The following is a 57,671-nucleotide window of genomic DNA, read 5'->3' on the forward strand; positions in this document are numbered from 1 at the left end:
CAATATGTCTATGAACGTTTCTTCTTCTTTCTTCGCTTTCATTCTCAAAGCGGGTGCAAAAGTAAAGATTCTTTTTTCTTCTGCAAGGGTTTTTTGAAAATATTTTTTATTTTATTTTCTCTAACCTTTTTATCAGTATTTTACAAGAACCTTCCCCGCAAACCGGGCTGCAAAGATAAAAACTCTTTTTACTTTATAGCAAACTTTTTACACAGAAATTTTTCGTTTTCTTTCTTTTAAACCGTAAGACCTTGAATCAACGAAGATTGGTGTTCTCGCAAAGATGCAAAAGTTGTTCTCTGAATCAATTCAATTAAAAACCAAAAGCGATAGCTTCACCCAAATTGCGTGAGGGATAGCAGCGAAAAGCCCGCAGCCCCAGCGAGGACTTGCAGCGGATAGCCCGACGGCGCGCGCTCAGTTCTTTTAAAAACACTGGAGGCATTGCGCCGGCACGCCCAAAAACAATAAAAACAATACTTATCTAAAGAAAGCAGATTAAACCCAGAATCAACCAACAGAATTTAAAAAATCAAAATCAGCCGTCCTATTGTATGTGTTTTTCTAATCCTTATATTTGCGCTTGAAAAAATAAAAATAATGATCAAGATTACGTTACCCGATGGGTCAGTGAAAGAATTTGCGGCAGGCGCCACGCCGATGGATGTTGCTAAAAGCATTAGCGAAGGATTGGCGAGAAATGTTATTTCGGCTTCGTTTAACGGAACGACCGTAGAAACAGAAACCCCACTGACTACAGACGGTTCACTTGTATTATACACTTGGAACGACATCGAAGGAAAGAAAGCTTTCTGGCACTCGACCTCGCACGTGATGGCGCAGGCTTTAGAGGAAATTTATCCGGGCATCAAACTGACTTTAGGACCAGCGATTGACAACGGTTTTTACTACGACGTGGATTTCATGAACCACAAAATCACCGATGCGGATTTTAAGAAAATTGAAGACCGCGTGTTGGAAATTGCCCGTGAAAAACACGAATTCAAGATGCGCCCGGTTTCTAAAGCAGAAGCGTTGGCCATATATAAAGACAACGAATACAAAACCGAACTGATCTCGAATCTCGAAGACGGAACGATCACGTTTTGCGACCACTCGAATTTCTTCGATCTGTGCCGAGGCGGACACATTCCGAACACCGGCTTGATCAAAGCGATGAAAATCATGAGCGTGGCCGGTGCTTACTGGCGCGGTGACGAGAAAAACAAGCAACTCACCCGCGTTTACGGCGTTTCATTCCCGAAACAAAAAGATTTGACGGATTACCTTGAATTGCTTGAAGAAGCTAAACGCCGCGACCACAGGAAACTAGGAAAAGAATTAGAATTGTTCTCGTTCTCACAGAAAGTAGGTCAAGGCTTGCCGTTGTGGTTGCCAAAAGGTGCTGCTTTGCGCGACAGACTTGAGCAGTTTTTGAAACGTGCCCAGAAAAAAGCCGGTTACGAACAAGTCGTGACGCCACATATCGGACAGAAAGAATTGTACGTCACTTCAGGGCATTATGCGAAATATGGCGCGGATAGTTTCCAGCCAATCCACACGCCAGCTGAAGGTGAAGAGTTCCTATTGAAACCGATGAACTGCCCGCACCACTGCGAAATCTACAACACCAAACCGTGGTCATACAAAGATTTGCCGAAGCGTTATGCGGAATTCGGTACTGTTTACAGATACGAACAATCGGGTGAATTGCACGGATTGACGCGCGTTCGCGGATTTACTCAAGACGACGCGCATATTTTCTGTACGCCGGAGCAGCTAGACGAGGAATTCAAGAAAGTCATCGACTTGGTGCTATATGTTTTCAGTTCGCTCGGATTTGAAAACTTTACAGCTCAGGTTTCGCTGCGTGATCAAGAAAACAGAGACAAATACATCGGTTCGGATGAGAATTGGGAAAAAGCTGAGAATGCGATTATCAATGCCGCTCGAGACAAAGGTTTGAATACCGTTGTGGAATACGGTGAAGCTGCGTTCTACGGGCCGAAGCTTGATTTCATGGTGAAAGATGCACTTGGAAGACAATGGCAACTCGGAACGATTCAGGTCGATTACAATTTACCGGAGCGTTTTGAACTGACTTATAAAGGTGCTGATGATAAACTACACCGACCTGTAATGATTCACCGCGCGCCATTTGGTTCGATGGAACGATTCATTGCCATTTTGCTCGAACATACCGCCGGAAACTTCCCGCTTTGGCTCATGCCCGAACAAGCTATTATCTTGTCTTTGAGCGAGAAATATGAAAATTATGCGAAAAAAGTTTTGAGTCTGCTGGAAAATCACGAAATTCGCGCCCTAATTGACAACCGGAACGAAACCATCGGGCGTAAAATTAGGGATGCTGAAACGCAGAAAACCCCGTTTATGCTGATTGTTGGCGAGGAAGAAGAAAAGAACAATACCATTTCGGTACGCCGTCACGGGCAAGAAGGAAAAGGCAATGTAACCGTTTCTATAGATGACTTCGCCAAAATGGTTCAGCAGGAAATTGACAAAACACTAAAAATATTTACCGTTTAACTTTTAAATTTTTAAGTCATAGCAATCAGAAGTAACAAGGGTTATCAACCCAGAGTAGAAAAAAAAGATGCACACCGCATCAATAACTTGATTCGTGTACCGGAAGTAAGGCTTGTTGGCGATAACGTTGAGCCGGGCGTGTACAAAATCTCCGATGCGCTCAGACTCGCTGACGACCTCGAACTCGATTTGGTGGAAATTTCCCCGAACGCCGAGCCGCCGGTTTGCAAAATCATCGATTACAAGAAGTTCGTTTACATGCAGAAAAAGCGTGAGAAAGAACTCAAAGCAAAATCTACTCAGATCACGGTCAAAGAAATCCGTTTCGGGCCGCAGACTGACGAACATGACTACGAATTCAAAAGAAAGAACGCCGAGAAATTCCTTAAAGAAGGATCGAAACTTAAAGCTTTCGTATTTTTCAAAGGCCGTTCGATCATCTATAAAGACCAAGGTCAAATTTTATTGTTGAGATTGGCGCAGGATTTAGAAGAATTCGGAAAAGTGGAAGCCTTGCCGGTACTCGAAGGAAAAAGGATGATCATGTTCATCGCTCCGAAGAAGAAGAAATAGTGCCTGAGCGGCTGAGTGCCTTAGTGCCTGAGCAGTAATTGGGAACACTAATGCCCTAGCCCCGATAGCAGCGGCATCCTTTTGTGAAGTGCAACGGAGCAAAAGATATAGCGGATAGCGGGATTAGCTTCAAAAAAAAAGCTAAAAGCTGACAGCTAACAGCCAAAAAATAGTAAGTAAGAATAAATCAAAAACCACTAGGAACAATGCCTAAAATGAAAACCAAATCCAGCGCTAAGAAAAGATTCAAAGTGACTGGTTCAGGAAAGATCAAAAGAAAGCACGCTTTCAAGAGCCACATCCTGACTAAAAAATCCAAGAAACGTAAATTGGCGCTCACACACGCTGCGCTAGTTCACCCAACGGATGAGAAAAGCATTAAACAACAATTAAGAATCGTTTAATTGCTTATTAGCTGTCAGCCATCAGCTTTCAGCTTAGGTTAAAAACATTTAATAACCTTGGAGTACGGCCTTAAGTCCTTTGATTCAATTCAGGCGCCTGCTACAAAAAAACAAGAAAATTATGCCAAGATCAGTAAATTCAGTTGCTAAAAGAGCAAGAAGAAAAAAGATTATGAAGCAAGCCAAAGGTTTCTTTGGCCGCAGAAAAAACGTTTGGACCGTTGCTAAGAACGCCGTGGAAAAAGCGATGCAATACGCTTACCGCGACAGAAAGCAGAACAAGAGAAACTTCCGCGCTTTGTGGATCCAGCGTATCAACGCCGGAGCACGCCTTGAAGGAATGTCTTACTCACAGTTCATGGGTCAGGTGAAAAAGCACAACATCGAACTTAACCGTAAGGTTTTGGCCGATTTGGCAATGAACCACCCGGAAGCTTTCAAAGCCATCCTTAACAAAGTAAAATAAACGTTTATTCACCGATTGAAATTACTTACTATAAAGAAGCCTGCTTGCAAAAGCGGGTTTTTTGTTTTTCATGAGTGCCTGAGTTGCTGAGTGCCTTAGTGCCTGAGTCCGTATACAGAAACTAGGCATGATGGTCTTCGGTTCTAATTTTAGTTCAAAGAGGTAAAACGGAAAATATAATAAATCAAATCCATTAGCCCTGCAAGTACTTCATTCACAATTCCAACTAACTTCTGCATTGAGTTACTTTCTTGGGCGTGCCCACAAGGGTCAGGCTGTCCGCTCCCAATCTTTTGCGCCAACCCAACCAACGGACCAAATAAACTCCGGCGCAAAAGGATTTCCGCTACCATCCTTCACGCAACCGCGGATTTCATGATTACTTTTGGTTTAAAACCAAACCTATATTGATCCGCGAAGCATTCTTTCGTGTCGCAGTAGCTGCTCAAATCAATCTTTTACTTATGGCCGAATATGTCCTATTTATGGCTAATGAATGATGTAATTAGTTGGTAAATTTGAACCCAATAAACCTTCAATCATGACAACTAAGTTTGTTTTTCTATTACTGCCGGAAATTCATTTAATGGATTTAGCCGGACCAGATCAAGCCATCCATGAAGCCATTGAATATGGGGCCGAATTTGAAATTTTGTATTGCAGCGTTAAAGATACTATAACTTCTAGTGCAGGCTTACCTATTGGAAATGTGATTCCTTATCACGAAGTGGTCTTTAGCAAAGGTGATTTTTTGGTCATTCCAGGTTCCAACGCCTCCTACTTACAATCTGAAAAATTCAAACAAAACACCGACTTACTAAACTGGATAAGAAGAAATTATCAAAACGGAGTAAATCTCTGCAGCATTTGCGCCGGAGCGTTTGCTTTGGCAGAAACAGGTTTGTTGGACCATATTTCATGCACCACGCATTTCAAAAGAACAAAGCAACTGCAAGAAATGTATCCGAAAGCTAAAGTAATTGAAAATATCCTTTTTACCGATTCTGACGGTATTTATACTAGTGCCGGCATTGCTTCAGGAATCGACTTGACTTTGTATATCATAGAGAAATTAAAGGGAAGTCACTTTGCACACCTCGTTGCCAGAGAGCTTGTCGTTTACAAACGTCGAAACGGAACTGCCCATCAGGAAAGCGAACTATTTCAATACCGAAATCATATTCATGCCGGAATTCATAAAGTACAAGACTGGATCATTGAAAATATTCATCTCAAAACCAATTTGGGCGAATTGGCAGAAATTGCCCACATGAGCGAACGAAACTTTACCCGAACTTTCAAGAAAGAAACCAACACCACCGTGACAGACTATATTGCTTTAATCCGCAAAGAAAAAATAAAAGAACTTTCTAAAAACCCTGATTTATCCAGAATCGAAATAGCACAAAAAGTCGGCATTCAAAGCGAAAGACATTTAAACAGATTACTCAACTAATGCAGTCAAAACTCATGAAAAATTCAAAAAAAATAGTACTCGTACTGGCAATGATGATGCTTGCATCGAATGGCTATTGTCAAGACAAGAAAGCAGTTAAAATGAAAAAAAACACTCAAAACATCAAGCCACTCGAGATAAAACCATCCGCCACTTCTTCTGAAAAAGATTTTGATTTCTTAGAAGGCAAATGGAAAGTCCAAAACCGTATGCTAAAAGAAAGATTGAACCACAGCACAGAATGGAGTGAATTTGAATCCGAATTGCACCTGAGAAAAACCATCAATGGGCTCGGCAATATTGAAAATTATTATGCCACATTCAACGACAAGCCTTTTGAAGGCATGGCCGTCCGACTATTCAACCCAAAAACAAAACTCTGGAAAGTATACTGGATGGACAGCAACAACGGCACGATGGATGAAAATCCGGTAACCGGTTGGTTCGAAAATGGCCTGGGAAAATTCTACACCCGAGATGTTTTCAACAAAATCCCGATTATCGTCCTTTACCAATGGAATGCCACCAATCCCGAACACCCTATTTGGTCACAAGCCTTTTCCACAGACGACGGCAAAACTTGGGAATGGAACTGGGAAATGACATTAACTAGATTAGAAAAATAAAAACGGTTGCAGGATTTATTTTGCGCTGCTAAGTAACTGAGTTCGTATACAGAAACTAGGCATTAAGGGCTTCGGTTCTAATTTTAGTTTAACGAAGATGTACGAAATCTATTGGTCCTACGAATAACTCATTCAGAATTCCAACTAACTTCTGCATTGAGGTAATTTTCTTGGGCGTGCCCACAAGGGTCAGGCTGTCCGCTCCCAATCTTTTGCGCCAACCCAACCAACGGACCAAATAAACTCCGGCGCAAAAGGATTTCCGCTCCCATCCTTCACGCAAAATCGAGTGCAAAAAGTTACTCTATTTAAAAACCTCAAAATTTTCACCATCAAAGCTCGCAAACACCATACTCGGATGCGAATCCTGATGGAACATATTCCCGTCACAGTCAATGGCAATCGCGCCTGCAAAACCGTCATAAGGCAGCAGTTCATCAAAGGTTTTGGCAAAGGCATCTTTCAGGGCAAAACCGTCAGTGACTCGGGTGACAATCTTAGCGGCGGTGGCATTGCTCACAATATCTTCACCCACACCGGTTAAACTCACGGCACAAAAGTGATTGGCATAATTTCCGGCCACGGTAGCCGAATCGGAAATCCGGCCCGGAATTTCAAAACCTTTCCCACCGGTTGAAGTCGCTGCGGCCAACTTTCCATCGCGGTCTAAAACCACACAGCCTACGGTTCCCAAACCTTTTGATGCCAATTTGGCTTCAAACTCAGCGCGCCGTTGTGGGATTTCTGTAGAAAAAACTTCAAAACCATGTTGCCGAGCGAAATTCGTTGCTCCGCTTCCACCCAAAACACGATCGTCATAAGCCATTAAAACTTGCGCCACTTGAATCGGGTTTTTGACTTCCTCTATATTAATCACACCACTCATTTTCTGGATTTCGCCATCCATCAAAGAAGCGCTCATGCGGATTTTCCCATCGCTCTGAATTTGGGAACCGATACCGGCATTGAACAAAGCGTCATCTTCTAAAAGCGTTACCGCGTAAACGGCAGTTTCAATTGCATTATGGGTTTTCAGGTATTCATACGATTCTTTAACGATGCGCTCCAAAGCATTTTGTTTGGCCAATTTAGTGGCATCGTCTTTAGATGATTCAGAGAAAAATCCGCCGTGGATGATGAGTTTCATTTTTTAGATTGTAAGATTGTAAGATTATAAGATTTTAGGACAGTAGTATCTTACAGTCTTAAAATCCTAAAGTCCTACAATCCATTAAACATATTGCGATGATTTAATCATCATCTTAAAAGTAGTCAAATCGAAAGTATCGTTCATGCTCATCACATGCGTCACCAGGTGATTGATTGAAATCGGTTGGCCCAATTCCACTTGCGTCAAATTGGTGTCTTTGATTTCGCGTCCATCAACCAAAATCACAAGTCCCGAACCAATTGCTTCCATTTTCTGGTTGTGGGTAATGAGCAAGCCGGTATCTTCACCAAGACCAATTCCCAACACTTTTGGGTTCCCGACAACAGCTTGAAACAAACGCCCAATTCGGCCGCGTTGCACAAAATGGGTATCGATGATGACGCCATCAATCAAGCCCAAACCGCTGGTAATTTTTACTTCACCTTTGAGCAAAGCTTCACTACTACTGCCCTGATAAATCATATTATTCGACGCTGCTGCTGCTCCGGCAGAAGTTCCGGCATAAATAAATTCTTCGTTGTGGTATTTCTCTAACAAAATATCATGAAAAGCCGTTCCACCCAAAATGGAAGTCAGTCGCAACTGGTCACCACCGGTAAACATTACGACATCAGCGGCTTTCAATCGTTCCAGAACTTCGGGTTCTACTGCTTGTTCGCGTTTTTCGATATGCAACACATCTACGTTATCAGCCCCTAAATAATGGAGTGCTTTCACGTATTCCGGCCCAATCTCGCGCGGAATTTTCGAAGCCGTTGTGATGACTTCAATCCTAGAAAGTTCTTTATGCTTTGATTCGTTGATGATGCGTTTTAAAATCCCAGCCTCAAAAAAGTTCAGATTTTTGGCTGCATTGCGGTCGATATCAGTTTCGGTAAAACTGCCTTTGTCCACCGCGCCGCCTATAATGATAAGTTTTCCTCGTATGTTCATGCGGTAAAAATAACCAAAAATTGAAACTCACCAAATCAGGTAACGGTTTTTGCCAGAAATGTTATCACAGCGTTATCAACAGTTTTTTTTAGGAGCCGGGAACCTGCTATCCGTTACAAGTCCTCGCAGAGCTCCGGGCTTTCCACTGCTATCAGGGCTAGGGTTTTGTGGAAACAAGAAATGATAGTTTTGAATGTAAATCTGGCCTTGTACCTGAAGTCCACCGAACTTTTATTCCACTACGTTCCATACAATTCGCCCGTTGGGCTCGGGTCTCCTCTTAATATGCTGCGCCAGTTCGCTCCGCTCGTGTCACCCGAGGCATTTGATATTAAGAAAATCATTAACTCGCAGCTAAATCATCAGGGCTAGGGCAATTAACTCAGGAATCATTACAATGGCAGTCGAGAGCTTTTTAGTCTCCTAACAAACTTCTCGACAGTCATCGCACAAGAATTTGCATCGCTTAATTCAATCAAGTTACTCAAGCATTACGAAATGGTTTTTTAATTCAAAAATTTTTATTTCCCACCTACTGATTGTTAATGTTTAAATAAAATTCAAATAAAACCAATCCCACAGGCAAAAGCTACATTTGACTATTACTAATCAATAAAATATTTAGTCATGAAAAAAGTTATTTTTTGCGTGTTGTCATTTACCGTATTGGCCTTAGGGCAAACTTTTGCACAGTCGGTTGCAGAAGAAAATTTAAATTATGCCATTCAATCTGCTGAAAATGTGCAGCAAGAAGTTGTATCTTCAAGAAAAGCAGTTAATCTATTGGTCAAGCAGTTAACCGTTTTGGGAAATCCGAACGCTACTTTATTTAGTGATAAAATGCATTATCATGTCAATCAAGTTCAAAATCAAGCTGACGAAATTGACTATTTTGTTGCTTTAGCCAAAAGCAATTCAATAATTGATTTTTCTACAACAGCAATCACAGCTTTGACAACAGATTTAGTAAATCAAAATGATATACTACTAAATCTTACCAACCAAATGACTGCAGCAATTCAAGCAAACAATACCACTTTAGCTTTAAGCTTAGTAACACCAATACGTTCGGCACTAACAAAACAATACAATAAATCAGGAAGTATCATTACTAAAATAGGTGTGATCAAACAAAGCATAAAAACCTACAATGTTTGTATTAAAACTGTCGACTACTCAGGAAATCCTACCAGTTACAATGCTGGATTCTACTGCCAAAACACAGTAACAGGAGAATACATTTACACTGATAATCAAGAAGGAACCTGTTTTACAAATATGCTGCCTGGCACTTATGATTTTGGTTCATTCCAAGACTATTTCTGTGGTACTAGCTCTCAAACAGTAACCCTTTCAGATGCTTTAGTAAATGCTAATGGCATTATTGAAGTTACTTTGGTCGTTTGGTGCGAATAATTTTTTTTAATGTTTAAATAAGGAAAGAGGTAGTTGAGCTATCTCTTTTTTATTTGCGAATGATCCAACGAAAACCAATTTCATCCTTTAAAGTTATAATTTCAAAAACGCTGTAAATCAAGATAAACGAAACAGGACAAAGGCATTTTAAAACTTTTTACACTAAAAAATATTTCAGTTTGATAATTATTTTATATTTTAACAAAATCAATGTAAAATAGTTGTCTAAAAATGAAAATATTAAAAATACAAGCGCTCCGCGGTCCGAACATCTGGAGCGTCCAAAGAAAGAAACTTATCCAGATGCGCCTCGATCTGGAAGAAATGGAGCAATACCCCACCAATAAAATCGACGGTTTCCGCGAGCGCATTGAAGCCATGTTCCCAACCATGATTGAGCACCGTTGCTCCGAAGGTGTTCGTGGCGGTTTCTTCTCACGCATAGAACGCGGTACTTGGATGGGCCACGTAATCGAACACATCGCCCTCGAAATCCAAACTTTAGCCGGCATGGAAACTGGTTTCGGCCGCACGCGCGAAACTAAAACACCGGGCGTTTATAATGTAGTGTTTAGTTATACCGAAGAAAATGTAGGCTTGTTCGCTGCCGAGAGTTCGGTTGCCATTGCCGAAGCACTTATTAAAGGAACCGAATACGACTTGGAAGGCGATATCAAAAAAATGCGTGAAATTCGGGAACGGGTACGCCTCGGGCCGTCAACCGGAAGTATCGTTGAAGAAGCCGTAGCCCGCGACATTCCTTGGATTAGGCTCGGAACCAATTCACTGGTACAACTTGGTTATGGTGTGAATCAAATGCGCTTTCAGGCCACCATCACTCAAAAAACCAGCAGCATTGCGGTCGATATTGCTTGCAATAAAGAAGAAACCAAACGCATGCTCGACAACGCCTCCATTCCGGTAGCCAGCGGAAGCATCTGCGTAGACGAAGAAGATTTAGAAAACACCATCAAAAAAATTGGTTATCCAATCGTAATCAAACCGCTCGACGGAAATCACGGAAAAGGTGCATCAATCAACGTAGTTACTTGGGAAGATGCCAAAGCCGGTTTGGAATATGCTAAAAAATACAGCCGACGCGTCATCGTAGAGAAATTCATCACCGGATTCGATTTCCGCGTTTTAATTATCGACAACAAACTCGTCGCCGCCGCCAAACGCGTTCCGGCACATATTGTCGGAAACGGGAAAAATACTATTCAGGAACTGATTGATATTACGAATCAGGATCCGCGCAGAGGTTACGGGCATGAAAATGTGCTCACTGAAATTGATGTGGATCGCGACACTTTAGATTTGCTTGAAAAATTGAATTATACTGTAGATTCGATTCCGAAAAAAGACGAAATCGTTTACCTAAAATCGACAGCCAACCTCAGCACCGGTGGAACTTCAGTAGACGTGACCGATATGATGCATCCTGAAAATGTATTCCTTTGCGAACGCATTTCGCGCGTCATCGGCTTAGACATTTGTGGCGTCGATATCATGGCCGAAAACTTAACACAGCCTTTAAAAGAAAATGGCGGTTGCATCCTCGAAGTTAATGCTGCGCCAGGATTTAGAATGCACCTCGCGCCGTCAGAAGGTTTGCCAAGAAACGTTGCTTCACCAGTAATAGACATGCTTTATCCTCCGGGAAAACCGAGTAGAATTCCAATTATCGCCGTAACCGGAACCAATGGAAAAACTACCACTACCCGATTGCTCGCACACATTGTCAAGAACAATGGTTACAAAGTAGGATTCACGACTTCTGACGGAATTTACATCCAGAACCATATGCTGGAAAAAGGCGATACTACCGGACCAGTTTCTGCAGAATATATTTTAAAAGATCCGACGGTAGAATTTGCAGTACTAGAAACCGCACGTGGCGGAATTCTTCGGTCAGGTTTGGGTTTTAGCCGTTGCGACATTGCTGTTATTACCAATATTCAGGAAGACCATCTCGGTTTGAGTGACATCCATACTTTAGAAGATTTGGCCCGAGTGAAAAGCACCGTGGTCAAAAGTGTCAAAAAAGATGGCTGGGCGATTCTGAATGCCGAAGATGAACAATGTGTAAAAATCGGGGAAGAACTCAGTTGTAACGTAGCCTATTTCAGTATGGATGAGGAAAATCCGCTGATTAAAAAACTATGTAAAGAAGGTAAAATTGTTTGCGTATACGAGAACGGCTTCATCACCGTAAAAAAAGGCGAATGGAAAATCCGGATCGAACGCGCGACCCACGTGCCGTTAACTTTGGGCGGAAAAGCTAAATTCATGATTGCCAACGCACTGGCCGCTACCCTTGCCTCTTATTTGTGGGGCTTCAAAACAGAAGACATCAGCCAATCTTTGCAAACATTCATTCCGAGTGCGGCTCATACTCCTGGACGCATGAATATTTTCGAGTTCAAGAAATTCAAGGTCATGATCGACTTTGCGCACAACCCTGCCGGTTATCGCGGTGTAGAAGATTACCTATCAAGCGTTGAAGCAACCAAGAAAATCGGAATCATTGCTGGTGTAGGTGACCGTCGTGATGAAGACATTAAGGAATGTGCAAAAATTGCCGGACGGATGTTCGACCACATTATCATCCGCCAAGAAAAACACCTGCGTGGCCGAACAGAAGAGGAAATTATCAATCTAATTCTAGAAGGAATCGGTGAATCCGGAAGAAGCGTTTCACACGAAATCATTACTAAAGAAGTGGAAGCCATCAAACACGCCATCAATATTGCTGAAGAAGGCACTTTCATCACCGCGTTGAGCGACGTGGTAACCAACGCGATAGAAATTGTTCAGGAATACCTTGACAAAGAAAGTGAGCAAGGTGTGATGTAGATTCCGTTTCAAGAAAATAAAAAGGATATCGTCTAAGCAGGCGGTATCCTTTTTTTAATGACTATACTTCTGTTATTACTATATCCGTTGCATCTCAAAATTCAAAAGAAAAAAAAGATTTGTCAACGCAAAGAAGGTACTATGGGGGCTAGGCGATTCCGGAAAAAAGCATGTGATTAGACAACTAAACCCGCGCTATTCGGGAAAACTTTAAAAAGACCACACCAGCCGTTGCAATGATAAAATTGATAAGTACCCAATACAAACGTTCCTGATATCCGAGAACTTGGTAATCAAAAAATCTGAGTTCGATATTGGAAAATAAAAAACTGGCTATCCCACCGACCATGAGCGTTAACCCAATAGCAAGAAGTACCTGTCCGATAACTTTCTGTGTTCGACGATTCATAGTATTCTTTGATTTATAATGGTTTAGCCATCAAATATAATCAATCCGTAAAAGTAATTCTGATTTTCAAAGCTGAAGTTGGTTTAAAAAGAAAAAACGTACTCCCGGATAGAAAATGCGTTTAGTTTTTACCGAATGTCCACCGGACATTTATTCCGCTGAAGCTCCATACAATTCGACCTATCGTTCTTGGGCCTCCTCTTAATATCGCCCGAGCGATAGCGAACAGACAAAGTAAATGTGACCACGATCAGATTGCCTGCGGCCATCTTCAAAGCTCCGCTTTGAGAATACTTTTAAAACAAAAAAACGCTCAAGCGAGCTTGGCTGACAACGATCAGATTGCCTGCGGCCATCTTCAAAGCTCCGCTTTGAGAATACTTTTAAAACAAAAAAACGCTCAAGCGAGCTTGGCGTTTTTTTGTTTTAAAAGTATTCATTCGTGACCACGATCAGATTCGAACTGACACGTCTTGCGACACCACCCCCTCAAGATGGCGAGTCTACCAATTTCTCCACGTGGCCGAAATAAAAAAAGCCATTCAAGCTGAACGACTTTTGTGACCTGGCTGGGGCTCGAACCCAGGACCCCATCATTAAAAGTGATGTGCTCTACCAACTGAGCTACCAAGTCTTGGTTAGAGTTATGCTTTGTTGAAATTTTGTGACCTGGCTGGGGCTCGAACCCAGGACCCCATCATTAAAAGTGATGTGCTCTACCAACTGAGCTACCAAGTCAAAAAGTCATTTCTCTAACGCGGGTGCAAATATAAGGCCTTATTATTTATTTATCAAAGCAAAATTGCCTTAAATTTGGGTTTTTTTAATAATTACTTTTAACGCCTTAATATATAAGGTTTTATTGCAGATATGAAAATAATTTTGCTCGGTTATATGGCTTCTGGAAAGTCAGTTATAGGTAAATTATTGGCGGAGCAACTCGGAATTTCATGCTATGATTTGGATGAGTTGATCGAAAAAAAAGAGCAGAAATCAATATCGAAAATCTTCGAAACCAAAGGCGAAATCCATTTTCGGAAAATCGAGCATCAAGTGTTCAAAGAGCTTATAGAAACATCCGAATCTTTTGTACTGAGCCTTGGTGGTGGCACACCCTGTTATGCTGGCAATGATCAATATCTCAATGGTGCTTCCGTAGTGTCGTTCTATCTGCAAACACCGCTTATAATACTTTGTAAGAGGTTGGAAAATGAAAAAAAAACCAGACCTCTCATTGCTAATAAAAAAGGCGAGAAACTTCGAGAATTCATCGCCCAACATCTTTTTGAAAGAAGCTACTTTTACCACAAGGCCACTTACACCATCAATACTGAAACAAAAAAACCTGAAGAAATTGTTTCAGAAATTCAGAAGCAACTAGTTTAATTCCGCATAATCACCTTGAGCATCAAAAACAACATGCACATGTTCTTGTAGTGAAGTGCTTAAAGATATGCCTTTAAAATCAGCTTTTACCGGATATTTTTTATGATTTCGATCGACTAAAACAGCCGTTTTAAATTTCGAAAGCGGCACGTCTAAAAAATGCTTTACACCATAAACTAGTGTTGTTCCTGAGTTCAGCACATCATCTACAAGTACCAACCCTTTATTGCTATATGCTTCTTTTGGCAGTGAAGTAGTAATAGTTGCACTCGGATTTTGTTTGTCAATGAAAACCTCGCAAAGCAACACATTCAAAGGCGAAATCTGTTGCAATTCACGGCTGATTTTTTCGGCTAAAACATAACCGTTTTTAGATATCCCGGCCAAAACAACAGAATCTTCGGCTACAAAAGTTTCGTAGATTTGATAAGCAATTCGGCGGATTTTATGCTCTATTTCGATGTGGTTTAAAATTCTGTGGTGCATTTTTGTGTGGTTTAATTTTAATCTAAATTCCAGTCGGCTTCATTTTCATAATCATCCAAATCACGGCGGTCTTTTTTGGTAGGTCGGCCATCTCCGGTTTTTCGATAATGTTCTTTGGATAGTTTGAGCATTTCCAGATGCTGGAAAACTTCAGGCGGTGTTAAATCTTTGCGATAGATATCCACCAGTTTGGCCCCGACTCGATTCGGTGGAATATCCAATACCAATATTTTGTATGTAATTTGGTCTTTGCGGAAAGAGATTTCATCGGTAGCAAAAACTTCTTTTGACGGCTTGGCTAAATGCCCGTTAACGGTTACTTGGTTTTTCTTGCAAGCTTCGGTAACCATATTTCTGGTTTTGTAATAGCGCACACACCAAAGGTATTTATCGACTCTCATGAATTTTCTTAAAATAGGCGTTAAATTGGCGTCAAAAATAAATCAATATTGTATCTTGCGCTGCTTAAATTCCGCACTAATGAACAAATTTAAACTATATTTTTTTCTTTTCTGTTGCACTGCTGTTATATTTTCTTGTAATCAATCAGACAGCGCAGATGAAGTTCCAATCCGTGATTTCGATGAGCAATACGCAGATGATATGGCACTCATTGAAGACTATCTGAATACTCACTCTGTTAAGATTGAAGCCGATGACGAGGTCACAATCGCTAAAATTTCTGAGACCAATACTTTGCCTTCAATTATGTCTTTGTATGAAAGCGAAAGTTATCCAAAATTGCTAAAAAAGTCGTTTGAGATTGACGAAAAAACCTACGAAATTTATTATTTAAAATTAAGAGAAGACAATTCCAATACTTCGTCCGTTTCACCTTCGCGAGCCGACGGCGTTTTAACTTCTTATCGCGGTAGTTATTTAAGCTACGAAACTGAGGTTATTAATGAGGGCGAAGAAAACGAAGAAACCATTACCACATTGAACACTACTTTATTTGAATATACACCCAATCCGGTTGATTACTTTTTTCTAGACACTACCATTCGTGGTTGGAGAGAAATACTTCCACTCTTTAAAACTGGAAATTCAATAACCAATGAAGGGCAGCCAACAAGCTATACTGATTTTGGTTTCGGGGTGATATTTATTCCTTCCGGTTTTGGCTACTTTAACCGAGGTCAATCGAGCAGCAGTGGCGTCACGATTCCTTCCTACTCTCCATTGATGTTTACCTTCAAATTACTGGATGTGAAATTAGGTGACCAAGATGCCGATGGAATCAAATCAAACGACGAAGATTTGAACCACGACGGCGATTTTACCAACGACGATACCGATGGCGACGATATTCAGAATTTATATGATACCGATGATGATGGTGATGGATTTTACACCAGATATGAAGTAATAATAAATGAGGATGGAAGTGTTACATACATAGACCGCAACGAAAATGGCGTTCCAGATTATCTCGAAGCCGACCAACACCCTTAAAACAAAAAATCCCTTCAACAACTGAAGGGATTTTTATTTCAATAAATCTCGTTTTATTTTCTTTTCATTACACGATCCACTGCGGCAACAATGGCTAGGTGATTGAGTTCATATTTTTCCATCAGTTGCTCAGGTGTTCCAGACTCACCGAAACTGTCTTTGACTGCCACAAACTCTTGCGGAGCCGGGTGGTTTAACGACAGTACTCTGGCCACACTTTCGCCCAAACCGCCAATGATGTTGTGTTCTTCGGCGGTGACGATGCATTTGGTTTTGGCCAACGACTTCAAAATAGCTTCTTCATCTAGCGGCTTTATCGTATGAATGTTAATTACTTCTGCCGAAATTCCTTTTTCTTCGAGCGCTTCGGCGGCAATTAACGCTTCCCAAACCAAATGTCCGGTAGCTACTATTGTCACGTCCGAACCTTCGTTGAGCATCACTGCTTTGCCGATTTCAAATGTGCCGTTCTCGGGAGTAAAATTAGGAACTACCGGACGACCAAACCTTAAATAAACTGGACCATGATGGTCTGCAATAGCAATGGTTGCTGCTTTAGTCTGATTGTAATCACAAGTGTTAATGACGGTCATTCCAGGAAGCATTTTCATGAGTCCGATATCTTCGAGAATTTGATGTGTTGCGCCATCTTCTCCCAAAGTAAGCCCGGCATGTGAAGCACATATCTTTACGTTCTTATCCGAATAAGCTACCGACTGACGAATTTGGTCATAAACCCTTCCTGTCGAAAAATTCGCGAATGTTCCCGTGAAAGGAATTTTTCCGCCGATGGTCAAACCCGCAGCAATGCCAATCATGTTCGCCTCAGCAATCCCAATCTGGAAAAACCGCTCCGGATGATTTTTAATAAACTCGTCTAGTTTGAGTGAGCCAATCAAATCAGCGCATAAAGCCACTACATTTTCATTCTTTTTGCCCAACTCGGTCATTCCGGCGCCGAAACCCGAACGGGTATCTTTGCTTCCTGTATTAATGTATTTTTTCATTTTTTTCTGCTGTAAGCTTTAGGCTATAGGCAATAAGCTCGTAGCTTACTACATATGGCTGAGCACTTTATTAATAATCTGATTCCGTTTCACAATAGTTTTGAGACAAAGCCGCTTCAAGTTGCGCATCGTTCGGAGCCTTTCCGTGCCAAGCGTGGCTGTACATCATAAAATCGACACCATTGCCCATTTCGGTATGCAACAAAACGCAAACAGGCTTTCCTTTTCCGGTTCTCGACTTGGCCTCACTCATTCCGGCGAGGATGGACTCGATGTCATTTCCTTTCTTAATTTCGACCACGTCCCAATCGAAGGCTTCAAACTTCGCACGCAAATCGCCCATATACAAAACTTCATCAGTAGTTCCGTCTATTTGTTTTCCGTTCAGATCGACCGTCGCAATCAAATTATCCACTTTCTTCGCCGAAGCATACATAATCGCTTCCCAATTCTGTCCTTCCTGCAATTCACCATCTCCGTGAAGGCTATACACCAAATGGTTGTCTTTGTTGAGTTTTTTAGCCTGAGCCGCACCAATGGCAACCGACATTCCTTGCCCTAATGAGCCAGAAGCTACGCGAACCCCGGGCAGCCCTTCATGCGTGGTCGGATGGCCTTGCAAACGCGAATTGATCAGTCTGAAAGTAGCCAGTTCCGATACCGGAAAATAGCCTGAACGTGCCAAAACGCTGTAAAAAACCGGCGAGATATGTCCGTTAGAAAGGAAAAACAAATCTTCCCCAATTCCGTCCATGTCAAATCCGGGTTTGCGGTGCATGATTTCCTGATAAAGCGCCACCAGAAACTCGGTACAACCCAGCGAACCGCCCGGATGACCTGAATTGACTGCATGCACCATACGCAGAATATCCCTTCTGACCTGAATGGTCAAATTGTTTAGTTGTTGGATGTTAGCCATATTGTGGTGTAATTAAATTTGCCCAAAAGTAGGGCTTATTTCGCAGGTCGGCAAGTCAAAACTGAGGTTTTCTCACGCATTGGTCTGATAATTTTTTCATCTTTTTTTGTGGCGTGCCCCTGCGGGTCGGGCTGTACGCTAATGTCCTCGCGCGCTGCGCTGTGGGCAACCGCTGCCATCCCTCACGCGATTCGGCCCAGATACTACTTATCGGCCAGCAACCGCTTCTTAATTCACCTTTCTTCGAATAAAAACCAACGAAACCAAGGCAATAAGGGTCGGCAAAATCAAAACCGACGGCACCAACGTACTGAGCTTGAATACCACATTCTGTCGGTGATTGTTTTGGGTCATTTCCTGCAATGTTGAGGTTATTTTAGCAGCGGGCTCACCGGCGGCTTCGAGTTCGGTTTTTTTCAAATCCAACACATACGAAAACCAGTCGGGATTGATAAAATTGTGGTAAGCGTATAGATAAGGCTGATAAATCAAATACGAAATCATTCCTACCCATAGCGCAATACCGATTCTTTGCGCTAACGTCACTCGATATTGCTGATTCTCATTTCGTATCGCCCAGAAAATAATCGCTACCGGCCATAATACAATGAGCATGTCTAAATACTGACCTGTCTTTAAATAGGTAGAATCCAAATGAGTCAGCCACATGATGGTCGTGTAAAAGCAAAACCCAATCCCCATAAAAAGGCCGTAGGGAAAAGTCGTTCTTAAAAAGTTTGTGTGCATTTTTATTCTTTTTGAATGGCCCATGGGTCAGCGATTTGCTTTTTATGTTACAAACAAAATTCACGAAATCATGGGCGTCTTAAATGCAAAAAAGCCCCACCGAAGCAGGGCATTTCCAGTCTCAAAATATAAAATTAGCGAACAATTAAATGCTTTACCAATTCGCCTTCATCGGTGCTAATTTTTAGTAGATAGCTTCCTGAAGGCACATCGATATTGATTTTCTGTTCCATTATATTGGCGAGTGGCAAATCCTTGACTACTCTTCCGCTACAATCAATCAATAAAACCCGATGTAGTGTGACCTCACTTCGATTGCTGATAAACAAAACTTCATTCGCCGGATTCGGCCATAAAACCACTTGCGCCTGAGTCGATTCAAAGGAATCCGAAGCCAAAGTGGCGTTAGTAACTTTCAACACCAACTTGTTGTTATCAATCACGTTGACGCTGAAAGTATAAGTGAAACCTGAAAACGTTGCCGTAACCGTAGATGCCATATTCACTAAAGTCATTGTGCCCCAAGTAGTAGCGATAATAAAACTGTCATTAATGGCCGGCGCAAAATGCAATTCCGGTTCAATGATTCCCGAGAAGACGGCATTGCTTTGAACCAGCATCGAATCATATTCAGAACCTTGCGTTAGGCCGTAAAGCTGCACTTTGAAACGCGTACTGGGCGTAGAAACATAACTCCCAACCACGGTAAGCGTTCCCGGTTCGCCGCCCGGCGCAAAAGTTCCGTTATTGGTAAAACTTCCGCCACTAGGCAATTGAATGGCGGCCGTTCCTGAAACCTTTCCGGAAAGTGTATTATTGAGAGCGTTGAAAGCAATCGCTCCGGCATTAATTTCAATAGCCCCAGTATTGTTAAGCGGAACATTCATAACGTAGGTTCCGGTGCTGGTGCTTTTTTTCAAGGTTCCGAAATTGTTGAATGTGTTGCTGCCAGTTCCGTTGTTCAATCCACCCGGATTATAAATATCGAATAGCGCATTGGCTGCATTGTTAATGGTTCCGCCATTCATTACCACGGTTTGATCGGAGGTAACTTTAATCGTATTCAAGTTGAGCAATGTCGTGGATTCCGAAATAAAGCGGTTCCCAACCCAACCCGGTGACCATTCAAAAACACCTAGATTGGTAAGCGTACCGCCGCCTTTAATCGCACCCGCAGCCCAGTTGATGATTCCATTTCCAGAAAAATCGAACGTTGCTGCCACCGGAACGTTGATGTCTGAAGTCCAGTTGATGCCGCCGTTTACCAAACCAGTCAATGTACCCGAACAAGTGACCGTTTGCGAATTGAAAAGGTATGATCCTGAGGCCACGTTATAAGTTCCACCCTCCAGCGTCGACAAACTATTGCCAATAAAAATATTGCCCGATTCCACCGAGATAGTTCCGGTGTTATGAAGCTCGGCTAAAATGGAAGCGCCGCCTAAACCAATTGTCTTTTTAATCAACCCAGCATTATTCAGAATGTGGCTCCCGGTTCCGGTTCCGGTTAGTTGCACTTGTGAAATATTAAAATCAATGACGCCCGACGCCAAGTTGTTGAGGGTGCCGTCGGTAATGTTGAGCGACCAATCTGTCGAGATTTGTATCGTTCCGGTATTGTTTAAAGTAGTACCGTTTTCAATGTATTTATCGCCGTAGTAAGCGCCAGTCAAGGAAAGTAATCCCGGGTTGTTCAAAACTCCGCCGCCGGTCAGGCGCCCGTTGCCCCAATTGAACAGCCCGTTGCCAGTAAAATTAAACGTGGCCGCCACCGGTACGTTCATTGTCCCTGCCCAGTGGATTTCCCCTGCATTATTTCCGGTCAGCATTCCTGAAAGGGTTTGTGTCGAACTCCAAATCAGGTTTGTGCCAACTGAAGTATTATAAACCCCGGCGGTAAAAACCGATTGCGGGTTATTGAATACCAACGTGCCACTTTCCACCGCGATGGTACCCGAATTGTGTAATTCGGCATTGATAGTGACATTTCCGGTTCCGGTCATTTTAATCAGGCCCAAGTTGTTCAACAGGTGCGATCCAGTACCACTGGCGTTGATGTTACTATGGCTACTCTTAAGTTCGATAACACCCGAAGCCAAGTTATTCAAAGTTCCGTCTACCAGTTCGATGGCCCAGTCGGTTTCTTCAGTAATGATTCCTGAATTGTTGATGGTAGTGCCGCCAAGAACCTGCTTTCCTCCAGCAGGCAATAGTTGCATGGTTCCGAGATTGTTGAGTGTGCCGCCGCCGTCTAGATAACCGCCATTCCAAGTAAGCCTTGATGATGCGCTGATAGTAGAAGCCGCCGCAATAGAAAGATTACCTTGCATGACCAATACCGCAGTCCCAACTAGCTGAATCGATTGGATATTGGCGCTGGTATTCAAAACTGCGGTCGTGCCGTTGGGAATCACAACGTTATTGGTGCCGCTCGGCAAGGCCAACAAACTCCAGTTGTTTGGATTGTTCCAACTGGTATCTATCGCACCGGTAAAAGTGTTGGTTTGAGCCGACAATACCAAGGAAGTCAAAGCGAAAATAAAAAGTAAAAATTGTTTCATAGTATAACGAATTTAAAGTTCTCAAATCAGTTATAGCAAAAACAGGCGGTAGTTCGAAAGGCAGCGTAAAAGTAGCTGAGCCCACAGAAACAGGCGTTCCGAATATTGCGGTTTGCAGTTTATCGGAACAAATTGGGCGAATTTTTTAAGATTCCGAAAGTGACTCGGCAGAACGATTTTGTGCGTTGCGGTATTCCGAAGGCGTCATTCCGGTGACTTTCTTGAAAGTATTATTGAAAGTTGTTTTTGAAGCAAAGCCGGCTTCGAGCCCAATGGCAACCAAAGTATAATTGGAAAAATCCGGATGCCGCAAAAAATATTGCGCTTGCTTGATGCGCAGTTGGTTGATGTAATCCGGAAAACTAGTTTGCAGTTCGTTGTTGATTAAACGCGAAAGATGGCTTTTACTGAGCCCCAACTCGTCGGCGATTTTATCTAGAGTAAGTTCCGGGTCGAGGAAATATTTCTTTTCCACGAGCAGTTTTTCGAATAACTCCAAGTGATCGCTTTTGGGCTTGTCAGCAACTACAATAACGCTGCTGCGGTCTAAGGTATGGCTGCGAATTTTTTTCCTTTCTTGGTTGATGCCGTACTTATAAATTCCGACATGACCAATCCAGTAAATCATGGCCGAGAGCGAAATCCAGATAATGTACCAAAGGCCATAAATGTTCACATTGAGCACCATTAAAACCACAACGGCGAGCCAAGCCAGACACAAAACAAAAAACACCAGCAGCGTTCTACGGAACCATCGCAACTTGGGCCCAACTTCTGTAACGACAAAAGTTTGCTCCTGATTTCGCAGGCTCCTGATTTCGAGCAACAGTCTTGCAATCGCATATAAGGCAAGGAAATTACTCACGAATTCTAGTATTCCTTCCAGCAACAAATAATCTGCTTTGGCTTCGAGATAGGTTCTTGTGGCTTTCAGGTAAGTGATTGCGAGCCAACCCAGCGCAAAAGGCAGTAATAACCCGATGACCAACTTTCGCGCAATTGGTTTTTCAGGATAGAGCAACTTCAGCCCGTAAAAAAGCAACAACGGCCCCATAAGCAACTGCAAAGGCGTCCAGGAAATACCGTAGAGATAACGCAAACGAAAAATTTGAGCATCGGCCACGTAATATTGTAGGTTGTTGAGCGAAAAAATCACTATTAAAGCAGCCAACAGCATCGTACTCGGAGCGCGGTATTTTTTTGAGCCCACCACCACTGCACCAAAAATTAACCCTTGGACGATACCGCCGAGAATCAGGCTGTTGAAGAGGTTGAAATTGTAGTGGTGCGGTGCTATCATTGTTTCAAATATAGGCTTTTTTAGTTTTGAGTTCATAGTTTGGAGCCAGGAACCTGCTCTTCGCTATAGTCCTCGCTTTGCTGCGGGCTGCCACTGCGATCAGGGCTAGGGTCTTTCGTCAGGATTGCAGTTTCGTTTTCAAACCAAAGCTAAAGATACCTAATCCAGTACCAAAAATAAAAACGAAAAAAGCCCGAAAAAATCCGGACTTTTTAAATTGAACAACTAAATCGCTTACTCGTCGGCTTTGTTCTTGAGCTTCATCAGCAAAGTATATGCTTCTTTGATGACAATATTTTGGCCTTGAAGATTCTCAGTGTCAATAATTGCAACAAAACCATTTTCAGTTATTCCTGTGCTGACTTCAACCATTTTGTATTGGTGCTTATTTTGGGAGACAAACACATAACTTTTCCCTTCGAAATCAAGAACCGCTTCTTTGGGTAACGCTAAAACTTGCTGCTGTTTGGTTTCGACAATTGCGTTCATATACATGCCCGGCAGCAAGATTTTGTCGTACTTTTCGAAATGGCTATGCACCTCAGCGCTATGCTCTTGGGCCGAAATGTCTTTACTAATCAAGATAATCTCGCACGGATATTTCTTTTGTGGATTATTATTAGTGTAAGCCATGAGTTGCTGTCCTATGGCGAGTTGCATTACGTCTTTCTCGAATACTTTAAGATTCAGGTGAATATCGCTCGGGTTAATGAGTTCAAACAGCACATCGGCCGGATTGACATATTTGCCGATATTGACATCGACCTTCGACACAAAACCGTTAATAGGCGAATAAATGTTGACGCTCTTGGAAATGGTTTTCTCAGAAAGTGCCGCCGGGTTGATATGAATTAGCCTGAGTTTTTCAGACAAAGCGTTCAAGGTAATCCGCAGGGTTTGGTATTCGGCATCGGCCATTTGATAGACTTTGTCGCTGCTGGCCTGACTGGCATTAAGTTCACGTTGGCGCTCGAATTCTTTCTCGGCGTAAAATAATTTGGATTTGGTCATCAGGTATTCTTGCTGGAGTTGAATGTATTGCTGGTCTTCCATAGTGGCAATGATTTCACCTTTCCTGACGGGCATTCCCGGGAGCAACCGCGTGGCTTTAAGATAACCACCGAGCGGCATACTAACCGAAACGATATTTTGCGGCGGCACATCGATTTGTCCGCTTAGTTTTAAAGTAGATGAAAGGGCTTTTTTCTGCAACTGCCCTATTTGCAAATCAATATTGCTGAGTTGGGCATCGGTCAGATTGACGGTGTTTTCTGTTCTGGTTTCCGTCTTTTGGGCTGCATTTTCCTGTTTGGACTGGCAGCCAAAAAGCGTCAAAAGGATGAATAAGAATATCGAAGTATTTTTCATGAGTTAAAGTTTTGAAGTAAGATATTGCAACTCGATTAGGTTTTGGTTGTGGCCTGAAACGGCATCGATATATTGGTTTTGAAGCGCGATACTTTCATTGACCAGCAACACCCAATCCAGATAATTGATCGCGCCGTTGTTGAATTGCTTGTCTGCTGTTTTTTGAATAATGAGAGCATTGGGAAGCGCGGTTTTCTCATAATAGGCGAGTTTTTCAACCGAATTTTTATAAGCCGACCAAGCATTCTGGAACCTGAGCCTGAATTGCCCTTTTTCTTTCTCGTACTCATTGGCGCTGATGGTTTCGATAATTTTTGACGCTTTGATTCTGGCGTTCTGTGCACCGCCGAGCAGCGGAATCCCAAGCCCGAATTGTACCGACTGAAATCTGGTACTGCGGTCGTAAATCACATTGTCTGCGCCGGTACCGGTAATGGTCATGCTGTTATAACCTAAAGTGATTCCGGGCAACAATCGTGACTTTTCGAGTTGAGTGGCAATCAGACGGGTTTGTTTTTGTTGTTCGAGCAGTTTTAAATTGGGATGATTTTCTACTGTTGCACTATCGGGAATTTCAAGCATCTTCATTTTTAGTTCTTTCCAAGTCGGTATCCAATCCGCATCATCATTAAGCAGCCATTGGAATTTGCTTTTAACAAGTTCTTTTTCCTGCAAGAGCTCAAGTAGCTGCATCTGGATATGCCCGCGTTGGGTTTGCGCCATGGTTTTCTCCAACACATTGGTTTCGCCCATTTCAAAACGCAGTTGAGACTTCTGGGAAAAGTTCACAAAGATGGTATCACTTCTTCGGAGCAGTTTCATTTTCTCGTCAATAGCTATTAAGTTGTAAAAGGTAAGGGCAACATCTTTCTTGAGTTCGGTTTCCTGTAAAGTCACATTCAGATTCGCAGATTTAGCTTCTTCAAGACTGAGTTGTTTCTGCCGATGATACACCGTCGGAAAACTCAGTGATTGTGAAACACCGACACGATTGTCATTGTAATAACTATTGATTTGCCCGTAATCGCCATTGAGGTTCAGCGGTGCTATGTTCACCGAAGCTTTCACTAGTTGCTGTTGATAATTGGCCTTTAACCTTTCACTTTTGACCGATGCATTATTTTTCAAAGCGATTTCCATGGCTTTATCTAAACTAATCGGAGTTTGCGCATTGACATCGGTGAACGAAAAGCCCAATAGCACCAGTAGAATAGCGAGATTTTTCTTATTTGAAAATGAAATTCCCTTCTCAGAAACCACATACAAAACTGGCAAAACAAACAAGGTCAAAAAAGTAGCAATCATCAAACCGCCAATCACTACGGTAGCTAACGGACGTTGAACCTCTGCTCCTGCGCCATTACTAATCGCCATCGGTAAAAAACCTAATGAAGCCACAAATGCGGTCATCAAAACCGGGCGCAAACGCACTTTGGTGCCCATCAAAACGATTCGGTGCAAATCATTCATTCCTTCTGATTTTAATTGGTTGAACTCTGAAATCAGCACGATGCCATTGAGCACTGCCACGCCGAACAAAGCGATAAAGCCCACTCCGGCGCTGATACTGAACGGCATACCGCGCAAAGCCAGAAAGAAAATCCCGCCAATGGCAGAAAGCGGAATCGCAGAATAAATAAGCAAGCCTTGTTTGACCGAATTAAAAGCGAAAAACAACAGCAGGAAAATCAGCAAAAGCGAAATTGGAACGGCAATCATCAACCGGTCTTTGGCTTGGTTCAAATTTTCAAATGCACCACCATAAGTTACGTAATAGCCCGCCGGCCATTTAATCTGCTTTTCTGCCTTGGCTTGCAACTCGCCCACAATACTTTGCACATCACGGCCTCTGACATTGAACCCGACCACAATGCGGCGTTTGGCATCTTCGCGCTGGATTTGGTTCGGCCCGTTTTTGATGCTCACCTCAGCCAATTGTGAAAGCGGAACTTGGGTACCAATCGGCGTTGGAATCAATAAGTTTTGTACATCTTCGAGGTCTTTGCGTTGGTCAATATCCAGGCGAACCATCAAATCAAAACGCTTCTCACCTTCGAATACCAGCCCTGTGCTTTGGCCGGCAAAAGCGGTATTGACTATTTTGTTCACTTCATCGATATTCAAATGATATTGTGCCAGAATCGGACGGTTGTAAGCAATCACCACTTGCGGAATTCCGGTCACAGGTTCCACAAACAAATTCTGTGTACCTTCGACGGAACCCACTATTCGGCCTAACTTCTCAGCATAAACGGCTAACGTATCTAAATCTTCACCGAATATTTTACAGACCACATCTTGTCGTGCGCCAGTCATCAGTTCGTTGAAACGCATCTGTACCGGATATTGAAAACCTGCAGTAATGCCGGGAACTTCTTCTAGCGATTTTCCCATTTTGGCCGCCATTTCGTTGAAACTGTGCGCGGAAGTCCACTGGCTTTTGTCTTTCATAATCACCATCATATCGGCGGCTTCCATGGGCATCGGGTCGGTCGGAACTTCACCGCTTCCGATTTTTGTCACCACTTTTTCTACTTCGGGAAAACGACTTTTTAGAATATAAGCCGCTTTTTGGGTATTTTCGATAGTAGTATTCAAATTGCTTCCCGTAAGCACGCGCGTATCAACGGCAAAATCACCTTCTTCAAGTGCCGGAATGAACTCGCCACCAAGGTTTGAAAGCAAAATCACCGCAAAAACGAACAGGCCCAAAACAGCAGCAATAGTTGCTTTTGGAAAACCCAAAACTTTTTGAAGCCAGTGCTGGTATTTCCGTTCCAATTGATTCATCATTTTGTCTGAGAAATTGGGTTCGTGCTTGATTTTCTTATCGAGGAAAAGCGCGCTCATCATCGGGATATAAGTCAGCGAAAGCAAGAATGCGCCCAATAAAGCAAATGCAACGGTCTGCGCCATCGGTTGGAACATTTTTCCTTCGATACCTTCCAAAGTGAAAATCGGCAAATACACAATCAGGATGATGATTTGCCCGAAAACGGCACTGTTCATCATTTTGCTGGCAGAATTTTTAACTTCGCCATCCATTTGCCTTTGAGACAAAGCGCTTACTGTTGTGAATTTTTTACTGTGCGTGAGTTGGTGCATCACCGCTTCTACAATAATCACCGCACCATCGACAATCAGCCCAAAATCGAGTGCACCAAGACTCATCAAGTTGCCGCTCACACCAAAGAAATTCATTAGGATAATTGCAAAGAGCATCGCCAGCGGAATCACCGAAGCAACGAGCAAACCAGCCCTGAAATTACCAAGGAACAAAACCAAAACGAAAATCACAATCAAAGCGCCTTCGAGCAAATTTTTCTCTACAGTTCCAATGGCGTTGTTAACCATTTTGGTGCGGTCTAGAAACGGTTCGATGATGACACCTTGAGGCAAGGTTTTTTGGATTTGGGCAATTCGTTCTTTGACGTTTTTGATGACTTCGCTGCTGTTGGCACCTTTGAGCATCATCACCACTGCGCCGGCTACTTCGCCTTGATCGTTGTAGCATAGGGCACCAAAACGCGTGGCATGTCCGATTTTGATTTCAGCCACATCGCGCAGCAATAAAGGCAGTCCGGATGGTGTTGATTGAATGGCGATATTCTCGAGGTCTTCAATACTGCCAATCAATCCTTCGCTTCTAATGAAGAGTGAAGTCGCGCCTTTCTCGATATAAGAACCACCGGTATTTTGGTTGTTTTTTTCTAAGGCTGAAAACACATCGGCAATGGTGAGCCCATAGGATTGTAATTTGTTCGGATGTACCGCAATTTCATATTGTTTGAGCTTGCCGCCAAAGCTACTGACCTCGGCCACGCCTTTCACACCAAGCAGTTGCCGGCGCACAATCCAGTCTTGAATGGTGCGAAGCTCGGTGGCATCGTATTTTTTTTCAAATCCTTTCTCCGGACGGACCACGTATTGGTATATTTCGCCCAAACCAGTAGTTACTGGGCCAAGCTCCGGCGTTCCGATGCCTTGCGGAATTTCGGTTTGTACTTTTTGTAACCGTTCGGCCACTTGCTGGCGCGCCCAGTAAATATCGGTCGCATCGTTAAAAACAATTGTAACTAGTGAAAGTCCGAAGCGCGAAAAACTGCGGATTTCTTTGATACCCGAAATGTTGCTGTTGGCCTGCTCAATGGGAAAAGTGACCAAACGTTCAATGTCGGTAGCACCAAATGACGGCGCAATAGTAATAATTTGTACCTGATTGTCGGTGATGTCAGGCACGGCATCAATGGGAAGTTGGGTGGTTTGGTATACTCCCAGCCCAATCAAAGCGACCATGAATAGGCCAATAATGAGTTTATTCTGGATAGAAAACCCAATGATTTTATTTAGCATAAATATCAGTTTAAATTAAAATAATGCATAGCATCCAAACTGCTACAAATCGTAACGGTTTGGGATGGAAACAAAAATTAATTTAAACCTGCTTGGGCGGTTGCCAAATTGAATCGAGATAGGAAGCACCTAAAAACGAAGAGTAATAATTGGGAAGTTCTATAGTAGTTTCCGGACTGAAAAATTCGACCAAGGAAAATTTCAATTCGGGCAATAAGGAAATCAAGTTGGTGTTGTTGCAATTGTCGAAGCTTTTGAACGGTAACTTCAGGTCTTTGTCGCGGTCGGCATCCATGACATCGCCGTGAGCGTAATGGACACAAAGAAATTGCCAGAGCGATAGTTTCGGGTTGTCTTGGTGGTGTTCGGCAAAATGGGTGACCAAAGCAGGGAATTTCAAGAACTGATGTAACTCAGTGGTTGAAAAAAGGTAAAGCACCAATAAAGTTCCTGCTATAATCTGCCGCATGAAAACCATTTTTATTAGAGACAAACAAATGTAGTCAATAAAACCCTACGATGAATGCTTGCCGATAATACTGATTTAGATTAATGACAAATAAAGTCCGAGTGTTTCAGCAAGTTCACGGGCCAACATAAGTTATTTGTATTTCCAAGTTTACGTGAGATTTAGCTTCGAGTTAATGATTTTCTTAATATCAAATGCCTCGGGTAGATATTAAGAGGAGACCCAAGGCGAAGCCGAACTGTATGTAGCGCAGCGGAATAAATGTCCAGTGGACATTCGGCATTGGCTGTATGTCTAGGATAAAGATAAAAGCTATTCCCGTTTTCAATTGTTGCGTGAGGGATAGCAGTGAAAATCCTTTTTAGGATTGCGACGTAGCACAGCGTAGGCGAAATTCTAAAAAGATTGCAACGAATAGCCCGACCCTTGTGGGCACGCCCAAAACCAGACTATAAGACTGTAGGATTTTAGGATTGTGTGATGAATGACGATCTGATTTATCCTATAATCTTACGGTCTTAAAATCTTAAAATCCTATGATTTCACAGCCTAAATCTGCTATCTTTGCCGACTGAAAAAGGCCGATATGCAATTTGAATTACTACAGCGAGACCCGCAATCTAAGGCGCGCGCGGGCAAAATTACCACCGATCACGGCGTGATTGAAACCCCGATTTTTATGCCAGTGGGCACCGTGGCTTCGGTTAAAGGAGTACACCAAAGAGAACTTAAAGAAGAAATCAACCCCGATATTATTTTAGGAAATACCTATCATTTATACCTGCGTCCGCAAACCGATATTCTCGAGAAAGCCGGCGGTTTGCACAAATTCATGAATTGGGACAGAAACATCCTGACAGATTCCGGCGGCTACCAAGTGTATTCGCTTTCGGCCAACCGCAAAATCAAGGAAGAAGGCGTGAAATTCAAATCGCATATTGACGGTTCGATTCATTTTTTTACACCCGAGAATGTGATGGAAATCCAGCGCACGATTGGAGCCGATATCATCATGGCTTTTGACGAGTGTACGCCCTACCCTTGCGATTTTCATTATGCCAGACGTTCGATGCACATGACACACCGCTGGTTGGAGCGTTGTATTGCGCATTTGGCCAAAACGCCTGTAAAATATGGTTATGAGCAGAACTTTTTCCCGATTGTGCAAGGCAGTACTTATAAAGAGCTAAGAATTCAATCGGCGGAATATATTGCCGGAACCAACCAAGTCGGAAATGCCATCGGAGGTTTATCAGTAGGCGAACCGGCCGAAGAAATGTATGCCATGACCGAAGTGGTTTGCGACATTTTGCCACAAGACAAACCGCGTTATTTGATGGGTGTCGGAACGCCAATCAATATTCTGGAAAATATTGCCTTAGGTGTCGATATGTTCGATTGTGTGATGCCGACCAGAAACGCCAGAAACGGAATGTTGTTCACCGCCAACGGAACGATTAACATCAAAAACAAAAAATGGGAAGCCGATTTTTCGCCACTCGATGAAATGGGCCATACCTTCGTAGATACCGAATATACCAAAGCTTACTTGCGCCATTTGTTCGCTGCGAATGAATATCTCGGCAAACAAATCGCCACGATCCACAACCTCGGTTTTTATATGTGGTTGGTTCGTGAGGCCAGAAAACATATCTTAGCCGGAGATTTTAGGCCGTGGAAAGAAATGATGGTGAAAAATATGAGCCAGAGATTATAATAGTTGTTGGTTGATGGTTGATGGTTGATGGATTTGGCCAAGAACTCACGACCGAAGACTGACGACTGAAAACCGACGACTGACAACCGATAACCATGCTATCAATCATTGACAAATACATCCTCAAAAGATACCTCGCCACGTTCTCGGTGATGCTGTTGTTGTTTATTCCTATCGGGATTGTAATCGACGTTTCGGAAAAAATCAACCGCATGCTCGAGAACAAAGTGCCTTTCGGGAAGATTGCGTTGTATTATGTAGATTTCGTGATTTACTTTGCCAATTTGCTGTTTCCGATTTTCTTGTTTCTGTCGGTCATTTGGTTTACTTCCAAACTGGCCAACAATACGGAGATTATTGCGATTTTAAGTTCGGGGATTTCGTTCACGCGCTTTCTGAGGCCTTATATTATCGGCGCGACAATCGTTTCGTTGTTTTCACTAATTATGGGATTTTTCCTGGTTCCGAAAGCCAGCGAAGGCTTCAAGTCGTTCCGGTATATGTACCTGATTGGAAACGGCCGAGAGGAAATGCGCGACAACACCGACGTATACCGGCAAATTAGCGACGATGAGTTTATTTATGTGAGCAACTTCAATACTTTGTCGCAAACGGCGTTCAATTTCACGCTCGAAAAATTCAAGGGCGACCAACTCGAATATAAAATTTCGGCGAACCGAATTCGGTGGAATGCCCAGCAAAAAGTTTACGAACTTTATGGCTACACCAAACGCACCGTCGGGCCACTCGATGACCAACTCGAAAGTGCCGAGAAAAAAACCATGGATTTTAACTTCGAACTTGAAGATTTAACACCAACCATATATATAGCCGAAACTTTGACTTTCTTTGATTTGGTTGACTTTATCGAGAAAGAACGCAAACGAGGTTCTGGAAACATCAATACTTATTTGGTGGTTTTATACAAAAAATACAGCATTCCGGTTTCTGCTTTTATCCTAACTATTATTGCCGTTGCGGTATCGTCAATGAAACGCCGCGGTGGCATGGGAATGAATCTCGCTGTTGGTATTTTGCTCGCTTTTGCCTTTGTGTTTTTCGACAAAATCTTTGGCGTACTGGCCGAAAAATCGAGCATGCCTCCACTGATTGCCGTTTGGATTCCGAACGTTGTTTTCGGTATTTTAGCTATTTACCTTTTGCGCCGTGCTAAGCGATAACCTCAAGAGTTATTTGCACTTGCACCTGATCGTTTTCGTTTGGGGTTTTACCGCTGTGCTGGGCGCCCTAATTTCGTTAGATGCTTTGCCGCTGGTTTGGTACCGAATGGCTTTGGCTGTTGTTTTTATCGCGCTGTATATCTGGCAGCAGAAAATCCCGCTGCGGCTTCCCAGGAAAGTACTGCTTCAATTGTTGGTTGCCGGAATTGTCATCGCCTTGCATTGGTTTACATTTTTTAGGGCCATTAAAGTGTCGAACGTATCGGTCACGTTGGCGTGTTTGTCTACGGGCGCATTTTTCACCTCATTCATAGAACCCATTTGGCTCAGAACGAAAATCGTTTGGTACGAAGTTTTTTTCGGGCTCATCGTCATTGGCGGGCTTTGCCTAATTTTTCGAGTCGAAAGTCATTATCTGGAAGGTATTCTGCTGGCCTTGAGCAGCGCGTTCCTTTCGGCTACTTTTGCGGTCATCAACAGCCGGTTTGCCAAAACTTACAATCCGACAACCATTTCTTTTTACGAACTCATCGGCGGGGTTTTGTTCTTTACTTTACTGCTGGCCATGACACAAAGTTTCGATGCGAAGTTTTTTCAGGTGAGCGCCAACGATTGGTTTTACTTAGCTATTCTGAGTTCGTTCTGCACAGCCTACGCGTTCATTGCCTCGGTCAAAGTGATGAAGTTTTTAAGCCCGTACACCGTGATGCTGACCATCAACCTGGAACCGATTTACGGCATTATCCTGGCGGTCATCGTCTTTGGCGAAAAAGAAAAAATGAGCACACAATTCTATATTGGCGCGGTGATTATTCTGGTCACGGTCATTCTGAATGGCTGGTTGAAATATACGCGCGATAAAAATTAATTTTTTTAGGAGCCGGGAACCTGCTGTGCGCTCCCAAACTTTGTCGCTGAACCCCAGCACCAAAGGTTTTCCACTTCCATCAGGGCTAGGGCATTAGTGAAAATCAAGAATAATTGTTTCAAAACGAAAATCACGCCTTATACCTGAAGTCCACTGGACTTCCTCCTCTTAATATCAAATCATCAGGGCTAGGAAATTAGTGAAAATCAAGAACCCAATCTGGGCTTGAGCCATTTAGCTTTATTTTAAATGTGCATCTGAATTTTAAACGACCTAAACTTTGCGCCTCTGCGGCTTTACTTCGTCAGTTCGCTTCGCTCGGGTGCGAGAAATTAAAAAAACTCACGTCAAGACGCAAAGGCGCAAAAATTTGTGATAAGTATCATTGTGGTAGATTGGCCCCTCAGATTTCCGTAAAGCCGCGTTAGGGATTGTAGCGGATAGCCCACAGCGCAGCGAGGACTAGCAGCGAAAAGCCCGGCCCGCAGGGAAACGCCCACAAAAACTAACAACCCACAACCATCAACCAACAACCCTTTCTGTTCACAACTAAAATCACAAAATTGCTTTTGTACCTAAGATTATATTTTATCTTTGCGAGCTAAACTATGATATAAAAACGCACAAATCCTATGGAATATTTAGATTTTGAGCTTCCCATAAAAGAACTGGAAGACCAGTTAGACAAATGCCAAATCATCGGCGCAGAATCAAACGTTGACGTGACGGCGACTTGCAAACAAATCGAGAAAAAACTAGAAGAAACCAAACGCAAAATATACAAAAACCTAACGGCTTGGCAGCGTGTGCAGCTTTCGCGTCACCCGAACCGTCCTTATACGCTGGAGCACATCACGAACCTGACCAAAGGCACGTTCTTGGAACTTTTCGGAGACCGCAATTTCAAAGACGACAAAGCCATGGTCGGCGGACTCGGTAAAATCGAAGGGCAATCGTTCATGCTGATCGGCCAGCAAAAAGGAATCAACACCAAAATGCGCCAGTTGCGCAACTTCGGGATGGCCAATCCGGAAGGTTACAGAAAAGCGTTGCGATTGATGAAAATGGCCGAAAAATTCAACATTCCAGTCGTTACTTTCATCGATACGCCGGGCGCTTATCCTGGGCTAGAAGCCGAAGAGCGCGGACAAGGTGAAGCCATTGCCAGAAACATATTTGAAATGTCGCGCCTGAAAGTGCCGATTATTTGTATCATCGTGGGCGAAGGGGCTTCAGGTGGTGCCCTCGGCATTGGCGTGGGAGACCGCGTTTTGATGATGGAAAATACTTGGTATTCGGTGATTTCTCCTGAATCGTGTTCTTCGATTTTGTGGAAAAGTTGGGAATACAAAGAACAAGCGGCAGAAGCACTTAAACTGACCTCGGCCGACATGAAAAAACAAAAGCTGGTAGACGATATTATCCCGGAACCACTGGGCGGCGCGCACTACGATAAAGAAACCACTTTTAGAACCGTGCAGCAGTACATCATGAAAGCCTACAACGAACTCAAAGATTTATCAACAGAGGAACTTGTAGCGCAACGTATGGACAAGTACAGCAAAATGGGCGAGTTCAAAGAGTAAAGCGTATAATCTTACATTTTTACCCCTAATCCGGAGCCCAATGGTTTCGGATTTTTTTGTCTTTATAAACAAAATAAAAGTTTTTATCAACAGTTATCATTTATAACTCTGGGTCTGATTTTTTTATTTTTAAACTACATTCGCAACATGGAAAATTTCAGAAATATCAACCCCGTTAGAGTCGATAAAGCGACCATCATCAATCTGGAAAAAGGCAAGCTGCCACCACAGGTTCTCGAACTCGAAGAAGCCGTTTTGGGCGCGATGATGATTGACAAAAAAGGAGTCGATGAAGTCATTGATATTCTGCAACCCGACGCATTTTACAAAGACGCCCACAAGTATATTTTCGAAGCGATTGTTCAGTTATTCACCGATACCCAACCGATCGACCTTTTGACCGTATCGGCCCAACTCAAAAAGAACGCAAAACTCGAATTGGCCGGTGGGGATTTTTACCTGATCCAGCTCACGCAGAAAATTTCGTCTTCGGCGCACATCGAATTCCACTCTAGGATTATTTTACAGAAATACATCCAGCGCAGTTTGATTAAAATTTCTTCGGAAATCATCGAAGAATCTTACGACGAAACCACCGACGTATTTGATTTGCTCGACAAAGCCGAATCCAGATTATACGAAGTGACTCAGGGCAACATCAAAAGAAGCTCAGAAACTGCACAAAGCCTTGTAATTCAAGCCAAAAAACGCATTGAGGAAATCGCCGGAAAAGAAGGTTTATCGGGAATTGCCACCGGCTTTGAGAAGCTCGACCAAGTCACTTCGGGCTGGCAACCCTCAGATTTGATTATCATTGCGGCACGTCCGGGTATGGGTAAAACTGCTTTCGTGCTTTCGATGGCCCGAAACATTGCTATCGACTTCAATCAGCCTGTTGCGGTATTTTCTTTAGAGATGTCGTCGGTACAGCTCATCACGCGTCTGATTTCGTCAGAAACCGGGTTGTCGTCGGAGAAACTGCGTACCGGAAAACTCGAAAAACACGAATGGGAACAGCTTTCGATTAAGGTAAAAAACCTAGAAAAAGCACCTTTATACATCGACGATACACCATCGCTTTCGATTTTCGATTTGCGAGCCAAGGCCAGACGTCTGTCATCGCAACACGGTATTAAACTGATTATCATCGACTACTTACAACTCATGACCGCCGGAAACAGTGCCGGAAAAGGTGGCGGAAACCGAGAGCAGGAAATCTCAACCATTTCGCGAAACCTCAAGGCATTGGCCAAAGAACTCAATGTTCCGGTGATTGCGCTTTCGCAGTTGTCGCGTGCCGTCGAAACGCGTGGTTCTAGCAAAAGACCATTACTTTCCGATCTTCGTGAATCTGGAGCGATTGAGCAGGATGCCGATATCGTTTCATTTATTTACCGTCCGGAATACTACAAAATCGACGAGTGGGACGACGAAGAACAAACCCCGACGCAGGGCCAAGCCGAATTCATCATTGCCAAGCACCGTAACGGTTCACTTGAAAATGTACGGTTGAAATTCATCGGAAGCCTCGGAAAATTCGACAACCTCGACGATTACGGCGGTGCATACGACGACCTTCCGTCTAAAATGAACCATGATGACAATCCGTTTGTAACCAAAAATTTACCTTCGCCCAATGAAGCTTTTGGCAGCAACCTGAACACCTCAAACGATGACAGTGATGTACCGTTTTAAATAAATCCCAACTGATTTTGGCTTGGCGCCTTTGTGGTCTTTGCGTGCGTGTTTTTTATGATCTCGCCAAGACGCAAAGGCGCGAAGTTTTTTATATTTATCTTCACAGAAATTCAGTTATCTTTGGCCTAATCAAATAACAATCAGCAGCGAGAACATGTCAGTGAAGTCACTTTTTACCCTATTCATTTTATTCTTATCGATATCCATTCGAGCCAGTTTTATCCTATTGCCAATGGACGAAACTTCGCAAAAAAACCACCTCAAAGCATACGGAATTACTTATTGGTGCCTCGACAAACAATACAAAGCGAGTTGGCTGCTCAATTACCGCGGCGGTTCGTTCTTGCTGCCAGATGCACCCGAAATTCGCAAAGAATGTCAGATTCGCGGGGTAAGTTTCGAACCGATTTCGGATGCTGAGGCCAACCAGATTTTGGAAGATATTTCAAGTCCGTCGCAAAATATGGAAACTGTGGTACTGGAAAAAGCGCCGAAAATTGCCGTTTATACCCCAAAAGGTAAACAACCCTGGGACGACGCAGTAACAATGGTATTGACCTATGCCGAAATTCCGTTCACGCCAGTTTACGATCAGGAAGTGCTTAGCGACCAATTGGTATTATATGATTGGCTGCACCTGCACCACGAAGATTTCACGGGCCAATACGGAAAGTTTTTTGGTTCCTACCGCAACGCGCCATGGTACATCGATCAGAAAAAGGACTCTGAAGCACTGGCAACCCAACTAGGTTATGCTAAAGTATCCGAAGAAAAACTAGCTGTAGCCAAAAAAATCCGTGACTTTGTGATTGGCGGCGGATTCATGTTTGCAATGTGTTCTGCCACGGACAGTTTTGATATTGCGCTGGCTGCCGAAGGCGTTGATATCTGTGAGACCATGTTCGATGGCGATCCGAGCGAGCCCAATTACCAGTCAAAAATTGATTATAACCGAAGTTTCGCTTTCAAGGATTTCATTCTCGACAGAAGACCCGAACATTACGAGTTTTCAGACATCGACATGACCGAGAAACGCAAAATACCGTTTGAAAAAGACTATTTTACACTCATGGAATTCTCGGCAAAATGGGATGTGATTCCGAGTATGTTATGCCAGAACCACACCCAATTGGTTAAAGGATTTATGGGGCAAACGACTTCCTTTGATTCGGAGTTGGTGAAATCCAGTGTACTGACTTTAGGCAAATGCGAACTCAACGATGAAGCGCGCTACATTCACGGTCAGAAAGGCAAAGGCTTTTTTACTTTCTTCGGCGGACACGACCCTGAAGATTACCAGCACCGCGTAGGTGACGAACCTACTGTTCTAGACTTGCACCCAAATTCGCCCGGATTTAGGCTCATCCTTAATAATGTATTGTTTCCGGCAGCGCGAAAAAAACCCCAGAAAACTTAATTCTTCTATCGTTTTCAGGATGCTCAATAAACTACATTTTCTTTTTGCTTTACTGCTCTTTGTTGGCGTTTTTGGCCAGCAGAAAGCCGATAGCCTACAAAAAGAAATTGCCCGTTATGAGCAAATTCAACACGAAATGAAAATCACCAAGCCGAGTCTGGCAGATTCGGTCAAAGCCAAGTTATTGCTCAAACTCGGGAAAGAGTTTACTGATTCTGATCCGAGAAAAGCACTGCATTTGATCAACCAATCGTTGCGGTTGAGCGAGCAAATCAATTTTCCGCAAGGTATTGGTGCGGGCTATAATGGTTTGGCTTTGGTATACAACAGCAAGTCTGATTTTAAACTGGCCATAGCGGCTTGCAACAAAGCGGTTCCGATTAATCAAAAACTTCGCAATCCAGAAAATCTCGGCTACAGCTATGCTTTGTTGGGTCAAGCCTATTTGTATTTGAACGATTTTACCTTTTCTTTGAAATACCTCAACGACGCCTATCGCATTTTTGAAAAGCTACAGAAACATAGACGGATGGCCGCTTTGTGCAACGATTTGGCGATACTCTACAGCAAACTACCGCAAGCTGACAAGCAATTGGCCTATTACAACAAGGGGCTCAAAATTCTAGAGATTGAAAATGCGCCACAAAATATGGACTTGCGTTTTATCATCAAAGGGAATATTGCCAATTTCTACTCCGATCAAAAACAATTTACTAAAGCCAATGCCATCTTAACAGACTGTATTGCTTACAATGAAAAGCACAATCTTTGGTCTAATGCGGCCTTCGTTTACCAACAATTAGGAAGCAATTACGGTAATATGCACCAGTATGATAAAGCCTTAGCTTTCATGCACAAGGCACTGACAAATTTTATCAAAACTTCGAACAAATCAGGTGAAGCTGATGCTTATCGAAAAATTGGTGAAGTGTATTTCTTGAGCGGAAAAATGGCACTCGCAGAAAACTTCACCCAAAAGGGCTTACAACTTTCTACTCAAATTGGCGAGCTCGAATCGATGAAGTTTGCCTATGAAAACCTTTCGAAAATTTACGCCAAAAAAGGCAATTTCAAGCTGGCTTATCTGAACCATTTACAGTACAAAAAAGTGAGTGATTCGATGTTTAATTCGGAAATCAACGCTAAACTGACGCAAATCCAACTCACGAACGAATTCGAGAAAAAGGAAGAAATCCTGCGAAAGCAACAACAAAAGCGCGATGAGTTGCATCAGATTGAAGCCAACAAACAGAAAAAATTCAAATACATCGTACTGATTTCTATGTTTCTGCTGAGTATCGTCACGGCATCAATTTATCGCAACCTGAAGAACTACCAGAAACAGCGCAACATTATCCAAAGGCAAAAAGAACAAATTGAAGCTTCCCTGCAAGAGAAGGAAACCTTGTTGCGGGAAATCCACCACCGGGTGAAAAACAATTTGCAAATTATCTCGAGCTTGCTTAATATGCAATCCGATCACATCAATGACAAAGCGGTACTCGACATGATACAGGAAGCGCAAAGCCGTGTGCAGACCATGAGTTTGCTGCATCAGAACTTGTATCAGTCTGAAGAAATTAATGAGGTCGATGTCGAGAATTATATCAAACGATTGGTGGCTTATATTACACAACTGTTCGAAGGCCACGCCAGTAAAGTAAAAACCAACGTATTGGTTGACGGAATTTATTTTGATTTTGACACGGCCATTTCCCTAGGGTTGATTGTAAATGAATTGGTGACCAACGCCTATAAATACGCTTTCAACCAACAGGCTGACGGCTTGATTACCATCCAGATCCGACCGCTTAACACGGTAGACTATGTACTGACGGTTTCTGATAACGGCCCGGGTTTGCCCAGCGGCTTTAAAACAGAAAACACCCAATCATTGGGCCTGAAACTGGTCGGAATTTTAAGTCGGCAATTGCGCGGAAAATTTACCGTGAACACCACCGAATCACACACCGATTTTATAGTAACTTTCAAAGATATGAAAGCCTATCATGCAGGTTTATAATTAAAAACATATAATATGGTGAAAATTTTAATTGTAGAAGATGAACTTATCATTGCCGAAGATGTGCGCAATATGCTCACTAAAATGAACTATGAAATCGTCGGCAACGCCATGGATTATCAAGAAGCCATTGACTTGTTAGATCAAACTACGCCAGATTTAATTTTACTCGATGTGAACCTCGGCAGCAAAAAAGACGGCATTGATCTGGCCGAAGCAATCAACGCCAAATACAAGGTGCCGTTTATTTTCACGACTTCGTATTCCGATACACAAACCCTTTCACGGGCCAAATCGACCAAACCCTTGAACTATTTGGTCAAGCCTTTCAAAGAAGAACAACTCTTTACGGCCATAGAAATGGCGCTTTACCAACTCTCTGAAACGCCGGTAGAAGAGGCAGAAGATTCACAGGCCTTGATTATTAAAGACGCCTTGTTTATCAAAGACAAATGCCGTTATACCAAATTGCAAATCAGCGATATTCTCTGGATCAAATCAGACGGTAATTACCTAGAAATTCAAACGCTGCACAAAACCGAACTCATTCGCGGAACGTTATCGAGTTTCATCGAAAAACTAAACCAGCCTTTGTTTTTTAAAACCCATAAATCATATGTGGTTAACTTAGAGTATATGTCGAACTTGGAATCCAATAGCATTACCATTCACCAAACCAAGTTGCCAATTGCCAAATCGTATTACGAAGAATTGGTGCGCAAACTCCAAATTGTGTAATCATTTGCGATTTAAAATGCTTATCACTAGAATATTAGAGTTCGTCCCAAAATTCTGGTAGTTCATCACATTTTTTTGGGCAACTCGGCTTTTTTGGCTTGCTTTATACTGCAATTACAGACGGCAGCTGAGCGATGAAAAAAATCTTATACAACGAAAAATCACCGCAAGACAACTTGAGCTTTTCTAAAGTAATGTTGATTCTGTCTTTGGTTGGCGGTTCTATTCTGGGCGCGATTCTGTTTGTAGAGTTTGTGCTTTTTTAAAGTAACCGCCGCATTGCATTAGATAATGAATATTTTTCCCAATAGCCACTATTTGTTTTGAGTAGGTTTGAGACTCCATTACTCAAAAACGAGCCACCAATGTTCATTCGTTGGTGGTTTTTTTTTTAGAAGCCGGGAACCTGCTGTACGCTATATCTTTTTAAACCAGCTCGGTTTTGCAAACCAAGCTGGTTTAAAAAGGATGCCGCTGCCATCAGGGCTAGGGCTGCAATATTATGTTGAATTTTAAGTGTTGACCCGAAGTGCATAGAGTACAACGGAACAATCTAAATGACATCTGGATTAACGTGATTAAGATTCCGTTGGTTTTGTTTATTGATTAATATCATTTTATGTTAAAATAAATAACTTTAAAGCCTTATGCATTTGAAAATTTATTGTATCTTGTACAGAAAATCTAAAACCAACACCTATGAAAGCACTCATTACTTATCTAATAGTTCTAATATTTGCACAGTTTTCCTTTGCAAATGGAGTACTTATCACCAATCGAGCTAGTGGTTCTCGACTACCATTAATTAATTCTGAGGTTAATGTAACCGTGCAAAATCAAATTGCAACGGTAAGAACAAGTCAGACTTATATTAATAATACAAGTGTTCCTCGAGGGATTGAATATGGATTTCCTTTAACAAGTGATGCTTCAGTAACACAATTGAAATGGCGAATTGATAATGGTGCATGGCAATTTGCCGTATTTGTAAATGGTGGTTCATCTGGTGGTGGCACGGGAACGCTCAATAGCAGTTTATCTGCTTATTTAGGCAATACTCCTTTATTTTTTCTGTTCAGCAATGACCTAGCCGCCAATAGTCAAATTGAAGTAGAATTAACTTATGTCCAGTTATTGCCTTATAGTTTTGATGAAGTTACTTTCCAATACCCAAGCGATTATTCTTCAATGCAGTCGGGCATAATCCAAAATTCTCAGATTTTTAATTTCCAATTAACATCAGGAAGAACAATAACAAGTATTATAAGTGAGGGTAACGTAGCAACAATTACTAATGATGGAAACGTTGCAACAGCGTCTATCAGTCAGCCGGAATCAACTTCAATTGACAATATTTTGATAAGATACCGTCTTGCATCGGATCAGTTGGGCGTTATACCTTTTAGCACCATTTTAGAGGAGGGTGAAAATAATTGTGACAACTTTGGAAATGGATTTTTTGGAATGGTCGTGGAACCTGAATCAAATCCAAGTACTGCAATTATTCAGAAAAATTTTGTCCTAATAGTAGATTCTTCAGGCAGTATGTCGGGTAATAAAATGGTCCAAGCTAAACAAGCGGCTACATTTATTGTAAATAACCTAAATGTCGGTGATAATTTTAATATTATTGATTTTGATAGTAGTATTACTCCTTTTAGACCCACATTAGTTGAGTATAACCCTATCAATGCCAATGCGGCTTTAGCTTTTATTAATAATATGGTCGCGACTGGCGGAACTAATATTTCCGGAGCAGTAACCACTGCAGTCAACCAATTTGGAGCGGCATCTGAGGATCAAGCAAATATTGTGGTCTTCTTTACGGATGGAGAAGCTACTTCAGGCATAACAAGTACGCAAGGTATTATTACAGCAGTAAACAATTCTGTAAATCAATTAGAAACGGAAATATTCCTTTTTACCTTTGGAATTGGGGACTATGTTACTACTGATTTGTTGACACTATTAGCTACCAACAATAACGGTTTTGTAACATTTTTAGGGAATGATGAAATTGAAGATGTTGTCTCTAATTTTTATCTCACAATAAGAAATCCTGTATTACTTAACCCAGTTATTTCTGTGGTCCCTGCTAATGCTATTAGCAACGTATTTCCAGATCCTCTCCCAAATCTCTACAAAGGACAACAATTGATTTTTACAGGAAGATATCAAGTTCCTCAAGATATTCAATTAACACTGTCAGGAACAGCATTTAATCAACAGGTTCAATACGTTTATAATCTAAATTTAAGTAATCAAAATAATCCGGCGTATGCTTTTTTGCCAAAATTATGGGCTAAGAATAAAATGGAAAGTTTGTTGGTAGATTTTTACTCCTTACCACAAGGATCGGCAGCAGCACAAGCTATTGAACAATCTATTGAACAAACCAGTATTTGCTATCAAGTTTTAAGTCCATTCACTTCTCTAAGTGAGGGACCTCTCAGTAATGAAGAATTCATGGCGGATGATAATAATTCTTTGAAGTTTTTCCCTAATCCGTTTACCTCTGAAACGAAAGCGTTAATTTATCTGCATGAGCCAGCTAAGATCGTAGTTCAAATTTATTCTATTGACGGTAAGTTGCTTAAAACTATCGCCTTTGATGGTATTTTTGGCGAGAACGAAATCAAATTGGATGGCTTAGATAGCGGGAACAATTCATTAGGCGCTGGAATTTATATATATACTGTGTCAGTCGGAGGAAAGAATACGCATTTTGGAAAATTGATAAAAAACTAGAATTCTGGATAAATATATAATAAGAGCTCCTTAAGAACCAAAGAATAATTTATAACTAAAAAGATAGAAACCAATCAAATTTGATTGGTTTCTATCTTTTTTTTTAGCCATGATTGAAGTGGAAATCCTTTTTGTTGTAGAAATTATTCTTGAATTAGTGTAAGCAAACTAAACAAAAAGATTGCAACGAAAAGCAGGAAATAGCTTCTAAAACTATTTATTATACTCAATAATATAGTCAAGCACTTTACGCATCAAATGCACGCGGTCTTTCCCAAACACATTGTGCTTGTGCATCGGATAAGGGAAAAAGTCCACTTGTTTCTCGGCCTCGATGAATTTTTTCACCAAAGCCAAATTGTGCTGCATGACCACTACATCATCCGAAGTCCCGTGAATCAATAGCAATTTTCCTTTTAAATCTTTCACATAATTCAAGGTACTGGCCTGGTCAAAGCCTTTCTGGTTTTCCGCCGGAGTGTCCATGTAGCGCTCGCCGTACATGATTTCATACCATTTCCAATCGGTTACTGGGCCACCGGCCACACCTACTTTGAAAACATCTGGTTTGCGAAGCATCAGCGAAGTGGTCATGAAACCACCAAAACTCCAGCCATGAACCGCCAAACGATTGCCATCTACATAAGGTAACGACTTCAAATATTCTACGCCTTTGAGTTGGTCGTCCATTTCGTTCACGCCCAATCTTCCATGAATCACACTTTCAAACGCAAACCCGCGATTGTCCGATCCGCGATTGTCTAGGGTAAATACCAAGTAGCCTTGCTCGGCCATCCAATACATCCACAAATTCGCACCATCGAGATACGAATTGGTAATCATTTGCGCGTGCGGTCCGCCGTATACATAAACCAAAACGGGATATTTTTTGCTTGGGTCAAAATTGCTCGGCTTGATCAAACGCGTATATAAATCGGTAACACCGTCAGCGGCTTTGATGGTTTTAATTTCAGCAGTTCCCATCGCGTAACCTTCGTACTTGTTGGCACTCTCCAAAATGGTTTTTGGTTTCAAGTTTTTATCATACATCACTGATTTTGAAGGTGTCGTGTGATTCGAATATTCGTCAAAAAACCAATTCCAGTCTGTGCTTGCGGTAACGAAATGTACGCCGGCATCTTTGGTAATCAAAGTTTGCTTGCCTTTCAAATCTACTTTATAGGCCAACAAATTGGTCGGATTTTCACCTGTTGCTGAGAAATAAATTTCAGTTCCCGCCGGATTAGCACCCAAGATTTCCTTGGCGACAAATTTATTGTTAGTGAGTTGCTTAATGAGTTTACCGTCGATGGAATAGTAATACAAATTCTGGAAGCCGTCTTTTTCGCTGAACCAAATAAAGTTGTTCGATTTATCGCTCGGGAAAAAAGCAGCGTGTTCCGGTTCTACCCAACTCTTACTTTTTTCGTTGGTAATGGTGCGCACATAAGCACCGGTTTGCGCATTATACACATTGAGCGACATGTCGTTTTGGCCGCGGTTAAGTTCTGCAATCAACACGAATTGCTCATCGGGCGTCCAGGCAAGGTTGGTCAAATAATCATCGGCAGCACCACGAGGTTGGATAAAAACGGTCTTCTTGGTGGCCAAATTATAAATTCCGACTCTGGGCTTTTCGCTTTTCTGCCCAATCATCGGATACTTGATACTTTCGAGTTTCCCGGGTGTTTCGTTGATATCCAACAAAGGATAATCTGCTACTTCGCTTTGGTCTTTCTGATAAAAGGCGATGTAGTGATTTTTTGGCGACCAGAAAATACCATGGTCAATCCCGAATTCGTTGCGCGCGAAAACCTGCCCCGACACAATGCCCTCATTGGTTTCATTGGTTACCGCAATCTTCTCGTTGTTTTTATTGGAATAGTAAAGGTTGTTTTTTTCGGTGTACGCGATGTTTTCTTTCGCGTTATCGTAGGTGTGATTCTCGGCAGTTTCGGAGAAAGTTCCGGCCAATTTACTGGTTTGGTTAGCCATATTGTACTCGAAAAACTTCGGGCCATTGGCGATTAATAACGTATTGGCATCTTTGAAGGCGACACCAATAAAAGAACGCAAATCTGTTCCGAGGTTCTTGTTTAAATCAGCCAAAGTAATGAATTCGGTTGCTTTTGAGTCGGAAGCTGAGGCGGTCATTAACTTGCGTCCACCATCGGCAAAATAGACATATTTATTGGTGTTGGGAATCCATTGAAAACCCAATAATTTATCCGCACGGAATTGGCGGTTTTGCTGCATGACACTTTCATCAAGTGTGATTTTTTTGGTTTGCCCCAGCGCAGTTAAGGTCAGTAATCCGCTTAATAGGAGCCACGAAATTTTCTTCATAAAGTTGGTTTTACGTTCAGACAAATGTATAAAAAAGGATGATGTCACAGAATCTCTTGGTCGGCCTTATGCTTGGGTTGTTACAAATGCAAAAAATCTCTTTAAAAACAGAAATTATAAGGTCGAACTAGAAATGAAAAGCCCATTGAAAATGAAAATTTGTAATTAATGCCTCATGAACATTTTCATTTCGCATCTCAAAAATCACTAGTAAAATTGATAGTGTTCGACCATTCGAACTGATTCTGCGATTTTTATTTTCGGATTATAGTTTGAATCTCAATTTTTTAATTATTTTTGTTTAATATTTTTTCAGAAAAGATGAACAATATAAAAAATTCCTTCAGTATCAAAGATCTCGAAAACCTTTCGGGAATTAAAGCCCATACCATTCGCATTTGGGAAAAACGATACAATGTCTTGGAACCCGAACGCACGCAAACCAATATTCGTCAGTATGACACAAGCAGTTTGCAGAAGCTCTTGAATATTACTTTGCTGCACCACCACGGCTATAAGATTTCAAAGATTTCAAAATATCCGCCAGAGAAAATTCCGATGCTGGTGCGACAAATTATCAATGAAAAAAGCGTTAAAAACCATGCTATCAGTGCTTTCAAAATGGCTATGCTTAATTTTGATCCGGCACAATTCCATAAAGCTTATGAAGATTTGCTATCAGAGAAATCCTTCCGCGAGATTTTCTATGATGTTTTCATTCCGCTGATTACCGAAATCGGTCTGTTGTGGCAATCCGATACGATAACCCCAGCCCACGAACATTTCATCAGTTTTCTAATCAAACAGAAAATTACCAGCAATATTGAAAAACTTCAGAAAGAAGGCCCAAAAATCGACGACCGTGTTTTTGTGCTATATTTACCAGAAAACGAATTGCATGAACTCGGTTTAATGTTTGTCAATTACGAACTGCTCGAGAAAGGTTTCCAAACTATCTATTTGGGTGAGAGCATTCCGTCGGATAATTTACCCACGCTGAACCGCTACTTCGATAAGATTACGTTTCTATCCTACTTTACCATCGAACCGGTCGCTGATGAAATTGATGCCTACATCAAAAATGTCGCTGAAAAAGCACTTACCGAAAATGGAGAGTTCTGGATTCTAGGCAAACAAGTCGCCGAAATTGACCGATCGAAATTATCCAACAAAGTAAAATTGTTCCCCAGCATCCGCTCCATGACCGACGAAATCAACACCATTGTTCCTTAATGAAAAAAGACATCAAAATAATTGGCTCTGGTTTTTCAGCTCTGGCTGCTGCTTGCTATTTGGCCAAAGCTGGGCACGCGGTAACAATACTAGAAAAAAACAGCACTATTGGAGGTCGCGCCAGACAACTTAAAAAAGATGGTTTCACTTTCGATATCGGCCCAACTTGGTATTGGATGCCCGATGTTTTTGAACGCTTCTTTGCAGACTTCGATAAAAAGCCTTCTGATTATTATGAGCTGATCAAACTCTCACCAGCTTATCAGGTTTATTTCGGAATCAACGAATTTATCACCATTGCCGACAATTTACCAGATATCATCAACACTTTTGAATCTATTGAAAAAGGTAGTGGTCAAGCCTTAGCCGAGTTCATGGCCGAAGCGCAAAGCAATTACGACATCGCCATTAAAGATTTGGTCTATCGCCCTGGAGAATCGCCCATGGAACTTATCACATGGAAAACGGCTCAAAAAGTGGGGCAATTTTTCAGCAACATCAGCCGTGATATCCGCAAGCGTTTTAAAAACAAAAAACTCATTCAAGTATTAGAATTTCCGGTTCTTTTTTTGGGTGCAAAACCTTCTGACACGCCATCGTTTTACAATTTTATGAACTTTGCAGATTTCGGACTTGGCACTTGGCATCCAAAAAACGGCATGTACAGCGTGGTGTTGGCCATGGAAAAGCTCGCTCGCGAATTGGGTGTAAAAATTCAAACCGAGGCAACGATTTCTAAAATAAATATCCGCCTAAACAAAGCCAGTAGCCTAACAGTCAACGGAGAAAAAATAACAGCTGATGTTGTTCTGAGCGGCGCCGATTATCATCACACAGAAACTTTACTTGAAGATTCCTATCGTCAGTACAGTGAGAATTACTGGGAAAAGAAAACTTTCGCACCCTCATCATTATTGTTTTATGTAGGTTTCGACAAAAAAATTGAAGCTGTTGAACACCATTCTTTGTTTTTCGATGTAGACTTCGATGCACATGCCGCTGCTATATATGACGATCCAAAATGGCCACGTGAACCACTATTCTATGCGAGCTTTCCTTCTAAAACAGATGAAAATTGCGCACCAAAAGGCAAGGAAGCTGCTATATTTTTAATACCAATTGCACCCGGAATAGAAGACACTGAATCGCTTCGAAATCATTATTTCGACAAAATTTTAGGTCGCTTGGAAAGACTGACTCAGCAAGAATTAAGAAGCAGTATCATTTTCAAAAGTTCATTTTGCGTGAACGATTTCGTTAAGGAATACAATTCTTACAAGGGAAATGCCTACGGATTGGCCAATACGCTATTTCAAACCGCATTTTTGAGACCCAAACTAAAAAGTAAAAAAGTATCGAACTTATACTTCACAGGACAACTCACGGTTCCCGGACCGGGCGTTCCTCCGGCATTAATCTCAGGAAAATTAGTCGCCGATTTAATCCAAAAATACCACTGAGCATGAAATCTATTTTTGACACCGTATCGTTTGAATGTAGCAGAAATGTTACTAAAATTTACAGTACCTCATTTTCGGCTGCTGTGCGCATGCTTTCCCCGCGAATTCGCCAAGACATTTATAACATATACGGATTCGTTCGTTTGGCCGATGAAATTGTAGATAGTTTTCACGACTATGACAAAACCCAATTGCTCGATCTTTTTGAAGCTGATTTACAACGCGCACTCGAGAATAAAATCAGTTTGAATCCGGTATTGAACGCTTTCCAGCATACTGTAACGCAATATGAAATTCCACGTGAGCTCATAGACGCGTTCCTTAAAAGTATGCGATTGGATTTGCACAAAACGATTTATCAAACCCACGAAGAATACAACGAATACATTTTCGGTTCGGCTGATGTGGTTGGGTTGATGTGTTTAAAAGTATTTGTAAACGGCAATCAGGAAAAATATGAATCGCTCAAGCACGCCGCGATGCGATTGGGCTCAGGCTTTCAGAAAGTGAATTTTCTTCGGGATTTAAAGGCCGATCAAGAAGGACTCAACCGCACTTACTTTCCAGAAACTGACTTGAACCGGTTGGACGATACTGCTAAAAAAAGAATCATCGCTGAAATCGAAGCAGACTTTAAAGCAGGTTACGAAGGCATTAAAGGTCTACCGCTCGAAGCCAAGTTTGGAGTTTACACCGCCTATGTTTATTTCAAAGCCTTATTGTCTAAACTGAACCGAACGCCATCCACCGAGATCAAAACTACCCGAATCAGAGTGCCCGATTATCAGAAATACGGTTTGTTTGCTAAATGCTATTTCAATTATAAACTCAACATCATCTAGACATGACCGCAATTCAAATTCTAGTTTTTTTTCTTACTTTTTGCCTCATGGAATTCATGGCTTGGTTCAGCCACAAATACATCATGCACGGCTTTTTATGGCACTTGCACGCCGACCACCACCACAAAGATCACGATTCATGGTTTGAAAGAAATGATGCGTTCTTTATTTTCTATGCTGTGGTGAGTATTATCTTTTTTTTACTCTGGCAATACGATGTTTTGTCAGTCGGACTATCAATAGGTCTTGGGATTTTCGCTTACGGCTGTACTTATTTTTTAGTTCACGACATTTTCATCCACCAACGTTTTAAAATGTTCCGAAATGCCAATAACCGTTATGCCAAAGCAGTACGCCGAGCCCATAAAATGCACCACAAACATCTCGGTAAAGAACACGGCGAGTGTTTTGGTATGCTGTGGGTGCCGCTTAAATATTTTAAAAACTAAAGCATAAAAAAACCTTCCATAGTCCGGAAGGTTTTTTGTTTGATGTGGAATTACTTTATGGTGCTAAGAGTTTTTGCAAAGGCTTGAGTTGCTCCATGTCAAGGTTCGATTCTTTCAAGATGGATAACATACTTAAAACCATCGTCGGATTCATGTCTTTTCCCAAAACACGAACTACTGCAAAACCATTTTCTTTCTTGTTGGCATAAAGTACAAATTCGTCGATATGCTCATCTTCACCAACGAAACTAACTGAAGCACCATCATGGCCAGAACCGAACTTCATCAATTCTTGGTATTTTTCATTTTTTAGAATCGACTTTACTTTGGCGGCTTCCAATTCGTATTGCTTTTGGTTTTTTCCATCGCATTTAAAAGCAAGCACATTCATCTTTTCAAACGATTGAAGCGCTTGGTTTTGCTCCGGAGTCAGTTGCATTTTATCTGTTTTTAAAATACTTGGCGAAACATCCACCACCACAAAATCCTTTTGGTTGGTGTGATCGACAAAATATTTTTGCAATGATGCTTCAGATTGACAGCTTTGCAAGGAGAAAACCAACGTCGAAACTAGTATGATAATCAGTTTCATCGCTTCTTATTTTGGACCTTTCGGACCTTTAGAACCTTTAGTGGCTTTCTTCAAATCATCACCACCGGGAAAACGCATTTTGTCGGTCAAGACTGAAATCTCGTTCAAATCGAAATCGCCAGTGAGCGACATCAGCACGGTGTCATCGCCCTTTCCGCCTTCAATGAACATCAAGAGTTCACGAACTTGGGTATCTTTTGCTCCAGATTTTACTAGAATTTTGATGTTTTTTCCTTCTTGAGTTACACGCATAAGTTCTTCCAATCCGGCCGACTTGATGTATTTCTCAGAGGCAGCTTTCATTTCGTTTTCCACTCGGGTACTTTTGGTGGTAAACACTTTGAGGTTGTCAAGTTTTTTGATTAAGTTCAAGTACTGTTGTGCTTCTTTGTCTGAAGCGTCCATTTTGACTTTGCTCATCAAATCGAACATTTTTTTGTTGACGATGATTGAAGTTACGTCGTCTTGCCCGTCGAACTTATCAAAAGCGCCTTGGGCAAAAAGTGGTGATGTCATTAAAATCACTACTACGGTGGTTAAGAAATTTTTCATTTTTAGTTGTTTTTGATTAATAAATGATTGATGATTGTTACTCCGTGATAAATATTTGGTCTTTGGTATTTTCGTATTGTTGAACGTATTGCATGCTGCCGATGCCTACATTGACCTGTTTTGAAAGCATCGCGAGTGCTTTTTGAGTTTGCTCGAACGCCTGCTGCGGATCGTCGTATGTGCCTAATTCGCTCGATGGTTTTTCAATGGCGCTAAAATGATTGAATGCAAAAAAACCGACACCAAGTAAAATCACAACCGAAGCTGCGATAGAAATCCATTTTAGAGGTTGGTTTTGATTTGATTTTAAATGAAACTCTTGTTGGGGTTTTTCCTGAGCAGCAACAGCATAATAGCCAAAGAGCGGCTGATATTGCTGCAAATGAGAAGCTACGACTGCTGAAGAAAAGTAATTTTTGAGTTGCTGTTCTTCAGCAAGAGTGGTTTCGCCTTCAAAATATTTTTCGAGTAATTGTTCGATTTTATCCAATTCCATAACTGTGGGTTTTAGTCATATTTTCGCGGATGGTTTTGCGGGCTCTTGAAAGCGCCACTCGTACCGCAGTTTCATTCATTTCTAGGATTTTCGCGATTTCGGAGAATTCTTGTTGTTCAATATCGCGCAGTTGAACAATCATTTTTTGTTGCTCTGGTAAGTTGTTGATGATTTTACTGACCCAATCTAAAGCATCGGCATCTTCGAGTTGTTGCTGTAAACTAGGATCGCGATTAGTAAAATTCTGATGCACGATTTGCAAATTACTGGCTCTTTTTGACTTGAGTTGGTCTAGGCAATAATTGCGGGTCATAGTCATGGCCAAAGCTTCCACACTTTGATATTCACTGAGGCTTTGATTTTTATTCCAGAGTTTGAGCATCACTTCTTGTGCAGCATCTTCGGCTTCCTCGGTACTGACTAGCAAGCGCTTAGCCAACCGAAAAACCTTATCTTTAAAAGGAGTAATGAGATGCAAAAACTCGTTGGAATTCATAAACTACTTTGGGTAATGTCAAGGCAAGACGAACCCGCTTTGTGTTTGTTACAAAGGAGCAAAAATTTTTTCGAACTGCAATCAATCCGAAACCATTACAATAAAAACAACTTAGAAAAGAAGGATATTCTTAATTGAAATATACACCATTTGGTATGAGTCCGACTCCTATTTGATAAGCTAAAACCCCTGAAGTACTATAAACTAATACTTGTCCATTAGAAATATAATCTTTTGAATCGGTGATATAAATTGCGCTATTTTTAACAACAAAACCATAAAGGTTCTGAGCCCCTGACTCAAACACAGGCACATCGCTAATCGTGCTGGAAGCTATAGATGATGCAAATACTTTTTTCCCTACCGTAAAATAAATCTGATTGTTTTCTACGTTGAGATTTTGTGCATTGCCCAAGGTTGCCGGTAAAGTAATCGTATTCTCGATGGTATCAGTAGACAAATCAATTTTGGTCAATTGGCTCTCAGCAGTATAATTCGAACTCAAAACATACAATTTGCCATTATATGCTTCCATTGAATTTGGCGAATTTCCGAATGTCAGCGTCGTTTCGATGGTGTTGGTTTGCGGATTAATGATATTCAAACTATTTCCTTCGCCATAAAGACCGCCACTAACATATAGCTTCCCGTTGATTAAAAGAATTTTATCGGCGATGCTATTCATGTTAATCGTACTTTCTACCTGCAAAGTCTCGAGGTTAACAACCGCCAAAAAATCATCTGTATTTCCGGTAGCGGCGTTGTCGAATGAGAAAGTGTTGGAGTTAGTAATGTAAGCTTTACCGTTGGCCACAACGCCATATCTAGGATTGACAAGTCCGGTATTGATACGCCCAATGAGTTTGAATGTGTTTCGATTCACTACGGTCACCAGATTTGACCCTGAGATGATAAAAGCTTTCTCGTCATGAAAGAAAACCGATTGAACATAACCACCTATTCCAGACGCTGAAGCATTCTCTGTTGTGAATATATCGTTTTTAACCGAAGAAAAATCCGACTTCACATAGGAAATGGAACCCGTTGTTTGAGTACCTTCATTAACCACAAAAAAACCATCGCTGTAATCGCCAGTATTGTCAAATTGAGGCAGTTCTTCCTTTTCACAGGAAATTAAAAACAAGGCACTAATTAAAGAAGCAAAAAACAATTGTAATGATTTCATAATCAAAATTTAAAGGTTAGGTATACATTAAAATTTCTGCCAGGCATCGGTCGGTTCTCAATGGTTTGGTACTTTTCGTTCCAAAGATTCAGTATTTTCAGACCGAGGTGATATTGGCTTTTGATGCCTGAATGATAGGCCAATCCAAGATTTGAAACTACAAACCAAGGCACGGTTTGAGTAGGGTCATTATCCGATTGGGTGAAAATTTTTCCGTTGTAAAGGTATTGATAGTCTGCTGCGAATTTTCCAAAACTATAAGCCAAAGCTGCGGTCATTTTATGAAAAGGAACATAAATCAATTGATGACCAGTAGTCCAATCTTCAGATTGGGTATATGTGTAGGTGCCGCTCAACTTGAACTTGCTCCTGCCAACCAAGTAATTCCAATTCATCGCAGATTCAAAACCTCGAATCGAAACTTTCGCTGTGTTTTCAGGGCTGAACAATCCACCGCTGTTGGGCAACCAGCGAATCATATCGTCAATCTTCGAATGAAAAAAAGTGCCCGAAAAACTCCATTTTTTAAAAGTGAAAACATTTCCCAGTTCGAATTGCAATGACTGCTCGGCTTTCAAATCGGGATTTCCAGAATCTTCCCAGTATAAATCATTAAAAGTGGGCATTCGAAAATTGCGCGAAATGTTCGCCTTGATTTGGTAAAACGAAAATGGCTCATAATGACTGCCCAGCCAGAATAATAGCGGGCTTTGGTAACTAGAAGTGCTTTCTTTGCGCAGGCCAAATTCATAGCCCAAAGTCTTGTGCAACTGATGATTTAAAAGCAAACTGGCGCTAGAAATAGTTCGTTTGCTGTTCATCATGCTCGAAGCTTTTCCTTGATTCTGATTGACTTCACCAATAACATGGAAAGTCATTTTGTTGTTGGGTTGATAAGATAAAGCGTACTTGGCCAACAATGTACTGACATCTCCAAAAGTATAATGGTTATTATCGATATTACTGAAATATTTATACTGCTCATTCAGCCACGCCAGCTTCAGATTCGACGTCCAGCGGTTCTTTGTCCAATCCCATTGCAATAAGTTGCGCACATTAAAATCCTGATACTTGGTTTTGTTCTCTGTAGAAACATACAAAGAAAAATGCCTTTGTCCTTGGTACCATTGACTGAAATACTTAATCATGTGGTATTTATTAATTTTATATCCCAAAGCTGCATTCAAGGTAGTATTATAAAATTGTCCGTTTTCATTGCGGCGGTCGGTTCCCAAATACTCATAATCATTCGAAGAACTATTTCTGGAAACACTCCATTGCAAGGCAAATCGATCGTTGGCAAAATCTTGTTTGAAAAAAGCACCGAATGTATTAAAACTTCCGTAGGCCAAAGTCGCTTCATTTGTAAAACGATTTTCAAAAACAATTTTATTGTTCAGGTGGATGCTTCCGCCAATAGCGCCACTTCCGTAGATGGTACTGCCGCCGCCAGAACGAATCGAGATGTTATCGAAGCCGGCAGTAGGAATCGTATTGAAATCCGTTTGTCCGGTAAACACCGAATTGATGTAGATGCCATTCCAAAGTACTGCTGTTTGTTGCGCTGTGGTGCCTCTGAACGCCGCCGAGGAAACCATACCCAATCCGTTTTCCTTGAAGTAAATTCCGGAATTGAATTGTAGAAGCGATGTCAACGAAGCACCATTCTTCTGAATCACCGAATCATTGAGTACTGTGACTTCTTGGGTGCGCGAGAAATCTTTCAAATAACGATCTGTTACCGAGACTTCGCGCAATTGGACAATAAAATCTTGTTGGGCCAAAGCGAACTGGCACAGCAGGAGCATCAAAAATAAAAAGCGGCTTTTCGCAGTCATAATTTCTGAATCTTTTTCCCGAAGATTCGATATTCGTTCTGAAAAAAGGCAGGTCTCCTGGCTTGCGTCTTGTTGTTTACCTTCCCATCAATTCATGACAGTGGCTTTGTAGTTAACAACAAGCTGATTAGCTTACAGTTGCGGGAACAGCTCAGGCGTTGCACCTGATTCCCTTTTAATGCAATTGAAATTAATCCAATCACAACCTTAATTCGTGGCAAAGATAACTTTAAGATTGGTATTTAAAAATAAAATTTGAATTTTAAAACCGAATCGGTATACCTTTGCAAGCCTTTCCTTTGTTTATGAAAACACCCATCGTCTATATTCCGCTGCTATTGTTGATTTTGCTTCAAAGTGGTTGCGGGCAGAAGAGCCAACAGGAAAATTCTACCAAGAACCAAAGCACCAATCAAGTAAAATACGCCAAAGGTTTTTCGATTCTCAACTACGACGGTTATTCGATTTTGAAAATAATCAACCCATGGCCGAACGCCAGCAAGCAATATACTTATGTTCTGGGCAAAAAGAATGCGGTCATTCCCGATGACTTAAAGCAGTTTCCATTGATTCAAATTCCGGTTCAGAAAATTGTGGTGACTTCTACCACACACATTCCGTCTTTGGAAATGTTGGGCGTCGAATCGACTTTGATTGGATTTCCGAACTTAGATTACGTTTCTTCAGAAAAAGTACGTTCCAGAATTGAAGCGGGAAAAGTCAAAGAACTCGGCAGCAATCAGAACCTCAACACTGAAGTACTAATTGACAGCGCTCCAGATGTCATTATTGGTTTTGGTATCGACAACAATAATCCGACTTTAGACAATCTTCAGAAAAGCGGTTTGAAAGTAGTACTCAACGGTGATTGGAACGAAGAAACCCCGCTCGGAAAAGCCGAATGGATCAAGTTTTTTGGCGCACTTTACAACCTGCAAGACAAAGCCGGAGCACTGTTTTCAAAAATTGCAACCGATTACCAAAACACAGCGAAACTGGCCGCCAAAGCCACGACTGAACCCACTATTATGGCCGGAGCCATCTACGAAAACCAATGGTATTTACCGCAAGGCAACAGTTGGGGCTGCTATTTCCTCAAAGAAGCCCACTCGAAATATTTATGGGCCGAAACCAATGGTACCGGAAGCTTGTCTTTGTCTTTTGAAACGGTATTGGAAAAAGCCCAAAATGCCGACATCTGGATTGGGCCTGGGCAATTTGTATCGTTGAAAGAAATGTTGCAAGCCAATCCGCACTACAACCAGTTCAAGGCTTTTCAGAACAAAAAAGTGTATTCCTACAGCACCAAAAAAGGCAAAAAAGGTGGACTGATTTTCTATGAATTGGCACCAAACCGACCTGATTTGGTATTGAAAGATATACTCAAAATTACGCATCCCGAACTGCTACCGGATTATCAATTTTATTTCTTTGACCAATTACAATAATGCAGCGCCAACTCAAATATAGCACCTTGTATTTGCTACTAATCTTGATGGTGGTTTTTTTGTTTTTATTAGACATTAGTTTGGGAACCGTCAGCATTCCTTTGGCCGATATTATTAGCAGTCTCACAGGCAGCAGCGCAAGTAAAAACACTTGGGAATACATCATCGTGAATTATCGTCTGCCCAAAGCAATTACTGCGATTTTAGTGGGCTCCGGACTTTCTATCAGCGGTTTGTTGATGCAGACTTTATTTCGCAATCCGTTGGCTGGGCCTTATGTGTTGGGTTTGAGCTCTGGATCGAGTTTAGGTGTGGCTTTAGTTATTTTAGGCGCTGGATTTTTGCCTATGATGTGGAGCGATTTTTTAGTGTCATCCTTCGGAATTATTGTAGCATCGTGTCTCGGAAGTTCACTGGTACTGTTATCCATTTTACTCATTTCTCAGCGATTGCGCGACACCACAGTCATTCTCGTTGCTGGGCTCATGTTTGGCAGTTTTACTAATGCTTTCGTTAGCGTACTGACCTACTTTAGCACCGCCGAACAATTACAGAAATTCACCTTTTGGTCTTTGGGCAACTTGGGCAATTTGTCTTGGAGTGCTATCTTAATTTTAACTATTGCCGTATTGATAGGTTTGTTGCTCAGTATTTTTAGTATTAAGAACTTAGACACGTTGCTTTTGGGGGAAAATTACGCCAGAAGTTTAGGAATGAATTTTAAGAGAGCACGACTGCTAATCATTTTGGCGACGAGCATACTAGCTGGAAGCATCACCGCTTTTGCCGGCCCAATTGCCTTTGTTGGATTGGCAGTTCCACACATGGCCAAATTGATTTTTCAGACCAGCAACCACGCCGTTTTATTTTGGAGTACTTTGCTTTTGGGAGCCAGTATGATGTTGCTTTGTGATGTAATTTCACAAGTGCCCGGTGGCGATATTACCTTACCAATTAACGCCGTGACTTCGATGATTGGTGCGCCGATGGTGGTTTGGCTGCTGCTGCGTAAAAAGAAAATGATGGGCTGATGGAAAATGTTGTTCTAAAAACCGAAAATCTGAGCATTGGCTACATGACTTCCAAAAGTGAAAACTGTATCGCTTCGGGAATCAACATTACTTTAAAAAAAGGTGAACTCACGGCGCTTATCGGTGCCAATGGAGTCGGAAAATCGACATTGCTTCGAACCTTAACCCAAATCCAACCGCCGCTTTCAGGAGCCATTTCTTTATCTGGAAAACCATTACAAAACTTCAAACCGATAGAATTAGCACAAGAGTTGAGTTTAGTACTGACCGAAAAATTGCCTCCGAGTAACCTTACCGTATACGAACTTATAGCCTTAGGTAGACAACCATACACAAATTGGATCGGAAAATTATCGGCTACAGATAAAAATAAAATCGACCATGCCATCGCCTTGACACAACTCGAAAACCTATTGCAGAAAAGGCATTACGAAATCTCAGACGGCCAACTACAAATCGCTCTAATCGCTCGTGCTTTGGCCCAAGACACCGAACTCATTATTCTAGATGAACCCACAACGCATCTCGATTTAAAGCACAAAGTTTCGCTATTTCGGTTACTAAAAAAACTCGCCGCGTCAATGCAGAAATGTGTTTTATTCTCTACGCACGATATCGAATTAGCACTGCAACTCAGTGATGAATTAATTGTAATGAACGGTCAAAAAATCATACAAGGTGCTGCCCGCGAACTTATATCTAACGGCATTTTCGATACGATTTTTAACGATGAAAATGTTTCATTCGACGCGCAAAAAGGCAAATTTATTTTTCGCAACCTCTAAAAATTGCTTGCGTTCACGGCTAATTTTTGAAGC

The 57,671-nt window shown here is 41.8% G+C and carries 46 protein-coding genes, 3 tRNA genes and 1 riboswitch; of the genes, 27 read left to right on the forward strand and 22 right to left on the reverse strand.

Translation table 11 applies throughout. The annotated features are described in order from the left end of the window. The first annotated feature begins 600 nt into the window (after nt 1–600). The 6 genes from thrS to G4D82_RS08305 all read left to right on the forward strand — a co-directional run bounded on the left by thrS (nt 601) and on the right by G4D82_RS08305 (nt 6,072). Nucleotides 601–2,547, forward strand: coding sequence for a threonine--tRNA ligase (gene thrS, locus G4D82_RS08280; protein ID WP_166336536.1), 1,947 nt, complete (start codon nt 601–603; stop codon nt 2,545–2,547). Between the two features lie 18 nt (nt 2,548–2,565). Further along, nucleotides 2,566–3,120: a translation initiation factor IF-3 gene (gene infC, locus G4D82_RS08285; RefSeq protein ID WP_394352288.1), complete on the forward strand. Its 555-nt coding sequence runs from the start codon at nt 2,566–2,568 to the stop codon at nt 3,118–3,120. Between the two features lie 206 nt (nt 3,121–3,326). After that, entirely contained in the window at nt 3,327–3,524 is a 198-nt protein-coding gene (gene rpmI / locus G4D82_RS08290) for a 50S ribosomal protein L35 (RefSeq protein ID WP_166336538.1), read from the forward strand. A 121-nt stretch (nt 3,525–3,645) separates the two neighbouring features. Further along, complete coding sequence (gene rplT, locus G4D82_RS08295; protein WP_166336540.1) at nt 3,646–3,990, forward strand: 50S ribosomal protein L20; 345 nt, start codon at nt 3,646–3,648, stop codon at nt 3,988–3,990. A 541-nt stretch (nt 3,991–4,531) separates the two neighbouring features. Continuing rightward, a complete protein-coding gene (locus tag G4D82_RS08300) occupies nt 4,532–5,446 on the forward strand; it encodes a GlxA family transcriptional regulator (protein ID WP_166336542.1) in 915 nt (304 codons plus the stop codon). Between the two features lie 14 nt (nt 5,447–5,460). Next, nucleotides 5,461–6,072, forward strand: a complete 612-nt coding sequence (locus G4D82_RS08305; protein WP_166336544.1) for a hypothetical protein — start codon at nt 5,461–5,463, stop codon at nt 6,070–6,072. Between the two features lie 304 nt (nt 6,073–6,376). Here G4D82_RS08305 and G4D82_RS08310 read toward each other — a convergent pair whose 3' ends face one another. Both G4D82_RS08310 and G4D82_RS08315 read right to left on the reverse strand, forming a co-directional pair. Further along, nucleotides 6,377–7,219, reverse strand: a complete 843-nt coding sequence (locus G4D82_RS08310; RefSeq protein WP_166336546.1) for an isoaspartyl peptidase/L-asparaginase — start codon at nt 7,217–7,219, stop codon at nt 6,377–6,379. An 84-nt stretch (nt 7,220–7,303) separates the two neighbouring features. Beyond that, nucleotides 7,304–8,176 (reverse strand): cyanophycinase, encoded by an 873-nt coding sequence (locus G4D82_RS08315; protein ID WP_166336548.1) that lies wholly within the window; start codon nt 8,174–8,176, stop codon nt 7,304–7,306. Between the two features lie 627 nt (nt 8,177–8,803). Between G4D82_RS08315 and G4D82_RS08320 the strand changes: the two genes are divergently transcribed. Beyond that, a complete protein-coding gene (locus G4D82_RS08320; protein WP_166336550.1) occupies nt 8,804–9,592 on the forward strand; it encodes a hypothetical protein in 789 nt (262 codons plus the stop codon). Nucleotides 9,593–9,823: 231 nt separating this feature from the next. Further along, nucleotides 9,824–12,448, forward strand: coding sequence for a cyanophycin synthetase (gene cphA / locus G4D82_RS08325; RefSeq protein ID WP_166336552.1), 2,625 nt, complete (start codon nt 9,824–9,826; stop codon nt 12,446–12,448). Between the two features lie 852 nt (nt 12,449–13,300). Here cphA and G4D82_RS08330 read toward each other — a convergent pair. The 3 genes from G4D82_RS08330 to G4D82_RS08340 form a co-directional block, all read right to left on the reverse strand. Next, nucleotides 13,301–13,382: transfer RNA gene (locus G4D82_RS08330), tRNA-Leu, on the reverse strand. A 36-nt stretch (nt 13,383–13,418) separates the two neighbouring features. Then, a tRNA-Lys gene (locus G4D82_RS08335) sits at nt 13,419–13,491 on the reverse strand. Between the two features lie 31 nt (nt 13,492–13,522). After that, nucleotides 13,523–13,595: transfer RNA gene (locus G4D82_RS08340), tRNA-Lys, on the reverse strand. A gap of 132 nt (nt 13,596–13,727) precedes the next feature. Between G4D82_RS08340 and G4D82_RS08345 the strand changes: the two genes are divergently transcribed. Beyond that, a complete protein-coding gene (locus G4D82_RS08345) occupies nt 13,728–14,243 on the forward strand; it encodes a shikimate kinase (RefSeq protein WP_166336554.1) in 516 nt (171 codons plus the stop codon). Here the strand turns inward: G4D82_RS08345 and G4D82_RS08350 are convergent. Beyond that, nucleotides 14,235–14,729, reverse strand: coding sequence for a phosphoribosyltransferase family protein (locus tag G4D82_RS08350; protein ID WP_166336556.1), 495 nt, complete (start codon nt 14,727–14,729; stop codon nt 14,235–14,237). The two genes, G4D82_RS08345 and G4D82_RS08350, sit on opposite strands and share 9 nt — an antisense overlap. 17 nt (nt 14,730–14,746) lie before the next feature. Beyond that, nucleotides 14,747–15,130: an RNA-binding S4 domain-containing protein gene (locus G4D82_RS08355; protein WP_166336557.1), complete on the reverse strand. Its 384-nt coding sequence runs from the start codon at nt 15,128–15,130 to the stop codon at nt 14,747–14,749. Between the two features lie 79 nt (nt 15,131–15,209). Between G4D82_RS08355 and G4D82_RS08360 the strand changes: the two genes are divergently transcribed. Beyond that, the gene (locus G4D82_RS08360) at nt 15,210–16,184 is read left to right on the forward strand and encodes an FKBP-type peptidyl-prolyl cis-trans isomerase (RefSeq protein ID WP_166336559.1); all 975 of its coding nucleotides are present in this window, start codon (nt 15,210–15,212) and stop codon (nt 16,182–16,184) included. Between the two features lie 53 nt (nt 16,185–16,237). Here G4D82_RS08360 and G4D82_RS08365 read toward each other — a convergent pair whose 3' ends face one another. The 8 genes from G4D82_RS08365 to G4D82_RS08400 form a co-directional block, all read right to left on the reverse strand. Continuing rightward, the gene (locus G4D82_RS08365) at nt 16,238–17,191 is read right to left on the reverse strand and encodes a transketolase family protein (protein ID WP_166336561.1); all 954 of its coding nucleotides are present in this window, start codon (nt 17,189–17,191) and stop codon (nt 16,238–16,240) included. A 70-nt stretch (nt 17,192–17,261) separates the two neighbouring features. Beyond that, nucleotides 17,262–18,110, reverse strand: coding sequence for a transketolase (locus G4D82_RS08370; RefSeq protein ID WP_166336563.1), 849 nt, complete (start codon nt 18,108–18,110; stop codon nt 17,262–17,264). A gap of 228 nt (nt 18,111–18,338) precedes the next feature. Next, nucleotides 18,339–18,857 (reverse strand): DUF4199 domain-containing protein, encoded by a 519-nt coding sequence (locus tag G4D82_RS08375; protein ID WP_166336565.1) that lies wholly within the window; start codon nt 18,855–18,857, stop codon nt 18,339–18,341. A 134-nt stretch (nt 18,858–18,991) separates the two neighbouring features. Beyond that, nucleotides 18,992–21,418, reverse strand: coding sequence for a T9SS type A sorting domain-containing protein (locus tag G4D82_RS08380; protein WP_166336567.1), 2,427 nt, complete (start codon nt 21,416–21,418; stop codon nt 18,992–18,994). Between the two features lie 145 nt (nt 21,419–21,563). Continuing rightward, entirely contained in the window at nt 21,564–22,754 is a 1,191-nt protein-coding gene (locus G4D82_RS08385; RefSeq protein ID WP_166336569.1) for a helix-turn-helix transcriptional regulator, read from the reverse strand. A gap of 198 nt (nt 22,755–22,952) precedes the next feature. Beyond that, nucleotides 22,953–24,086, reverse strand: a complete 1,134-nt coding sequence (locus G4D82_RS08390; RefSeq protein ID WP_166336571.1) for an efflux RND transporter periplasmic adaptor subunit — start codon at nt 24,084–24,086, stop codon at nt 22,953–22,955. A 3-nt stretch (nt 24,087–24,089) separates the two neighbouring features. Next, nucleotides 24,090–28,439, reverse strand: a complete 4,350-nt coding sequence (locus G4D82_RS08395) for a CusA/CzcA family heavy metal efflux RND transporter (RefSeq protein WP_166336573.1) — start codon at nt 28,437–28,439, stop codon at nt 24,090–24,092. Between the two features lie 82 nt (nt 28,440–28,521). Next, nucleotides 28,522–28,908, reverse strand: a complete 387-nt coding sequence (locus G4D82_RS08400) for a hypothetical protein (RefSeq protein WP_166336575.1) — start codon at nt 28,906–28,908, stop codon at nt 28,522–28,524. A 586-nt stretch (nt 28,909–29,494) separates the two neighbouring features. Between G4D82_RS08400 and tgt the strand changes: the two genes are divergently transcribed. The 10 genes from tgt to G4D82_RS08445 all read left to right on the forward strand — a co-directional run bounded on the left by tgt (nt 29,495) and on the right by G4D82_RS08445 (nt 42,884). Next, nucleotides 29,495–30,625 (forward strand): tRNA guanosine(34) transglycosylase Tgt, encoded by a 1,131-nt coding sequence (tgt, locus tag G4D82_RS08405; RefSeq protein WP_166336577.1) that lies wholly within the window; start codon nt 29,495–29,497, stop codon nt 30,623–30,625. A gap of 95 nt (nt 30,626–30,720) precedes the next feature. After that, nucleotides 30,721–31,806 (forward strand): LptF/LptG family permease, encoded by a 1,086-nt coding sequence (locus tag G4D82_RS08410; RefSeq protein WP_166336579.1) that lies wholly within the window; start codon nt 30,721–30,723, stop codon nt 31,804–31,806. After that, on the forward strand, nt 31,793–32,674 hold the full coding sequence (locus G4D82_RS08415) for a DMT family transporter (protein ID WP_166336581.1): 882 nt from the start codon (nt 31,793–31,795) through the stop codon (nt 32,672–32,674). The genes G4D82_RS08410 and G4D82_RS08415 overlap by 14 nt, the downstream gene beginning before the upstream one ends. Before the next feature lie 632 nt (nt 32,675–33,306). Next, the gene (locus G4D82_RS08420) at nt 33,307–34,260 is read left to right on the forward strand and encodes an acetyl-CoA carboxylase carboxyltransferase subunit alpha (protein WP_166336583.1); all 954 of its coding nucleotides are present in this window, start codon (nt 33,307–33,309) and stop codon (nt 34,258–34,260) included. Nucleotides 34,261–34,407: 147 nt separating this feature from the next. Continuing rightward, the gene (dnaB, locus tag G4D82_RS08425; protein ID WP_166336585.1) at nt 34,408–35,955 is read left to right on the forward strand and encodes a replicative DNA helicase; all 1,548 of its coding nucleotides are present in this window, start codon (nt 34,408–34,410) and stop codon (nt 35,953–35,955) included. A 157-nt stretch (nt 35,956–36,112) separates the two neighbouring features. Further along, entirely contained in the window at nt 36,113–37,375 is a 1,263-nt protein-coding gene (locus tag G4D82_RS08430) for an asparagine synthetase B (protein WP_166336587.1), read from the forward strand. Nucleotides 37,376–37,394: 19 nt separating this feature from the next. Further along, on the forward strand, nt 37,395–39,398 hold the full coding sequence (locus G4D82_RS08435) for a tetratricopeptide repeat-containing sensor histidine kinase (protein ID WP_166336589.1): 2,004 nt from the start codon (nt 37,395–37,397) through the stop codon (nt 39,396–39,398). Between the two features lie 15 nt (nt 39,399–39,413). Next, nucleotides 39,414–40,136 carry a LytR/AlgR family response regulator transcription factor gene (locus G4D82_RS08440; RefSeq protein WP_166336591.1) on the forward strand — a complete coding sequence of 241 codons (723 nt, stop codon included), beginning with the start codon at nt 39,414–39,416 and terminating at the stop codon, nt 40,134–40,136. A gap of 134 nt (nt 40,137–40,270) precedes the next feature. Continuing rightward, nucleotides 40,271–40,402 (forward strand): hypothetical protein, encoded by a 132-nt coding sequence (locus G4D82_RS14455; protein WP_262886695.1) that lies wholly within the window; start codon nt 40,271–40,273, stop codon nt 40,400–40,402. A 433-nt stretch (nt 40,403–40,835) separates the two neighbouring features. Next, a complete protein-coding gene (locus tag G4D82_RS08445; RefSeq protein ID WP_166336593.1) occupies nt 40,836–42,884 on the forward strand; it encodes a VWA domain-containing protein in 2,049 nt (682 codons plus the stop codon). Nucleotides 42,885–43,097: 213 nt separating this feature from the next. On the opposite strand, the gene G4D82_RS08450 is transcribed toward G4D82_RS08445, so the two are convergent. Then, a complete protein-coding gene (locus G4D82_RS08450) occupies nt 43,098–45,230 on the reverse strand; it encodes a S9 family peptidase (RefSeq protein ID WP_166336595.1) in 2,133 nt (710 codons plus the stop codon). A gap of 321 nt (nt 45,231–45,551) precedes the next feature. Here G4D82_RS08450 and G4D82_RS08455 point away from each other — a divergent pair, with 321 nt between their 5' ends. The 4 genes from G4D82_RS08455 to G4D82_RS08470 are packed head-to-tail and all read left to right on the forward strand — an operon-like array spanning nt 45,552 to nt 49,214. After that, nucleotides 45,552–46,463, forward strand: a complete 912-nt coding sequence (locus tag G4D82_RS08455) for a MerR family transcriptional regulator (protein WP_166336597.1) — start codon at nt 45,552–45,554, stop codon at nt 46,461–46,463. After that, nucleotides 46,463–47,923, forward strand: a complete 1,461-nt coding sequence (locus G4D82_RS08460; protein WP_166336599.1) for a phytoene desaturase family protein — start codon at nt 46,463–46,465, stop codon at nt 47,921–47,923. Before G4D82_RS08455 ends, G4D82_RS08460 begins: the two co-directional genes overlap by 1 nt. Before the next feature lie 2 nt (nt 47,924–47,925). Beyond that, nucleotides 47,926–48,765, forward strand: coding sequence for a phytoene/squalene synthase family protein (locus G4D82_RS08465; RefSeq protein ID WP_166336601.1), 840 nt, complete (start codon nt 47,926–47,928; stop codon nt 48,763–48,765). A 2-nt stretch (nt 48,766–48,767) separates the two neighbouring features. Continuing rightward, entirely contained in the window at nt 48,768–49,214 is a 447-nt protein-coding gene (locus tag G4D82_RS08470; protein ID WP_166336603.1) for a sterol desaturase family protein, read from the forward strand. 55 nt (nt 49,215–49,269) lie between these two features. On the opposite strand, the gene G4D82_RS08475 is transcribed toward G4D82_RS08470, so the two are convergent. The 6 genes from G4D82_RS08475 to G4D82_RS08500 all read right to left on the reverse strand — a co-directional run bounded on the left by G4D82_RS08475 (nt 49,270) and on the right by G4D82_RS08500 (nt 54,374). Beyond that, entirely contained in the window at nt 49,270–49,806 is a 537-nt protein-coding gene (locus G4D82_RS08475; RefSeq protein ID WP_166336605.1) for a DUF4252 domain-containing protein, read from the reverse strand. A gap of 6 nt (nt 49,807–49,812) precedes the next feature. Continuing rightward, a complete protein-coding gene (locus G4D82_RS08480) occupies nt 49,813–50,358 on the reverse strand; it encodes a DUF4252 domain-containing protein (protein WP_166336607.1) in 546 nt (181 codons plus the stop codon). Nucleotides 50,359–50,395: 37 nt separating this feature from the next. Then, nucleotides 50,396–50,854 (reverse strand): hypothetical protein, encoded by a 459-nt coding sequence (locus G4D82_RS08485; RefSeq protein WP_166336609.1) that lies wholly within the window; start codon nt 50,852–50,854, stop codon nt 50,396–50,398. Next, entirely contained in the window at nt 50,841–51,350 is a 510-nt protein-coding gene (locus tag G4D82_RS08490) for an RNA polymerase sigma factor (RefSeq protein WP_166336611.1), read from the reverse strand. Before G4D82_RS08490 ends, G4D82_RS08485 begins: the two co-directional genes overlap by 14 nt. 130 nt (nt 51,351–51,480) lie before the next feature. Beyond that, complete coding sequence (locus G4D82_RS08495; RefSeq protein ID WP_166336613.1) at nt 51,481–52,536, reverse strand: DUF5074 domain-containing protein; 1,056 nt, start codon at nt 52,534–52,536, stop codon at nt 51,481–51,483. Between the two features lie 2 nt (nt 52,537–52,538). After that, on the reverse strand, nt 52,539–54,374 hold the full coding sequence (locus G4D82_RS08500; RefSeq protein ID WP_166336615.1) for a TonB-dependent receptor plug domain-containing protein: 1,836 nt from the start codon (nt 54,372–54,374) through the stop codon (nt 52,539–52,541). Nucleotides 54,375–54,404: 30 nt separating this feature from the next. Beyond that, a riboswitch (cobalamin riboswitch) is annotated at nt 54,405–54,599 on the reverse strand. A gap of 80 nt (nt 54,600–54,679) precedes the next feature. Here G4D82_RS08500 and G4D82_RS08505 point away from each other — a divergent pair. The 3 genes from G4D82_RS08505 to G4D82_RS08515 are packed head-to-tail and all read left to right on the forward strand — an operon-like array spanning nt 54,680 to nt 57,638. After that, entirely contained in the window at nt 54,680–55,822 is a 1,143-nt protein-coding gene (locus tag G4D82_RS08505; protein ID WP_166336617.1) for an ABC transporter substrate-binding protein, read from the forward strand. Further along, on the forward strand, nt 55,822–56,853 hold the full coding sequence (locus G4D82_RS08510) for an iron ABC transporter permease (protein ID WP_166336619.1): 1,032 nt from the start codon (nt 55,822–55,824) through the stop codon (nt 56,851–56,853). Before G4D82_RS08505 ends, G4D82_RS08510 begins: the two co-directional genes overlap by 1 nt. Continuing rightward, nucleotides 56,853–57,638, forward strand: coding sequence for an ABC transporter ATP-binding protein (locus tag G4D82_RS08515; protein WP_166336621.1), 786 nt, complete (start codon nt 56,853–56,855; stop codon nt 57,636–57,638). The genes G4D82_RS08510 and G4D82_RS08515 overlap by 1 nt, the downstream gene beginning before the upstream one ends. Nucleotides 57,639–57,671 lie beyond the last annotated feature (33 nt).

The sequence above is a fragment of the Flavobacterium lotistagni genome (genome assembly GCF_011392125.1).
Classification (GTDB): Bacteria; Bacteroidota; Bacteroidia; order Flavobacteriales; family Flavobacteriaceae; genus Flavobacterium; species Flavobacterium lotistagni.

Excerpts from the sequence above, each read along its gene's own strand:
- thrS (WP_166336536.1), top strand. The coding sequence starts at position 601 with ATGATCAAGATTACGTTACCCGATGGGTCAGTGAAAGAATTTGCGGCA.
- rpmI (WP_166336538.1), top strand. The coding sequence starts at position 3,327 with ATGCCTAAAATGAAAACCAAATCCAGCGCTAAGAAAAGATTCAAAGTG.
- rplT (WP_166336540.1), top strand. The coding sequence starts at position 3,646 with ATGCCAAGATCAGTAAATTCAGTTGCTAAAAGAGCAAGAAGAAAAAAG.
- G4D82_RS08300 (WP_166336542.1), top strand. The coding sequence starts at position 4,532 with ATGACAACTAAGTTTGTTTTTCTATTACTGCCGGAAATTCATTTAATG.
- G4D82_RS08305 (WP_166336544.1), top strand. The coding sequence starts at position 5,461 with ATGAAAAATTCAAAAAAAATAGTACTCGTACTGGCAATGATGATGCTT.
- G4D82_RS08310 (WP_166336546.1), bottom strand. The coding sequence starts at position 7,219 with ATGAAACTCATCATCCACGGCGGATTTTTCTCTGAATCATCTAAAGAC.
- G4D82_RS08315 (WP_166336548.1), bottom strand. The coding sequence starts at position 8,176 with ATGAACATACGAGGAAAACTTATCATTATAGGCGGCGCGGTGGACAAA.
- G4D82_RS08320 (WP_166336550.1), top strand. The coding sequence starts at position 8,804 with ATGAAAAAAGTTATTTTTTGCGTGTTGTCATTTACCGTATTGGCCTTA.
- cphA (WP_166336552.1), top strand. The coding sequence starts at position 9,824 with ATGAAAATATTAAAAATACAAGCGCTCCGCGGTCCGAACATCTGGAGC.
- G4D82_RS08345 (WP_166336554.1), top strand. The coding sequence starts at position 13,728 with ATGAAAATAATTTTGCTCGGTTATATGGCTTCTGGAAAGTCAGTTATA.
- G4D82_RS08350 (WP_166336556.1), bottom strand. The coding sequence starts at position 14,729 with ATGCACCACAGAATTTTAAACCACATCGAAATAGAGCATAAAATCCGC.
- G4D82_RS08355 (WP_166336557.1), bottom strand. The coding sequence starts at position 15,130 with ATGAGAGTCGATAAATACCTTTGGTGTGTGCGCTATTACAAAACCAGA.
- G4D82_RS08360 (WP_166336559.1), top strand. The coding sequence starts at position 15,210 with ATGAACAAATTTAAACTATATTTTTTTCTTTTCTGTTGCACTGCTGTT.
- G4D82_RS08365 (WP_166336561.1), bottom strand. The coding sequence starts at position 17,191 with ATGAAAAAATACATTAATACAGGAAGCAAAGATACCCGTTCGGGTTTC.
- G4D82_RS08370 (WP_166336563.1), bottom strand. The coding sequence starts at position 18,110 with ATGGCTAACATCCAACAACTAAACAATTTGACCATTCAGGTCAGAAGG.
- G4D82_RS08375 (WP_166336565.1), bottom strand. The coding sequence starts at position 18,857 with ATGCACACAAACTTTTTAAGAACGACTTTTCCCTACGGCCTTTTTATG.
- G4D82_RS08380 (WP_166336567.1), bottom strand. The coding sequence starts at position 21,418 with ATGAAACAATTTTTACTTTTTATTTTCGCTTTGACTTCCTTGGTATTG.
- G4D82_RS08385 (WP_166336569.1), bottom strand. The coding sequence starts at position 22,754 with ATGAACTCAAAACTAAAAAAGCCTATATTTGAAACAATGATAGCACCG.
- G4D82_RS08390 (WP_166336571.1), bottom strand. The coding sequence starts at position 24,086 with ATGAAAAATACTTCGATATTCTTATTCATCCTTTTGACGCTTTTTGGC.
- G4D82_RS08395 (WP_166336573.1), bottom strand. The coding sequence starts at position 28,439 with ATGCTAAATAAAATCATTGGGTTTTCTATCCAGAATAAACTCATTATT.
- G4D82_RS08400 (WP_166336575.1), bottom strand. The coding sequence starts at position 28,908 with ATGCGGCAGATTATAGCAGGAACTTTATTGGTGCTTTACCTTTTTTCA.
- tgt (WP_166336577.1), top strand. The coding sequence starts at position 29,495 with ATGCAATTTGAATTACTACAGCGAGACCCGCAATCTAAGGCGCGCGCG.
- G4D82_RS08410 (WP_166336579.1), top strand. The coding sequence starts at position 30,721 with ATGCTATCAATCATTGACAAATACATCCTCAAAAGATACCTCGCCACG.
- G4D82_RS08420 (WP_166336583.1), top strand. The coding sequence starts at position 33,307 with ATGGAATATTTAGATTTTGAGCTTCCCATAAAAGAACTGGAAGACCAG.
- dnaB (WP_166336585.1), top strand. The coding sequence starts at position 34,408 with ATGGAAAATTTCAGAAATATCAACCCCGTTAGAGTCGATAAAGCGACC.
- G4D82_RS08430 (WP_166336587.1), top strand. The coding sequence starts at position 36,113 with ATGTCAGTGAAGTCACTTTTTACCCTATTCATTTTATTCTTATCGATA.
- G4D82_RS08435 (WP_166336589.1), top strand. The coding sequence starts at position 37,395 with ATGCTCAATAAACTACATTTTCTTTTTGCTTTACTGCTCTTTGTTGGC.
- G4D82_RS08440 (WP_166336591.1), top strand. The coding sequence starts at position 39,414 with ATGGTGAAAATTTTAATTGTAGAAGATGAACTTATCATTGCCGAAGAT.
- G4D82_RS14455 (WP_262886695.1), top strand. The coding sequence starts at position 40,271 with ATGAAAAAAATCTTATACAACGAAAAATCACCGCAAGACAACTTGAGC.
- G4D82_RS08445 (WP_166336593.1), top strand. The coding sequence starts at position 40,836 with ATGAAAGCACTCATTACTTATCTAATAGTTCTAATATTTGCACAGTTT.
- G4D82_RS08450 (WP_166336595.1), bottom strand. The coding sequence starts at position 45,230 with ATGAAGAAAATTTCGTGGCTCCTATTAAGCGGATTACTGACCTTAACT.
- G4D82_RS08455 (WP_166336597.1), top strand. The coding sequence starts at position 45,552 with ATGAACAATATAAAAAATTCCTTCAGTATCAAAGATCTCGAAAACCTT.
- G4D82_RS08460 (WP_166336599.1), top strand. The coding sequence starts at position 46,463 with ATGAAAAAAGACATCAAAATAATTGGCTCTGGTTTTTCAGCTCTGGCT.
- G4D82_RS08465 (WP_166336601.1), top strand. The coding sequence starts at position 47,926 with ATGAAATCTATTTTTGACACCGTATCGTTTGAATGTAGCAGAAATGTT.
- G4D82_RS08470 (WP_166336603.1), top strand. The coding sequence starts at position 48,768 with ATGACCGCAATTCAAATTCTAGTTTTTTTTCTTACTTTTTGCCTCATG.
- G4D82_RS08475 (WP_166336605.1), bottom strand. The coding sequence starts at position 49,806 with ATGAAACTGATTATCATACTAGTTTCGACGTTGGTTTTCTCCTTGCAA.
- G4D82_RS08480 (WP_166336607.1), bottom strand. The coding sequence starts at position 50,358 with ATGAAAAATTTCTTAACCACCGTAGTAGTGATTTTAATGACATCACCA.
- G4D82_RS08485 (WP_166336609.1), bottom strand. The coding sequence starts at position 50,854 with ATGGAATTGGATAAAATCGAACAATTACTCGAAAAATATTTTGAAGGC.
- G4D82_RS08490 (WP_166336611.1), bottom strand. The coding sequence starts at position 51,350 with ATGAATTCCAACGAGTTTTTGCATCTCATTACTCCTTTTAAAGATAAG.
- G4D82_RS08495 (WP_166336613.1), bottom strand. The coding sequence starts at position 52,536 with ATGAAATCATTACAATTGTTTTTTGCTTCTTTAATTAGTGCCTTGTTT.
- G4D82_RS08500 (WP_166336615.1), bottom strand. The coding sequence starts at position 54,374 with ATGACTGCGAAAAGCCGCTTTTTATTTTTGATGCTCCTGCTGTGCCAG.
- G4D82_RS08505 (WP_166336617.1), top strand. The coding sequence starts at position 54,680 with ATGAAAACACCCATCGTCTATATTCCGCTGCTATTGTTGATTTTGCTT.
- G4D82_RS08510 (WP_166336619.1), top strand. The coding sequence starts at position 55,822 with ATGCAGCGCCAACTCAAATATAGCACCTTGTATTTGCTACTAATCTTG.
- G4D82_RS08515 (WP_166336621.1), top strand. The coding sequence starts at position 56,853 with ATGGAAAATGTTGTTCTAAAAACCGAAAATCTGAGCATTGGCTACATG.